The sequence below is a fragment of the Amycolatopsis sp. VS8301801F10 genome (assembly GCF_046195355.1).
In the GTDB taxonomy this organism is placed as follows: domain Bacteria; phylum Actinomycetota; class Actinomycetes; order Mycobacteriales; family Pseudonocardiaceae; genus Amycolatopsis.
Genome location: NZ_CP176065.1, coordinates 1,416,428 through 1,473,935, shown reverse-complemented (window position 1 = coordinate 1,473,935; position 57,508 = coordinate 1,416,428). Strand labels below are relative to the sequence as shown.

The following is a 57,508-nucleotide window of genomic DNA, read 5'->3' as shown; positions in this document are numbered from 1 at the left end:
CGTGCTGATGGACACCACGCGGCAGGACGTGTTCACGCTGGACCCGGTCTCATCGGTCGCTTCACCCGGAACCAGGAGCGCGGCAGGCATGTCAGATCAGCACGCACCCGATGATCCACTCGCCAGGTTGTACGCGTTGGCCGATCTCGTGAGGTCCGACCTGGCCATCGCTGGAATACCCCTGGTTCCCGATTACCTGCACGGTGGGCATCCCCTGGGGCCGGTCGGCGCGCACGTCTTCGCCGTCAACCTCGGGCATCGTGGTGTGTTCATCAGGTGGGTCAGCCATTCGATCCTGAAGTCCGCATCCCTGGAGGCGTGGAGCGAGGGCCGTAGCGGTCCGGACAATCCTGCCGGGCAGTGGAACAACACCATCGACGCCGCGATGCAGAACGCGATGGCGACGATCCTGTCCTCAATCGGCTACGAGGTGGTGACAGTCGATGACGACTCAGGAGCGGAGCTCATCGTGACCCAGCGAGCGGCCGAAAAGCCCTTGGGTGGAGTGGTACCGGAATCAGACGGACCGAGTGCGAGCCAAGTCGCTCGAGACCGCGGAACGGCTCAGGGCTGAAGAACCTAAGCGGCAGTGAGGCCAGCTGCGGAATCGCGGATCACGCAAGATCAACATGTCAGGTGTGATTAGACCCTGCAGCCGGTACCCGGTTCTCGTCAGCCACTTCGGTTATCCGGCGCGGACGGCGGCGAGTGCTCGGTCGGTGAGCGAGTTCAGCTCGTCGAGGCCGCCCTTGCCGCCGCGTTGGAGCCAGATTGCGGTGGCGGCGTCGAGGCAGGCCAGTGCGGTGGCGACGATCGCCTGTCCGCGCAGGCCGGGCGGGTCGGCACTGTCGCCGAGGCGGCGTTCGACCTCGGGGGCGAGCTGTTCCTGCCACCGCAGGTGCTTCTCCAGGTGGGCGGCGCGCAGGCTCGGGCTGGCGGTGACCAGCCGGGCGATGGTCAGGCCGCGCTGTGGATCGGCTTGGGCGCCCAGCACGCCGAACGCGTGCCGCAGCGCCTCCCAGATGGGCTCGTCGTCCGGGCGTGCGCGCAGCGCTTCCAGGAGCACCGGGCCCTGCTCGGCGAGGTCACCGAAGACGATGTCCTCTTTCGTGCCGAAATAGCGGAAGAAGGACCGCTTGGAGATCCCGGCCGCGGTGACCACCTGGTCGACGGTGGTGTCTTCGAATCCCCGCTCCAGGAACAGCCCCAGCGCGACGTCCATGACCTCCTCGCGGACTCGCCGCCGGGTCCGTTCCCACATCGGGCCCTCGTCCGCCGCACCCGGACGGTCCATGCGCGCGATCACGCAGCCACCCTAGCAGGCGATGCCTGTTCGACTCTTGGTGCCCGATAGACATCTAGTGCTAACCTGGCACTCGATGCCAACCAAGGAGTCGACATGCCTCTAGACCACCAGGGCGCACTGACGCTCGTCACCGGGGCCAGCTCCGGAATCGGTGCCGAGTTCGCTCGCCAGCTCGCCCGCCGAGGCTCGGACCTCGTCCTCGTCGCCCGCCGGGCGGACCGGCTCGAAGCACTGGCCGCGGAGCTGAAGGCCGCGCACGGCGTGACCGTCACCGTGCTTGCCTGCGACCTCACCGCGCCGAACGCCGTCGCACACGTCGCCGCCGAGCTGCGCGAGCGCGGCCTGCGGCCGACCGGGCTGGTGAACAACGCCGGCTTCGGCACGAACGCGCCGTTCGCTCAGGAGAAGCCCGAGCAGTTGCGCACCGAGATCGCCCTCGATGTCCAGGCAGTCGTGGAGCTGACCAGGACGTTCATCGAGGACCTGCGCGCGGCCGACCGCGGCGTCCTGATCAACGTCGCGAGCATGGCCGCGTACACCCCGGTGCCGTGGATGGCGGTTTACGGCGCGGCCAAGGCGTTCGTGCTCAGCTTCACCGAGGCTCTCTGGTACGAGCACCGGGGAACTGGCCTGCGCGTGCTGGCACTGTCTCCAGGGGCTACCGGCACCGAGTTCTTCGACACTGCCGGCGCGGAAGCGGCCAGCGGTCGCCGGCTGCAGACACCGCGGCAGGTGGTCGAAACCGCGCTGCGTGCGCTGGACCGGCGCAACCCGCCGCCCAGCATCGCGGTCGGCCGGGCGAACCGGCTGATGCTCGCGTTGGGCAGGCTGGCCAGCCGCAAGCGCTCGGTCATGCTGATGGGGAGGTTGACCGCATCCGGGGCCACGACGGTCCCCGCCACGACGCCGCAACCCGCCCGCTGAGCGCGGCGCTCCTGTCCCGATCAGGCGGTCCTATCTGACCGTCAATCCACCGTCGACGCGCAGCACCGTGCCGGTCACCCAGCGGGCCTCGTCCGAGGCGAGGTAGACGGCGGCTTCGGCCACGTCCTCGGGTTCGCCGATCCGCTGGGCCGGATACGCGTCGCGGACGTAGTGCTCGTAATCCGCGCGCTGGTCCGAGGTCATCCGCGCGAGATAGCCGCGTTCGAACGTCGGCGTACGGATCGAGCCGGGCGCGATGGCGTTGACCCGGATGCGCGGACCGAGTTCGTTGGCCAGCGCCTTGGTGAGCGAGTTGAGCGCGCCGCGGGTGGCCGAATAGACCGAGGACGGGCGCCCGGCGACCATTTTGTCCGCCCAATAACTGGAAATGTTCACGATCGCGCTCAACCGCTCGCGCAGCAGCTGGGTCAGCACCACCGGTACGCGCAGGTTGAGGTGCACCATCGCGTCGAACTGGGGCTTGGTGAGTTCGGACAGCGGCGGCAGGTGCGCGACACCGACGTTGTTCACGAGCACGTCAACGTCCAGGGAACCGACAGCGGCGACGAGCGCGTCCTCGTCGTTGAGGTCGACGGCAACGGTGCGCGTGTTCGGCAAGCTCACGGCGGCGAGCTTCCGGCTGTCGCGCGCGAGAAGCACCAGGTTCGCCCCTTCCCGCGCGAACGCCGTGGCGATGGCGAGGCCGATTCCCTCGCTGCCGCCGGTAATCAACGCGGTCTTGCCGGTCAGGCGATCCATCGGGTCTCCAAGTCGGCCAGCTGGCGGATCCGGGCAGCGCGGATTCCGGCGACGGCATCGCTGCCGACGGCGAGCCGCAACGGCGGTTCCGGCAGGTCGACCAGTGCGAGGATCGCGGCCGCCACGTCCTCCGGCTCGGTAGGCCGCCGAGCATCGCGACCGATGCGGTCCAGCCGGGCGGCGAGGTCGTCGTAGTCGGCGATCGTCCCGGGACGCTCGCGTTCGGCCCAGCTCCGGCGAAAGCCCGTGTTGACGGCGCCCGGTTCGACGATGCTGACGCGGATGCCGAACGGAGCCAGCTCCTCGGCGAGCGACACCGACAACCCCTCAAGTGCGTGCTTGCTCGCCGTGTATGCACTCATCCCGGGGGCGCCGACCTGCCCGGCCAGCGAGCTGATCTGCACGAGATGCCCCGACCGAGCGGCCCGCAGGTACGGCAACGTCGCCCGCAGGACGTCGGCGGCCGCGAAGAAATTGACCTCGAACTGTTCGCGCAGTGCCGAGTCGGGCAGTTCCTCGAAGGCCCCGGCCGCCGCGTAGCCAGCGTTGTTCACCACGACGTCGATCCGGCCGAAAGCGGCGACGGCCTCGGCGACCGCCCGCCGGACTTGCCCGGGATCGGTGAGGTCGACGGATTTCCGGCTGAGAGCGATCACTTCGTCCCCGGCCGCCGAGACCGATCGGGTCAGCGCCGAGCCAAGGCCTCCGGACGCACCAGTGATCAGCCAAACTCGTTTTCCCATGCCTTCACGCTAGACGGAGAACCCTTCTCCGTCTAGCGTGAGGGGCATGACCGGACTGCGGGCGGACGCCCGGCGAAGCGAGGCGGCGCTGGTCGCGGCGGCGCGAAAGGCCGTCGCGGAAGTCGGGCTGGAGGTGTCGACCAACGAGATCGTCAAGCGGGCCGGGGTCGGACCGGGCACGTTTTACCGGCGCTTCCCGTCGCGGCAGGCGCTGCTCGAGACGATCCTGCTGGAGGTGATCGGCGAACTCGAGGACAAGGCGCGGGCCGCACTCGAGGATCCCGATCCAGGCCGGGGTTTCGCCCTGCTGTTGCGGGCGTTCACGCTGTCCCAGGTGGAAAACAAGGGACTGTCGGACGCATTGGCCGCGCAGGGCGGAAGTCCCGAGGCCGCTCAAGCGCGCGAACGTTTGCGCGATCTCATTCGCCAGGCGACCGAACGCGCACAGCGGGCCGGCGCTGTGCGCCCGGACCTGTCGTGGGCCGACGTACCGTTCCTCGCCGCCGCCGCGGCGGGGATGACCCAGAACTGTCTCGACCTTCGTGCTGGCGCGGTGCAGCGAGACCGGGTGCTCGCCGTGCTGCTGGCTGGCACCGCGAATTCCGGCCCTGAACTACCCGGGGAACCAGCCACCTTCGCAGAGTGACGCAGTCGCCGTCTCCCCTTCGCCGCGCATCCGCCAGGACTGATCTTGGGGACATCCTCCGGAGACGAAACCCGGTCGTCGGCGGCGAGGCCCACCGGGGCTACTTCCGGCCGCTCAGCGCGTTCTCGACCAGCGCGACGGTCTCGCGGGGGTCGTCGACCTGGAGGACCAGGCGGGCGTAGCGCTCGTCGGCGAGTTCCAGCACGACGGCCTTCGCCGGGTCCTTGACGTCCCAGAAGACCTTTTCGCCGTCGAGGTGGAACGTGCCCGCCGTGATCACGCCCGGCACGTGGGCGCCCGGTGCGCGGATTCCCTTGGGCTCGGCGGCGATGTCCGGGTCCGCGGTCGCGCCGCGGACGTTGGCCAGCGGGATGGTCAGGCTGCTTTTGAGCGCCCAGAGCTTGTCCAGACCTTTGATCTCGACCACGAGGTTGTCGCCGTCGATGGTGACCAGTGCCATGTCTGTTTTCCTTGTCAGTCGAGGGGATCGAGCCGGTGGGCCAGCGCGGTGCGGACACCGCCGGGGTTGCCGCGCAGCCGCAGGCCCAGCGCGGCTGCGGTAAGCGCGGCGGCCAGCTCGGCGGAAATGCCGAGCGCGTCGGCGATCGCCTGGTCGAGCGCGGCCAATGCCGCGTCCACTTCGGCGGATACCTCCTCGTCGGCCGGTGCCCGCTCGACCGCCGCGAGCAGCAGCAGGCCGAGGTTTGCCGAGGCGACGAGCCGCAGCGCGGTCGCGGCATCCGTTGCCGCGGCGAGCGCTTCGGTCAGAGGGCGGACATCGTCGGCGACGTGGCGGCGCAAGGCGACCAAGTAGAGGCCGCGCTTGCTGCCGAACGTCTTGTACAAGCTGTTGCGGTGCACGCCGAGGTGAGTGACGAGGTCGTCGACGGACACTCCGTCGTACGCCCGGCCGCCGAACAACTCCACGGCGGCACGCACTACCTCGTCCTCGTCGAATGCCCTTCGCCTGCCCATGCCCCGACCATAGACTTTTGAGGAACGATCAGTCAAGAACGACCGTTCCTCAAAATTGCCGGACCGGATCCTCGCGGCCACCCGGCCACGAACTAAGCAGCGGGCTGCCAGTCCGCGACGAGGTCCAGCAGTCCGGGAAAGCGCGCGTTGAGATCCTCCGCGCGCACCCGGCTGCGTCGTTCCAGCCCGTATTGCCGCTGCCGCAGCACGCCCGCCTCGCGCAGCGCCTTGAAGTGATGGGTCAGCGACGACTTCGGGCGGTCGAAGCCGAACCAGCCGCACGGATGGTCGTAGGCCTCGCGTTCCAGCAGCAGTTTCCGCACGATCGTCAGCCGCAGCGGGTCGCTCAGTGCAGCCAGGACGGTTTCCAGCCGCAGGTCTTCCCGCGCCGGCTCGGGCAGCGGCGGCGGGAGTTCGGCGGGCGGGGCATCCGGGTCGGGCACCGTGGGCGAGCGCATGGCCTCATTCAACCACTCCAGTACGAGATTAGTCGAACTACTGCTAAGTTCGAGTTCGCTCGTACTAGTTCGAACTATCTCGTACTGGAGGATCCATGGCCGTCGTCGCGCCCTCGCGGGCCGGCAGTCCCTGGCTCGCCGCGTGGCCCGTCACCGCGGTGTTCGTGCTTTCGAACGCGCCCACGCCGCTGTACGTGCTGTGGCAGCACCGGCTCGGGTTCTCCGCCGGCACGCTCACGGTGATCTTCGCGGCCTACATCGCCGGGCTGCTGGCCGCGCTGCTCGTGGCGGGCCGCGCCTCGGACCGGCTCGGGCGCAAACCCGTTGTGCTGCCTGGGGTTTTGCTCGCGCTGATCGCGTGCGGATTGTTCGCCGTCGCGACGTCGGTGCTCGCGTTGGCGATCGCTCGGCTGCTGGCGGGGATCGCGGTCGGCATCACGGTGTCCGCGGGAATGGCGGCCGTCGTCGATGTCGGCGGACCTGAACGCGCTCGGACCGCGACGCTCGCCGCGTCCACCGCGATGGTGTTCGGGGCCGGACTTGGGCCGCTGCTTGCCGGGGCGTTGTCGGAGACCCTGCCGGGGACGACGGTGACGATCTTCGTGGTTTCGGCCGTGCTCCTGCTCAGCGCGGTCGTCGTGGTGGTCCGGCTGCCACTGCGGCGTCCGGTCGGTTCCGGCGCGGGCGGCTGGGTGCGCGTCCCCGCTGTGCCGCGAGCGCAGCGCAAGTACGTCGCGCTCGGGATCGCGGTTTTCGCACCGGGGATCACGTCGACGTCGTTCGTGCTTTCCCTCGGACCAGCACTGCTGGCGAGCGTGCTCGGCACCACGCGCCGAGGCCAACGCTCTGCTCAATTTCGGTGGCTATCTTCCGGCCGCGCTGCTGCCCGTCGGCACCGGCTACCTCAGTGACGCGCTCGGAATCGCTACCGGGGCAACGGTTTTCGCCGTGGTTCTCGCAGTCGCCGCGCTTGCCGCCGCCGGAATCGGGTGGCGGCCGATCAGGACGTCCCCGGTAGGCACCGGTCGCACGCGAGGACGAATTCGCCAAGACCGCGAACAGGGCGTACGGTAGTAGTTGAACTTTCAAACACTTGGAGGCAGCCATGGCGACCCGCACCCCGGTCCTGTACCTGAGCCACGGTGCGCCGCCGCTCGCCGACGACGCGACGTGGACCCGCCAGCTCGCGGAGTGGTCCGCCGACCTGGCGAAACCACGCGCGATCCTCGTGGTTTCGGCGCACTGGGAAGAAGCTCCGCTGACGCTCGGGGCGACCACGACGGTTCCGCTCGTCTACGATTTCTGGGGCTTCCCCGAGCGCTACTACCAGGTCGAATACGCCGCGCCCGGCGCTCCGGAGCTGGCCGCGCAGGTGCGCAAGCTGCTGCGTTCGACCGGCACCCCGGTGCACGACGACCCGGACCGCGGCCTCGACCACGGCGCGTACGTCCCGCTCGTGGAAATGTTCCCCGCCGCCGACGTCCCGGTGCTGCAGATTTCCATGCCCTCGCTCGACCCCCGCGCGCTCTACGACCTCGGCCGCAAGCTCGCGCCGCTGCGCGACGAAGGCGTGCTGATCATCGGCAGCGGATTCTTCACCCACAACCTCGTCGCGATGCGGGAAGTCAACGGCACCAACGGAACTCCGCCGCAGTGGTCCGCGGAATTCGACCACTGGGGCGACGAGGTGCTGCGCGCCCGCGACCTCGACGCGTTGCTCGACTTCCAGCACAAGGCCCCGGCCGCCGCGATGGCGCACCCGCGGATCGAGCACTTCGCGCCGCTGTTCGTGTCGCTCGGCGCCAGCTCGGCCGAAGGCGAGGGCCGCACGGTGATCGACGGTTTCTGGCACGGCCTGGCGAAGCGTTCGCTCGAATTTTCCTGACCCAGCACGAAAAAACGGGCCCGGAAGCACGTGGCTTCCGGGCCCGTCCGGGTTATCCCCGGCCCGTTTCAGGCGAAACGGTTCACTTCTTGAAGAAGCTGGTCACCTTCGCGGCCAGCTTCTGGAACGCACCCAGCGGACCGGTCGCGTCGCCGAGCGCCGGCACGGCCGGAGCGGTCGGCATCGTGGTCGGCAGGGTCGTCGGCACACCCGGCACGGCGGGCAGCGCGGTGACGGCCGGGAGCTGGTTCAGCGTCGGCAGCGAGGTCTTCACCGGCAGCTGAGCCGGAACGGCCGGAACGTCGGCCCGCTCGGCACCGCCCTTGCCCGGCAGGGCCGGAACGCCCGGCAGAGCCGGAACAGCCGGAGCCGACGGCAGGTGCACGCCGTTCTGCAGCCCGGACACCGACGGCAGCACCGAAGCGCCCTTCAGCTGGTTCAGCTGACCCAGCGCGGACAGGCCGCTGACCTGCGGCACGTCGGCCCGCTGGGCGCCCGGCAGCGCCGGGGCGGGCAGCGTGGTGGCGGTGGGCAGACCCGACAGGCCCGGCAGGGCCGGAGCCGACGGCAGCGCCGAGGAACCGCCCGCCAGAGCCGGCACGGCGGGCAGCGCGGGGAGCTGGTCAGCGCCCATCTCGCCGCCGAACGGCACGTCGATGGCCGGCTCGGGGTCGACCACGGTCGAGTTGGTGGCCTCGGCGGTGGCGATGCCGAGCACCTCCAGCGGAACGCCGAAGACCTGCACCAGCGCACCCAGCGGGTGGTAGTAGTCGAAGCCGGACAGGGCCTCGCCGGAACCGTCGGTGCTGGTTTCGTCGCTTCCGTCGGTCACCGTGGTGACGTTGTCGCCGACCGCGTGCGCCACGCCGCCCACGGCGACCGCGTCGCCGAAGACCTGCGCGACGACCGGGACCGGGAAGTCGAGGATGTCGCCCGAGAGCGAGCCCTCCACGCCCGAGGTGGTGTCCTTGCCGGCGTCGGTGACGACGGTGTTGTTCACGCCGTCGCCCGAGGACACGCCCGCGACCGAGACCGCGTCGCCGAAGACCTGCGCCACCGGCGCGGGGTCGACGCCGACGATGTCGCCCGCGACCGCGCCGCCGTCACCGTTGGTGAGAGCGTCGCCGCCCGCCGTCGAGGTGATGTCGTTGGTGGCGGTGCCGTGGCCGAGCGCGCCCCCGGCGAGCCCGTCGCCGAAGATCGTGCCCGCGCCCGCGATCGGAGCCTTGACGATGTTGCCGGCGAGCGCCGCGTCCTTGCCGTCGGTGCTGGCGTCGCCGCCCGCCGTCGAGTCGGTCAGGTTGTCCGACATGCCGGTGCCGATGCCGGCGACCGCGCCGCCGACGCCGTGGCCCTGAACCGGCAGCGAGACCGGGGCCTCGACGATGTTGCCCGCGCCCGCGCCCTTCGTGCCGGTGGCGTGCACGTCCTGGCCCGCGGTCGAGGTGGTGTCGTTGCTGGCCTTGCCGTGGCCCTGGCCGACGAACGCGCCGCCGATGCCGAACAGCTGCACCGGGGTCGAGACCGGGACGGTGCCGAGGTTCGAGCTGAGGAACCCGTTGTCGTCCTGGGTGTTCCCGCCGCCGCCTGCCTTCACGACCTTGGTCTCGGAGCCGTCGCCCGAGCCCTGGCCGATGAACGAGCCGCCCACGCCGAACACCTCGGCCGGCACGGCCACCGGGACCTGCACGATGTTGCCCGAGCCGGACGAGTCGTTGCCCTGGCTGCCGTCGTAGTTGCCCGCGGTGACGGTCTTGGTCTCGGTCGAGGTGCCCGAGGCGTTGCCGATGTGGCTGCCGCCGATGCCGTGCACCTCGGGGGCGCCGGCGATCTGGGTGTTGACGATGTTGCCGGTCAGCGTCGAGCCGTTGCCGCGGGTGTAGCTGCCGTCGCCGGAGGTGGCGGTGGTGGTGTTGTCGCAGTTGGCGACCGCGCGGCCGATGTAGGTGCCGCCCACGCCGCACGCCTCGACCGGGAGCGCCACTGCCGGGTCGACCACGTTGGCCGAACCGGCGGCGTCGTTGCCGCTCGTCTTCACGAAGCCGCCGGAGGTGGCGGTGGTCTCGTGGCTGGAGGAGCCGTTCTGGCCGGTGTCGGCGTTGCCGATCCAGGAGCCGGCGACGGACGCGACGTTCGCGACCGGGCTGGCCTGCGCGGCGCCGGCGTTGCCGGACAGGAACGACTGGTCGCCGTCCGTCTCGATGTAGGTCGGGATGCCCTTGAGGCTGCCCGGACGGGTGTTGCCCGCCTTGGCGTCGGCCGAGGAGCTGGAGGTGGAGTCCGCGTCCGAGCCCCACACGCCGCCGGCGTTGCCGTTGAACTTGACCGGCAGTGCGATCGGAGCGCCGACCACGTTGCCGCTGCCCGCGGCGCCCTTGCCGTTGGACTTCATCGAACCGCCGGAGGTGGCGGTGGTGTCGGCGTTGTAGTCGCCGCTGTAGGCGTTGCCGAGGATCCAGGACGCGGCGTTGCCGGTCACCTGGACCGGGGTCGCGAACTGGCCGCCGACGACGTTGCCGGACAGGCCGGAGCCCTCGCCGGTGGTGTCGATGTTGCCGGTCTCGCTGGTGCTCTGGTGCGCCGAACCGCCGTGGACGGCGCCGCTGCCGCCGGCAAGGCCGACGCCGTTGCCCGCGATCTGCACCGGGAGCGCGTAGTCGAGCGCCACGACGTTGCCCGCGATGCCGGAGTGCTTGCCGTCGGTCGCGATGTCCTGGTTGTGCTCGTACGTCTGGGTGTGGTCGCCACCCTGCACGTTCGCGTCGCCGATGACGCCCACCGCGTTGTCGACGATCTGGATCGGGACGACGATGTCGCCGCTGACCTTGTTGCCCTTGACCGCGTCGCGGGTCGGCGTGACCTGCCGGGGCGCGTCGGTCTTCGGGAGGCTGCCCGCAGAGCCGCCGGGCGTCTTCGCCGAGGCGAGCGCTCCCTTGGCGGCGGAGGTGATGGGCTTGGTGCTGATCTCGTTGTGGTGCGCCGGGAGGTCGACCTGCCCGAGCGGGGTGCCGATCGCGTTGTTGGCCTCGTCGATCGGGACGGTGACGTTGAGATCAAGCGGGGAGGCCGGGGTGTCCGGGTTCACGTTCTCGTCGGCCGAGGCGATGCCGGTGCCCAGCATCAGCAACCCACCCGTGACCAACGCGGTCTGGAGTCCGCGCTTTGCCCAGGTCTGCATGGGATTTTTCTCCTTCATATCGGGGTCCCTTGCGGGTTTGTGGCGGTGCGTCCTTGCGGTCAGGAATGCACCGGGGAATGCGTGCGCCGGAAATTGCGCAGCGCGCGAAAAACCCGCGGGTTATCTGTCGATGACGGCGACGGCGCGCGAAGGCGGCCGTGGGCGTCAAAGACCCCGCGGGTGAAGTGGATCAGTCAGGAGTGACGCCGGGCTGCTCGCCCGGGGTGCGCGGCGTGTGCGCGAGGCCGGTGCGGGTCGAACCCGCCACGGCGTTGTCGACGGCGGCGGCGACCCAGGAGGGAACGCCGAAGTTCAAACCGTCGAGGTGTCCGCCGGGCGCGGTGTTGCCACCGGCCGGGGAGTTCGGGATGGAAAGCGGCACGGCGGGAAGCTGCGCCGGGGTGAACGGAGCGTCGGGCAGGCCGCGGTCGCCGTCGTGGCGCTGCGGCAGTTCGGCTCCCTGCACCGGAACGGCGGACTGCGCGTCCATCGCCGGGAAGACCGACTGCAGTGCGTCGGAGGTGGTCATCGCGGCGGCACCGAGGTTTTGCTCCGCCTCGGCGGGCTGCTCGGGGATGCCGGGCGCGGGACTCTGCTCGGAACCGGACGCGGGCGCGAGCGGCAGGTTCGGCAGGTCGACCAGATCCGTGGGCGCGCTCGGGTCGAGCAGAGCCCACAGCTTCCGGCCGAAGTCCTGCGCGGCGGGCGGCGGGGTGGTCGCGTCGGCGATCACCTGGCGCGCGTCCTCCGGCTTGCGCGCGATGTGCTCGAGCGAGCCGAGCGTGCGCTGCACCGGCTTGACGACCGCGTGGCGGCCGAGGTCGCTCACCGCGTCGCTGACCTTTCCGGCGGCCTGCTGGCCCTCGGAGAGGTCGGCGCGGTGCGGCCCGGCGAGCTGCTCGAGCGAGCAGGAGGGCCGCGTCGTGCCTGGTTCAGACCACGTGGTGGCTCCCTGACCGCACGACGCAAGCCCTTGCGCCGCACCGGCGACGTCGCCCGCGAACCGGGCCACGCCGTCGGTGACGTCGCCGATTCCGGCGGCCGTCGCGTCGGTGACCGGGGTGACGCTCGCGTCGACCGGGTCCGCCGAAGCGGCGGAAGAGGAGACGGCCCACGCGGCCGCGGTGGCCGCGAGCGCGCCGCCGACGACGAACAACGCACGCGACGCGAGACGGCCGAAGCGCGTCGCGCCCCGCCTCTCGTGCACAGCGTCGTTCGTCACAGGTGATTTCTCCTCGGGTAAAAAATGATTTCGGTTTTTCGGCGGAACGGCACAGTTCCGCGGTGGTGCGAAACCGAGACAACCAAATTTGTGGTCCGCCGCGCATCCTTGACACGACTTGATGCCACCATCGTGTGAACAACACAGAGTGTGGCCGGGTCTCACGATGGGTCATTCCCGGAGAAGAAGGGCGGTTACTCCGGAGTCGGTTCGCGAGTCCCGGCGAAGCGGTGATTCACACCGACCGGTGGGGCGATCCGCCCGGTTCCGGTCGACGGGGCCGATACGGTTGACCCGTGAGCCAGCCAGGGCGCGGACAACGCGAACACCGGTCCCTTTCCGAACCAGTCGCCGACGTCACCGGCTTCATCCCGCGCGGCCTGCGCGTATCCGCCGCGCTGTCGTGGCGTTTCATCGTGGTGATCGCCGCGCTGTACGCGGTGGTGTGGCTGCTGGGCTATCTGTCCTCGGTCGTCGTGCCGGTGTCGATCGCGCTGCTGCTTTCGGCGCTGCTGGCCCCGGCGGTGTCGCGGCTCGTGCAGATCCGCTTCCCGCGCGGGCTCGCCACGGCGATCGTGCTCGTGGCCGGGCTCGCCGTGCTCGGCGGGCTGCTGACGTTCGTGATCACCCAGTTCTCCAGCGGCCTTCCCGAACTGCAGCAGCAGCTGACCACGAGCCTCAACCAGATCAAGGACTGGCTGATCAACGGCCCGCTGCACCTGCGCCAGGAGCAGATCCAGGACTTCATCAACCAGGCGATCGGCTTCCTGCAGAACAACCAGGCCTCGCTCACCACCACCGCGCTGACCACCGCGGGCACCGTCGGCGAGATCCTCACCGGCTTCGTGCTGACGCTGTTCGTCACGATCTTCTTCCTCGCCGGCGGCGACGGCATCTGGACGTTCCTGGTGCGCGGCGTGCCGCAGCGGGTGCGCAACCGGGTCAACGTGGCGGGACGGCGCGGGTTCGCGTCGCTGGTCAGCTACATCCGCGCGACGGCGGCGGTGGCCGTGGTCGACGCGGTCGGCATCGGCATCGGGCTGTGGATCGTCGGCGTGCCGCTGGTGATCCCGCTGGCGACGCTGGTGTTCCTCGGCGCGTTCATCCCGATCATCGGCGCGCTGATCACCGGCGGCGTCGCGGTGCTGATCGCGCTCGTGTCGAAGGGCGTCATCGGCGCGGTGGTCGTGCTGGCCATCGTGGTCGGCGTGATGCAGCTGGAAAGCCACGTGCTGCAGCCGTTGCTGCTCGGCCGCGCGGTGCGGCTGCACCCGCTCGCGGTGGTGCTGGCGATCGCCACCGGGCTGGTCGCCGCGGGCATCGCGGGCGCGCTGCTCGCGGTGCCGCTGCTGGCCGTGCTCAACGCCGGGGTCCGGTCGCTGCTGCACGAACACGATCCCGATCCGGCGACCGTGGACTCGTTGCACAGCCAGGCCGCCAACCCGAACGACGACCCCGAAGAGGGCGGCGACCCCGAAGAGAGCACAGAAGACAAGAAGTGAGCGTTCGTCCCACCCGAGACCCGGCGACGCCGCTGTGGCGCGGTGTCGTGGTGCTGCGTGTCGTCACGTGGCTGTTCGCGCTGGCTGTGGTGATCGCGCACCACCCGGACTTTCAACGGCCGTGGCTGGCCTGGCTCGTTGTCGGCGTGATGGGCGCGTGGTCTGCCGCGTCGAGTCTCGCGTACGTGCGCGAGAGCGGACGGCACCGCTGGCTGGTGATCTTCGACGTCGCGCTCACCACGGCGCTCATGCTCACCTCGCCGTGGATTCTTTCCGATGCGCAGTACGAAGCAGCTTCGCCGTTGATCACCACAGTGTGGGCAGCGGTCGGCCCGCTCGCGGCAGCGACGCGCTTCGGCGCGCGCGGCGGCGTAGTGGCAGGCCTCGTCGTCGCAATCGGTACCGGCATCGCGCGCGAGAAGATCGACCTCGACGTGGTCCGCGACGGCGTGCTGTTGTGCGCGAGTGGTCTCCTTGTCGGCATGGCGGCGACGCTCGCGCGTACGTCGGCCGAAGCACTCGCGCGCGCACTTCGCACCGAAGCAGCGACGGCCGAGCGTGAACGGCTCGCGCGCTCGATTCACGACAGCGTGCTTCAAGTCCTCGCGCGCGTACGGCGGCGCGGTCTCGAAGTAGGCGGTGAAGCAGCCGAACTCGCGCAGCTCGCGGGGGAGCAGGAGATCGCGTTGCGCGCGTTGGTGAGCAGCGAGCCGACGCGGTCCGGCGACACCGCGGACCTCCGTTCGGCATTGCAGCTGCTGGCGACCACGTCGGTGCAGGTGTCGACCCCGGCCGGAACGGTGGACCTGCCCGCGCACGTCACCGAGGAACTCGTCGCGGTCACCCGCGAAGCACTGGCTAACGTGGAGAAACACGCTGGTCCGGACGCGCACGCCTGGGTGCTGCTGGAGGACCTCGGCGACGAGGTCGTGGTGAGCATCCGCGACGACGGGCCGGGAATCGAGGGCGGCAGGCTGGAACGAGCGGCGGCCGAGGGCCGTCTCGGAGTAGTGAAGTCGATTCGCGGCCGGGTGGAAGACCTCGGCGGGACCGCGGTGCTGGACAGCGCTCCCGGCCGGGGCACGGAGTGGGAAGTGCGGGTGCCAGCCACGATGAGGGACGGGCGATGACGGAACGGACGATTTCCGTGATGGTGGTGGACGACCACCCGATCTGGCGCGACGGCGTGGCCCGCGATCTGTCCGAGAACGGGTTCGAGGTGGCCGCGACCGCGCCGGACGCCCCGGCGGCGATCCGGATCGCGCGCACGGTGCGGCCGGACGTGGTGCTGATGGACCTGAACCTCGGCGGCACGTCCGGCGTCGAGGCGACCCGCGAGATCACCACGGCGGCCCCGGACACGCGCGTGCTGGTGCTTTCGGCCAGCGGCGAGCACAGCGACGTGCTGGAAGCGGTGAAGGCGGGCGCGTCCGGCTACCTGGTGAAATCGGCGTCCGCGGCGGAGCTGGTGGACGCGGTGCGCCGGACCGCCGACGGCGACCCGGTGTTCACCGCCGGACTGGCGGGTCTGGTGCTCGGCGAGTACCGGCGGATGGCGGATGCTCCGGACGGCGCTCCGGAACCGCCGCGGCTCACCGACCGGGAGACCGACGTGCTCCGGCTGGTCGCGAAGGGACTGACCGCGCGGCAGATCGCGGAACGGCTGGTGCTGTCGCACCGCACGGTGGAAAACCACGTGCAGTCGACGTTGCGCAAGCTTCAGCTGCACAACCGGGTCGAGCTGGCCCGGTACGCGATCGAGCACGGGCTGGACGAGCACTGACCTCAGGAGGTCGCGACCCCGGCGGCCTGCTGCGCCGGGGCGAGTTTCGCCTTCCCCAGCCGCCAGGCCGGTTCGCCCGGATGCCACGCCCCGACGACCCCGTCGTCGAGCACCAGGTCGCCCGCTTCGGTCCATTCCAGGCCGGAGTGTTTCAGGTTCTCCGTCGAAAACGGCATCGACGGCGCTTGCTGCCAGGTGCAGTCGGCCAGGTTCAACAGCCACAGGTCCCGGGTCTGCGTGCCGGTTCCGGGGAACGACGGGGTGCCGAAATCGACCGCGGCGACGTTGCCGTCCCGGCTGGGCAGCACGTACGGATGGGGCTGCGGCACCGGCAGGGTCACCGATTTCCGCGCGCCGCTGCGCAGGTCGAGCACGGCCAGATCGGTCAGCCCGCCTAGGACGAGCCGATCGCCGGCGGCGGCGAGAATGCGCGGCGACTGCTGCACGGTGCGTCCGGTGGCCGGGTCGATCAGGACGTCGACGGTCTCCGCGGTGCCGCCGCCGACGGTGATCAGCAACCCGTGCGCCGTCTCCACCCGGACGAGCGTGCGGCACGACGCCACGGTGCCCCGGCCGAACGAGTCGCCGGTGAGCGCGACGTGCTCCAACCGGCAGAGGTCTGGACCGTCCTCGCGGATCAGCCACACGCTGGTGCCGTCCGCGCCCGCTGCCGCGCTCACCGCCTTGCCGAGCGACCGCGGAGGCGAAAGTCCCAGGTAGACGTACACGTCGGCGGGCGCGCAGCCGGACTGCTGGCAGGTCGGCGCGGTCAGCACGACCGGGGTGTGGCCGACGCGCAGCACCGACACCACCCGTGGCCCGCCAGGCACGCCGGGCAGGGTGCCGCGCACGCCCGAGTCGGCGTCGAACACCGTCGGCGGCGACGTGGCCAGCAGCAACTCCACGCCGATGCCGCCGGTGGCGACGAGTCCGTCGAGGCCAGTCGGCGGCGGGGTGGTCGGAGCCGGGCGCGGCGAACTCGGCGGGAGGACGGGTGCGGGAGGCCCGCTCGTGCACGAGGTCAGCAGGCAGCCGGCCGCGACCAGCGCGGCCAACGCGCGGAGTACGGGTCCGTTCAGGGTTTTTCCCCGATCTGCCAGCGGAAACCGAGTTCTACCATCGATGCCATGGCCGAGGAAGAGACGATCGCCGCGCAGCCCGCGACCGAGACCAAGCCGTTGACCGCGCGCGACATCCGGGTGTCTGACGACGAACGCGAGCACGTCGTCGGCGTGCTGCAGAAAGCCATCGGACAGGGGATGCTCACCCTCGACGAGTTCACCGAGCGCACCGACCAGGCGCTCGCCGCCCGCACCCGGGGCGAGCTCAACGCCGTCCTCGCCGATCTGCCCGGGCTGGTGCACCCCGGCGCGGCCCCGCAGTACTCGCCGCTGCCCGACCCGCCCGGCTACGGCCCGAATCCTGGGCTCGGCCAGCGGCTCGAACTCAACGCCAAGTACTCGTCGCTGCAGCGCAGCGGCCCGTGGCAGGTGCCTGCCGCGATGGTGGTGCGCAACAAGTACGGCAGCACCAAACTCGATTTCACCGAGGCCCGCGTCGCCACCCCGGTGGTGCAGATCGAACTCGACGCGAAGTGGGGTTCGGTCGAGCTGATCATCCCGCAGCACGCGGCGGTGGACTACAACTCGATCACCGAGATCAAGTTCGGCTCGCTCGACGACAAGACCGGAAGCAACGGCCGCGCGGGCACCCCGCGCTACGTGCTGACCGGCCGCATCCACGGAGGCTCGCTGGTCATCCGCCACCCTCGGCGGGGCATCTTCGGCTGACCAGCGCCCGGCGCCGGATCCGGTTACCCCATCTCTCGCCCGGATCCGGCGTCCCCTCAGCGGGAGACGGCGTCCGCGACCGCCTTGCGCGCCGCGACCGGATCGGCGGTGGCCAGCGCCGCCGCCGCGATTTCGCGAGCCTGTTCCCGCGACACCGTGGCCAGGCTCGCGCCGACCGCCCGGATCGCCGGGGCGTTCATCGACAAACTCGTCAGGCCGAGCCCGGCCAGCACCAGCGCGAGCCGCGGGTCGGCGGCCGCTTCGCCGCACACGCCCGCCGGTTTGCCAGTCGCTTCCGCGGCGTCGCCGATCAGCTTCAGCAGCCGCAGCAAACCGGGCTGCCACGGGTCGTTCAGCTTCGCCACCGCGCCGAGCTGACGGTCGGCGGCGAACGTGTACTGCGCCAGGTCGTTCGTGCCGACGGACACGAAATCGACCACGCCGAGGATTTCCCGCGCCAGCACCGCGGCGGCGGGGATCTCGATCATCACGCCCGCCCGCGCGATCCCGGCGGCCCGCACGCGCTCGGCGAACCAGGCGGCTTCCTCGACGGTGCCGACCATCGGTGCCATCACCGAAACTTCCGCGCCGGAGTCCTCCGCCGCGCCCGCGATGGCCTCGAGCTGCCGGTCGAGCACCTCCGGCCGGTCGAACGCGATCCGCAGGCCGCGGACGCCGAGCGCCGGGTTGGGCTCGTCGTCCGGGGACAGGAACGCGAGCGGTTTGTCCGCGCCCGCGTCCAGCGTGCGCACGATGACCGGCTTGCCGCGGAACGGCGAAAGCACTGCGGCATAAGCTTTTCGCTGCTCTTCGACGGACGGCTCGGCCGGTGCGTCGAGGTAGCAGAACTCGGTGCGGAACAGCCCGACACCCTCCGCGCCCGCGTCCGCGGCGGCCTGCGCGTCCGCCGGGGAGCCGACGTTGCCGTACACCTTCACCCGGTGCCCGTCGGACAGTTCGCCGACGCCGTTCCACTCGGCCGGACCGGACGCGGCGGCGGTGACGATCGGCGCGGACTCCTCGACCGCCTCGATCAAGCCGGTGTCGCCGTCGACGGACAGCGCCTTGGCGTCGGAGGCCAGCAGCCCGCGCACCGCGACGACCGCCGGAATTCCCAGCGCCCGCGCGAGAATCGCGGTGTGGCTCGTGGGGCCGCCTTCCTCGGTGACCAGCGCGAGCACCTTCGCCGGGTCGAGCCCCGCGGTGTCGGCCGGGGCCAGGTCGCGCGCGACGAGGACGCTCGGCGACGACAGTTCGGGAACCCCGGGCGGGTCGATGCCGAGCAGTTCGGCGACGAGCCGGTCGCGCACGTCGCGGACGTCGCGGACCCGCTCGGCCATGTACCCGCCGGCGGCCGCGAGTGCTTCCGCGAACCCTTCGGCGGCCTGGTAGACGGCGCGGGCCGCGGGTAGGTTCCGCGCCGTCACCAGCTGTTGGGCCTGAGTGGCGAGCGCCGGGTCGGCGGCCATCGCGGCGGTCGTGACCAGGATCGTCGCGGCCTCGCCGGTGGCGGCCTCGGCCTGCGCTTCCAGCCGGGCGGCGACCGCGCGCGCGGCGGGTTCGATCCGGGCCGCCTCCGCTGCCGGGTCGTCCGGCGCGGGCGTGCTGGCGGGTTCCCCGAGCGGCTCGGCGACCCGCACGACGGGTCCGCTCGCGCGTCCGGGGCTCACCGCGACCCCGGTCAGCGAGGAACCGGCAGCGGACTCGGCCGGAGCGGCAGCACTCTCAGACATGGTCTAGACCATAGCTCACCGAGGCGGCGAACTCCCGGGGCGCCGCACCCGTTTCCCGATTTCGCACCCGTTCGACCACCGCCAGCCACCTCCTCGCGCCGCCGGGCGCGGGCCAGTTCCGCGCGTCCGGCCCGCCAAAGTCTGCCGGAAACCCCACGTCTTCGCCGAGTCCGCGACCCGGCCCGGGGTGAGTCAGTCCAGTTCGGCGGCGGTCGGGTAGGACGGCTGAGCACCGCGCCGCGTCACGGTCACGGCAGCCACCTTGACCGCCCGCTCGGCGGCTTCGACCAGGTCAGCGCCTTCGGCGAGAGCCGTCGCCAGCGCACCCGCGAACGCGTCGCCCGCGCCCGTCGTGTCGACCGCTTCGACCTGGGGCGACTCGACCGTTGTCGACTTATCGCCTTCCAGCACCGCCGCGCCCTTGGCTCCGAGCGTGACGACCGCCGCGCGCGGGCCGAGTTCGAGCAGCTTCCGCGGGTCAGCGTCGTCCGAGCCAAGCAGGTAGGCGGCCTCGTGCTCGTTGACCAGCAGGACGTCCAGCGCGGCCAGCGTTTCCCGCGACACCTCGGCCGCCGGGGAGAGGTTGAGCAGCACCCGCACGCCTTTTTCGCGCGCCCGCACCACCGTGCGTTCGATCGTCGGCAGCGGCACTTCCAGCGAGGCGACGAGCACGCGGACGCCGTCCAGCACCTCGTCGGTGATGTCGCCGGGTTGCAGCGCGGAGTTCGCGCCGGGGGAGACGAGGATTGAGTTTTCCCCGTCCGGAGTCACGGTGATGTACGCGATTCCGGTAGGCCGATCCACAGTGCGCACGAATTGCGTATCGACACCCGCATTAGCCAACGAATCCCGCAGCAATCGACCGTAGGGATCGTCGCCGACCGCGCCGAGCAACGCGACGTCCGCGCCGAGTTTTCCCGCCGCGACCGCGGTATTCGCGCCCTTGCCGCCGGGGGACAACGCGGTGTCGCCGCCCAGCACCGTCTCGCCGCCGCCGGGCCGCCGGTCGACCGGCACCACCAAATCGGCATTCGCGGAGCCGACCACCAGTACCGCACTCATGACCGCCACTCTGCCACGGCCCGTCCTTTCCGCCATCGGCGCCCGAAAGTGAAAGCGTTTGTAACTTTCTTGGCGCTCAGTGCGACAATCAGGCGGAACAGCGGCGGTCCGTCACTCGATCGGGGGATCCGTATCCCCCAGGCGTCACTTCGGTGCCGGGCTTCGCTCTTCTTCGAGCGTCACTGGCCTCGAGCCGATGGCGTTGCCCCGACCGGAAGCGCACCGGAGAGGGCATCGGGTCGCCGGCGCCGATCACGTAGCCCCCCGAGTGATCGGCGTCGGCGGCGCCCCGGTTCTTCGCGCCAGTCGCCGAAATCGGTGTCCAGACCACCTAGACTGCCCAGATGAGCAGCCCCACACGCAGGGGTCGCGCGCGAGCGGCTACCGAATCCGACATCCGCCGGACCGCGCGGAACCTGCTGGTAGGCCAGGGCCCGGAAGCCGTCACGCTGCGGGCCATCGCCCGGGAGCTGGGGATCACCGCACCGGCTCTGTACCGCTACTACGAATCCCGCGACGACCTGCTGGAAAACCTCCGCCTCGACGTCTGCACCGACCTCGCCGCCGAACTCGCCGAGGACATCGCGGAGCTGAAGGACGAGGGCCTGCTGCAGCTGTTCCAGATCTGCAAGGGCTTCCGCCGCTGGGCGCTCACGCACACCAAGGAATTCACCCTGGTGTTCGCGTCGCCGACCGGGGCCACCGGCACCGCGACCGGCAGCGCGCTGCGCAGGCTCGACGAGCCGTTCGGCCGGATCTTCCTCGCCGCGGCCGGCCACGTGCTCGCCCAGCACGACCTGGTCATGCCGCCGAACGACGTGGTCCCGCCCGAACTCCGCGACGACCTCACCGCGTTCCAGGAAGACCTGCTCACGGTGCTCAAGGAGTCCGGGCGGGAAATCCCGCCGGAGAAGCTGGACCTCGGGCTCACCTACCTGATGATCACCTTCTGGGCGCGGCTCTACGGCCACGTCACGCTCGAGGTGTTCGGCAATTACCCGATCCCGGTGTCCAAACCGGACGTGCTGTTCGAGGCCATGCTCACCGACCTCGCCCGCGACGTCGGCCTCTACCGCGATTAGGCCGCGTGCCCGCCGTCGACCGAAATGGTCGAGCCGGTCACGTACGCGCTGGCCGGCGAGGCGAGGAACGCCACCGTGTCCGCCACTTCCGCGGGCTTGCCGTACCGGCCGACCGCGGTCATCGACGCCTGATCCGCGGCGTACGGGCCGTCGGCCGGGTTCATGTCGGTGTCGGTCGGGCCCGGGTGCACCAGGTTCACCGTCACGCCGTTCGGCGCCAGTTCGCGGGCCAGCGCCTTGGTCATGCCGACCATCGCGGCCTTGCTGACCGCATACAGCACCATCCCCGGCCCCGGCACGCGATCGGTCACGCAGCTGCCGATCGTGATCACCCGGCCGCCCTCGCCGAGGTGCTTGGCCGCCGCCTTGGTCGCGGCCAGCACGCCGCGCACGTTCACCGCCAGCACGCGGTCGACGTCGTCCATCCCGGTCTGGGCGAGAGGTCCGACGAAACCGACACCCGCGTTGTTGACCAGCACGTCCAGCCGCCCGAACTCGCCGATCGCCGCTTCCACCGCGGCCTCCACGGCCGCCGGATCCGCGCTGTCCGCACCGACCGCGAGCGCGCGCCGCCCGAGCGCCTTGATCCGGTCGGCCACGTCCGCCGCCTGCTCGGCGTTCACCGCGTAGGTGAGCACCACGTCCGCCCCAGCATCGGCGAGCCGCAGTGCTGTCGCCGCACCGATCCCGCGGCTCCCGCCAGTCACCAGCGCCACTTTGCCGTCGAGGTTCATGTCCGTCCTTTCCGTTTGTTTCGCTTTCAACCATCGAAGCGCCGGACGACGGGCGAAGCTGGCGTCTTTCGGTCGTGGCGGTTCGAATCCGCACCCGGGCGGCCACAGCGTGTGACAAACTGCCAGCGGGAAAACGGGGGAGGGGGACGGTTGCTGCACGTCCAAGAACTGGTGAAGGTCTACGGCCAACGCCGCGTGGTCGACACCGTGTCGTTCAGCCTGCGGCCGGGCACGGTGACCGCGTTTCTCGGCCCGAACGGCGCGGGCAAATCGACCACGCTGCGGATGATCTGCGGCCTGACCACGCCGACGTCCGGCACCGCGACCATCGCCGGCCGCCGCTTCGGCGAGTGGCCCAACCCGGCGCACGTCGCGGGCGTGCTGCTCGACGCGTCCGCCGTGCACCCCGGCCGCACCGGCAGGCACCATCTGCTCAACGCCGCGAAACTGATGCGGCTGCCCGCCGCCCGGGTGGACCAGGTGCTCGGGCAGGTCGGGCTCTCCGACGCGGCGAACCGGCGGATCGGCAAGTACAGCCTCGGCATGCGGCAGCGGCTCGGCATCGCGCAGGCGCTGCTGTGCGATCCGCCGGTGCTGATCCTCGACGAACCGATCAACGGCCTCGACCCGGACGGCATCCGCTCCACGAGGCAGTTGCTGCGCGGGTACGCCCAGCGCGGCGGCACCGTGCTGCTGTCCAGCCACGTACTGTCCGAAGTGGACCAGACCGCGGACCGCGTGGTGATGATCGGCCAGGGCCGCGTCGTCGCCGACGGACCGCTGGAGAGCTTCGCCGGACCGGCCCGCACGCTCATCCGCACCGCCGACCTGCCCCGGCTGACCTCCGCGCTGCGCCACGCCCGGCTCGAACTGCGCCAGACCAGCGTGGACGGGGTGTCCGTCGCCGCCCCGCTGAAACAGGTGTCCGACCTCGCGTTCGCCGCCCGCGTGCAAGTGCTGGAGCTGCGCGAGGAACAGCAGAACCTGGAAGAGCTTTTCTTCCGGCTCACCGGAGGAGCCCGATGATCCCGGCGCAGGCGCCCGCGTGGCAGGCCCCCGCTCAGCGGCGCGCGTCGTTCGGCACCGTGGTGGGCGTCGAGCTGCGGAAGATGACCGCGACGGTGGCGGACAAGATCCTGGTGCTCTCCGCGCCGGTCCTGCTGGTGACGCTGGCGCTGCTGTTCCTGCAGGGCGGGATGCGCGACTACACGCTCGACAAGCAGCTGCTGCCGGTGTTCCTGACGATCCGGCTCGGCGCGGTGCTGATGAACGTCGTGCTCGTGAAGCTGATCGCCGCCGAATGGCATTACCGCAGCGCGCAGCCGACCCTGCTCGCCCAGCCGTCGCGGCTGCGCTACGTGCTCGCGCAGGCCACCATCGCGTTCGGGGTCTGGCTGGTCGCTTCGGGGTTGAACCTCCTGATGGCGTTCACCTACTACCGAAGCCGGCTCGACGCCTACGACACCCAGTTCCTCCTCGACGCCCGGCCGGGCGCGATGGCCGGGACGATTCTGCTCGGCGGGTTCTGCATGACCCTGTTCGCGGTCACCATCGGCTGGCTGATCCCCAACACCGCCGGAGCGATCACCGCCTACGTCCTGCTGTCGCTGCTGTTCGTGTTCCTGCAGAGCGGCATCGACTACGCGGGATGGGTCGATCCGGCCGAACCCGCGCGGCAGCTCGCCGGGATCGCCAAGCACGGGCCGGTCGCGCTGACCACGTCGCTGGCGGTGTGGATCGGACTGGCCGGGGTCGCGATCTGGCGGGCGGGCACGCGCGAAGCGGCGTGACCCCGGGTCAACCGGCCAGCGAGCCGCCGCCGGGGTCGACCGTGTTCAGGTAGTCCTCGGCGGCCTTCTGCGCGTCCGGGCAGAACCGCTGCGCGGTCTGGCGATCGACGTCGACACTGTCGCCGGGCACCGGGCCGTTGCCCCGTTCGGCGCCGACCCGGACGGTGAGCACCTGCAGCGAACCGGTATTCACCGCGACCACGCAGCCGTATCCCTCGAGCTGGGAAACCGCGTAGTAGCGGTCCAGCACCAGCATCCGGCGGAAGTGGTGGACGCTGTAGTCGTAGACCTTCCACCAGCCGGGCCACGGCTCCGGGATGCGCTGGTCCGGGTCCATCGAGCCGACCTCGACCTGCGTGCCCGCCGACCGCTTCAAGACGCAGGCCTTGGCGTACGGGTTGTACCTCGGCGAACTGGCGCCGAGGGCACCCAGCAACTGCGGATTCTTCTCGAACTGCGAGCAGTCGCCGGGGAACAGCTTCGGCCGGCTCGTGATGACCGGCAGCGTGTCGTACGCGATCGAATCCGCTGGCAACCGCGGCGCGGGTTTCCCCGGCGGCGGAGCGGGCGCGACGGCGCAGCCGGAAAGCACTGCCGCTGCCACGACAGCTACCGCGGTGATCGCTCGGCTACGCACGGGCAGCACGTTACCGGCCCGGGATCGGCTCCCGGGCCGGAACGCGCATTTTTCAGAGCACGATGTTGACCAGCCGGCCCGGCACCACGATCACCTTGCGCGGCGTCTTGCCGCCGACCAGCGCGGCGATCTTCTCGTCCGCCAGCGCGGCCGCCTGCACCGCGTCGTTCTTCGCGTCCGCGGGCACGGTGATCCGCGAGCGGACCTTGCCGTTGACCTGGATCGGGTACTCGACCGAGTCCTCGACCAGGTACTTCTCGTCCACGACCGGGAACGGCCCGTGCACCAGCGAATCGGCGTGGCCCATCCGGTGCCACAGCTCCTCGGCGATGTGCGGGGCCAGCGGAGCCAGCAGCAGCACCAGCGGTTCGGCCAGTTCGCGCGGGGTCGCCGGGGTCGAGCCGTACACCTTGGTCAGGTGGTTGTTCAGCTCGATCAGCTTCGCGCCCGCGGTGTTGAACCGCATCTCCGCGTAGTCCTCGCGGACCCCGGCGATGGTGCGGTGCAACAGTTTCCGGTCCGCCTCGGTCGCCTCGTCCGCGGAGACCCGCAGCTCGCCGGTCTGCTCGTCGACCACCAGCCGCCACAGCCGCTGCAGGAACCGGTGCGCGCCGACGACGTCCTTGGTCGCCCACGGCCGCGACATGTCCAGCGGGCCCATCGACATCTCGTACACGCGGAAGGTGTCCGCGCCGTAGGTGTCCGACATTTCGTCCGGCGTCACGGCGTTCTTCAGGCTCTTGCCCATCTTGCCGTATTCCTGCTTGACCTCTTCGTCGCCGAAGAAGAACTTGCCGTCGCGCTCGACGACCTCTTCCGCGGGTACGTACACGCCGCGCTTGTCGGTGTAGGCGAACGCCTCGATGTAGCCCTGGTTGAACAGGCGGCGGTACGGCTCCTTCGAGGAGACGTGGCCCAGGTCGTACAGCACCTTGTGCCAGAACCGGGAGTACAGCAGGTGCAGCACCGCGTGCTCGACGCCGCCGACGTACAGGTCGACGCCGCCCGGGTCGTCCACGCCGTGCTCGGCCGGGCGCGGGCCCAGCCAGTACGCCTCGTTCTCCGGCGCGCAGAACACGTCCTGGCTCGCCGGGTCGACGTAGCGCAGCTGGTACCAGCAGGAACCGGCCCACTGCGGCATGACGTTGGTGTCGCGGCGGTACTTCTTCGGCCCGTCGCCCAGGTCCAGGGTGACCTCGACCCAGTCCTTCGCGCGCGACAGCGGCGGCGACGGCTCGGAGTCGGCGTCGTCCGGGTCGAAGGTCTTCGGCGAGTAGTCGTCGATCTCCGGCAGCACGACCGGCAGCTGGTCCTCGGGCAGCGCGATCGGCAGGTTGTTCTCATCGTAGACGATCGGGAACGGCTCGCCCCAGTAGCGCTGGCGGGCGAACAGCCAGTCGCGCAGCTTGTACTGCACGGTGCCCTCGCCCGCGCCGCGGTCCTCCAGCCAGGCGATGATCGTCTTCTTGGCGTCCGCGACGCCCATGCCGTTCAGGTCGACGGTGTCGTTGGCGGAGTTGATCGCCGGCCCGTCGCCGGTGAACGCCTCGCCCTCGAAGCCCTCGCCCGGGTCGACCGTGCGGATGATCTCCAGCTCGAACTTCTTCGCGAAGTCGTAGTCGCGCTGGTCTTGGGCGGGCACCGCCATGATCGCGCCGGTGCCGTAGCCCATCAGCACGTAGTCGCCGACGAAGACCGGGATTTCCTTGCCGTTGACCGGGTTCACCGCGTAGGTGCCGGTGAAGACGCCGGTCTTCTCCTTGTTCTCCTGCCGGTCCAAATCGGACTTGCGGGAGGCGGCGGCCCGGTACGCGGCGACGGCCTCGGCGGGCGTCTTCGCGCCGCCGGTCCAGCTCTCCGGGTGCTCGCCCGGCCACTGTTCCGCGGTCAGCTTCTCCACCAGCGGGTGCTCCGGCGCGATCACCATGTAGGTGGCGCCGAACAGCGTGTCCGGACGGGTGGTGAAGACCTCGATCTTCTCGTCGCCCGCGGCGAACGAGACCCGCGCGCCCTGCGAGCGGCCGACCCAGTTGCGCTGCATGGACTTGACCTTCTCCGGCCAGTCCAGCAGCTCCAGGTCGTCGACCAGGCGGTCGGCGTACGCGGTGATCCGCATCATCCACTGGCGCAGGCTCTTGCGGAACACCGGGAAGTTGCCGCGGTCGCTGCGCCCGTCCGCGGTCACCTCCTCGTTCGCGACGACGGTGCCCAGGCCGGGAGCCCAGTTCACCGGAGCCTCGGAGATGTAGACCAGCCGGTGGTCGTCGATGATCTTGCGCTGCTCGACCGTGCTCAGCTCGGCCCACGGACGGCCGTCCGGCGTCGCTCGCTCGCCCGCCGCGTACGCCTTCTCCAGCTCCTCGATCGGACGCGCCTTGCGGGCGTCCTCGTCGTAGTAGGAGTTGAAGATCTGCAGGAAAATCCACTGGGTCCACTTGTAGTAGTCCGGGTCGATCGTCTCGATCGACCGGCGCTCGTCGTGGCCCAGCCCCAGCCGCTTCAGCTGGCGGCGCATGGTGGCGATGTTCTGCTCGGTCGTGGTGCGCGGATGCGTGCCGGTCTGCACCGCGTACTGCTCGGCGGGCAGGCCGAACGCGTCGTAGCCCAGCGTGTGCAGCACGTTCCGGCCGATCATCCGGTGGTACCGCGCGTAGACGTCGGTGCCGATGTAGCCCAGCGGGTGCCCGACGTGCAGGCCGGAACCGGACGGGTACGGGAACATGTCCTGCACGAACAGCTTGTCCGAGGGCACCGGCTCGCCCGCTTCCGCGAGCGGGCCGACCGGGTTCGGCGCGTGGTAGGTGCCGTGGTCGGACCAGTGGTCCTGCCAGCGCTGCTCGATCTGCCCGGCCAGCTCCGCGGTGTAGCGGAACGGCGGGGTTTGCTCAGCGTCCGCGACGTTCTTCGCCGCGGCCCCGGTGGCCTCGTCAGACCCTGTCATCGCCGTCTTCCTCCGTGTCGAGCCACTCCAGAAACAACTCGACCCCCCAAGCCAGAAGGCATGAGGGGTCGCCGCGCCGAGCCGGTCATCGGACCAGGTCAGCGCGGCAAGCCAAGGAGCAGCCGAGCCGTGTTCACGCACTCATCGTAACGCGCTGGTCAAAGCCGTTCCGACGGGACCGCCAAAGCGACGACCTGGGTGACCTGGGTCGCGGAGAAGTTGTTGTCGCTCACGAGCACGAGACTGCGTTCCCCGGACGGCAGCGCCGGGCCCCAGGTCATTCCCTCGATGTTGCCCACAGTGGAGAGCGGCAGGTCGGAGAGGTCGGCGAGCAGCTTCTTCTTGACCGGCTTGACGTGCTTCGCGTCTTTCAGGGACGAGGTGTGCAGGACGTTCGTGGCACCGGTGGTGTCGATCTCGAAAATGCGCACCTTGTTGCCGACGCCGGTGACGAAGGACCGTTCCATCATCAGGAATTTCGTCGGGTCCGCCTGGTGCACCGCGAGCATCGAGGAAACGCCGGTGTCCGCGAATCCGGTGGCGGGCTTCGGCGCGGCGAAAAGCTTCTCCTGCGGATACGCGTATTGCGCGAGCACCGGCCCGAACCGGCTCTGCAGGGTGATCCGCGACAACGCCCCCGACGTCGGCGTGGGCGGCGGGCCGTCCTGCAGCAGCGGGGCCTCGACTTCGCTGGCGAGCAGGGTGCCGAACCCGGTGTAGGCGAGTCCTTCGAGGACGTAATTGCGCCGCGGACCAGCGTCCGGAGTCATCCGCTCGTTGGCGGGCAGCGGCAGGTCGCGGACGTAGTGCCCGTCGCGCGTGGCTTCGCGGATCGACGGCTGGATCAGGTGCTGGTCCGCGAGCCGGTCGCCTTCCTGCGACCAGACGTAATGCCCGGTCCACGGGTCGACGCGCAATTCCTCGGGGTCGATCGTCTGCTCGTTCTGCGGAGCGGACGGATCGTTCTTGGCGAGCGGCGGGTAAGGCGTGCCGTCCGGGCGCAGCAACGGTTGCGTGCCGGTGAAGGTGACCGGCCCCACTCCCTTGGCGCTGACGTCGAACTTCGCGGTGTAGAAGCGAGCCGGGTTGATCGCGGAGCGGTCGTCGCTGATGAAGACGTACCCGCCGGTGCGCGGATCGAAGTCGACCGAGGACAGCCCGCCGACCGTGGTGGCGTGGAACTGCAGGTTGTGCGGCACGAGCTGCTCGCCAAGCAACCGGACCGGACGCGGCGCGGCATTCGCGGTCGCGGGAACGAGCAAGGACAGCGTGACGATCCCGGCGGCGGCGAGCAGCCGGTGTCGCGTGGACGAAGACATGGCCCGTAGCACAGCCGACGAGGGTATCCGGGACATTGCCGCGAGGTCACGCTTATCCTCAAGGGGTGTTCGCTATCGCGCTCGTCCCGATCGTCCTTGGTGTCGTCGTCGGCTGGGGTGGTTTCCTCGGCGTGCGCGGACGGCTGAACAGGGCGAGCGGGGCCGGAGTCCGGACCGAAGCCTCGATGCGCAGCGAAGAGGCGTTCAAACTGGCCAACCGGGTCGCCGGAATCCCGACCCTGGCCGGCGGCGGCGCCGCGGTCGTCTGCGGACTCGCCGGTCTCGCGATTCCCTCCACGGCGGGCTTGGTGGCCGCCGCGATCGTCGGACTGCTCGGCCTGCTGGTGATGGTCGTCGCCGGAGCCCGGATGGGCGCGCGAGCGGCACTGACCGTGCCCGCCCCGTCCCCGGTCCCGGCCGGCTGCAGCGGCTGCGCGTGCGGCGCAGGCGGCTGCGGAGTCCTGCAGAAGTCCAGCGAGGCTTAATTCCGCTGCAAATCGCCGGGGTGAGTGGCCAGCAACGCGAGCGGCACCCCCTGGCGGCGCAGCACCTGCCCCCACAGATCCCGGCTCGGCGGCGCGAGAATGTCGCTGGGCAAGGCGGGGACGATCACCCAGTCCTCGCGCTCGATCTCGCCCGCGAGCTGCCCCGAATCCCATCCGGCATAGCCCGCGAAGACGCGCACGCCCCGCACCTTGGGCACGAGCACTTCAGGATCGCTGTCCAGATCGACGAGCGCGACCGGCCCCCGCACCGCGACCACCCCCGGAACACTGGAAGCGGACTCCCCAGTCCGCAACGCCGCGAGACACAACGCGGTCTTCTTGTCGACCGGCCCGCCGACGAACACCGACTGCGGCTCCGCGACATGCGCGCCCCACCCCGGCAAGACGTCGTTCACCGGCACATCGGACGGCCGGTTCAAGACCACCCCGAGCGTCCCCTCCGCCCGATGATCGATCACGAACACCACCGTCCGCTTGAAGTTCGGGTCGAACATCGTGGGTGCGGCGACCAGGAGCGTTCCCGGTTCAACCTCGGCGTCCGCTGGCACGCCACCCATGATCCCATCACCCGCCGAAGGAAATCCTCCCGGCACGGGAACACCAGCACCACGCGCCCCGTTGAGAACAGTGAGCCGGCGCACTCGTGTCCCCCGGGCTCACTGAAGAATCGCCTTTGTGGAATACCGGTCCGGCCGGAGCCACACTGCGCCAAGCCGCCGAGAGGCGAAACGAGTGCGCCGGTGTCAGCTCCTCCTGTTCGGTGCTTTCAGCACCTTCCCCGTCCACCGGCGCCGTGTCGCCCGGGGGGCCGAGCCCCCCGGACCCCCGCGGTGCCTTCGGTGCGGTTTCGACGGGGTTGGGTCTTGGGCCGGTCAGGCTTTGGCTGGGTGTTGCGGTGTGCGTTCGCTGTGGGAAATCGCATGGTCTAACGGGTTTTTGTCTTTAGTTCGCGGTGCTCCGGGGGGGGGGGCGGCGTCGGTGCTGCGGCTGCGAGATCTCTCGCTTTGCTTTGGTCGCGGCCGTTGGGTTCCTCCGACTCTCTGGTCTCACCTCGTCGCGCCTGCGGGGCGTTCTGCAGCTCTAGCTCGCTGGGGCTTGGCCGCCCCTATTTCTCCCGTCCCGTTCGCCTGCAGGATCTCCTGCAGGCCTGCCCTCGCTGGGTCCACGGCATTCACCCTCTCGCCTCACCACGCCCGCAGGACCTCCAGCAGACCTTGCCCTCCCTGGGGCGCGGCGTTCCGTCTCACCTCACCGCGCCCCAAGGGCCTCCAGCGGACCTGCCCTCGCTTGGCTGCGGTCGCTGCGTTCATCCTCTCGCCTCGCCGCGCCCCAGGACCTCCAGCGGACCTGCCCTCGCTTGGCTGCGGTCGCTGCGTTCTTCCCTCTCGCCTCGACGTGCCCGCGGGGCCTTCTGCGGGCCTAGGCTCGTTGGGCGTGGCCGCTGCGTTTTTCTCCTCTTCCCGTGTCGCCTTGCCGTGCCCGCAGGGTCTCCTTCGGGCCTAGCTTCGCTGGGCGTGGCTGCTGCGTTTTCCCGTCTCTCACGCCTCGCCTCGTTCGCAGGGCGTCCTGCAGCTCTAGCCTCGCTGGGGCCCGGCCGCCTCATTTCTTCCGTCCCGTTTCGCCTGTAGGACTGTCTCGCTTGGGTGCGGCCGCTGCGTTCTCTCGTATTGCTTCGCTGTGCTCGCGGGGCCTTTTGCAGCCCTCTCCTCGTTGGGGTGCGGCGCTGTGTTCTTCGTGTCTCTCTCGTTTCGCCTCATTGCGCACGCAGGCGTCCTGCCGCTCTAGCTGTCGTGGTGGGCTTGTCTCGTCGTGTTTTGGCGCGCTATGCCGGTTGTGGTGTCGGGTCTCGTGCGTTTTGGGGCTGCGGGTTTGTTGGGGGTGCGCGGGTACGGGGCTTTCGGGTTGGGCGTTGGTGGGGTTGGTTTGTGTTGCTCTGTTTTGTAATGGGGGTTTTGTCGGGCCGGGTCGGTAGGGTTGGGGGGTGGAGGCGGTGGGGGAGCGGGGCCAGGCGCGCAGGTTCGACAGGCAGCTGGTTCGGGATCCGTTGTTTCGGCGGTTGCTGTTCACGCGATTCGCGGCGCAATGGGGGGACGGGGTTTTCCGGGCCGGGTTGGCCGGGGCCGTTTTGTTCAATCCCGAGCGGGCGGCTGATCCGCTGGCCATCGCGGAGGGGTTCGCTGCCTTATTGCTGCCGTATTCGCTGGTAGGACCGTTCGCCGGGGCGTTGCTCGACCGGTGGGACCGGCGGCGGGTGCTCGTGTTCGCCAATCTCGTGCGGGCCGCGGCGATCGTGGCGTCCGTCTTCGCGGTGGGGGCTGGGGTCGGCGGCATCGGGTTGTTTTCGCTCGCGTTGCTCGCGGAGGGGATCAGCCGGTTCATCGGGTCTGGGCTGTCCGCCGCGTTGCCGCACGTCGTGGAGCCGCGGGCGGTCGTTGCCGCGAACGCGGTGGCGGCGACGCTCGGGTCGGCGATCGCGGTCGTCGGCGGCGGGTGTGCGATCGGGTTGCGGGCGGTGTTCGGGTCCGGCGACATCGGGTCCGCGGAGACCACGGCGTTCGCTGCCGCCGGGGCGTTGCTGTCGGCGTTTCTCGCGCATCGGTTCGCCAAGGGAGTTCTCGGGCCGACTGTTGTCGACGAGCCGACTAATCCCGTGGTGGCGGTCGCGCGCGGGCTGGCGGACGGAGCCAGGCACGCGTGGCGGGCGCCTAGCGTCACGGCTGGGTTCATCGCGTTGTTCGCGCATCGCGCCGCGTACGGGATTTCGTTGCTGCTCAGCGTATTGCTGATGCGCAATTACTTCACCGACGACGGGATTTTCCGCGCCGGACTGCCCGGCCTCGGGCAGCTGGTCGGGTGCGCGGGGGCGGGCATCCTCGTCGCGGGACTGGTGACGGCTCGGCTGATCCGGTCGTTCGGGCGGACGCGAGCCGTGCTGGGGTCGTTGCTCGTATCGGCGGTCGCGCAGTCCGCGCTCGGGTTGCCGATGCTGCTGCCGCTGGCGTTGATCGCGTCGTTCCTGATCATGGGGACCGGTCAGGTCGTGAAACTGTCCGTCGACTCGTCGGTGCAGCTCGACGTCGCGGACGAGGCTCGCGGACGGGTCTTCGCGCTCTACGACACGCTGTTCAACATCACCCAGGTGGTGGCGGTGTCGGTCGCGGCGATCTTCGTCAAGGACAACGGGTACTCGCCCGAGCTGATGGTGGCCGCGACCGCGCTCTACCTGCTGGGCGGGGCCGGATATCTGCTGGCCCGCCGACGGCGCGGCGATTCGCTGCCGCAAACCGTTGGCGCCAAACGGGGGTAGTAACGCACCGTCTGGCATTAGGGTGACTTGTGACCCAGTCGAGTTAACCTCGGCACGCGCAACGACACGGGGGGCCACCGTGAGCACCATCGGCGACGACCGGGCCCGTCTCGACGCCGCTCCAGCCGTCCTGACCTCGCCCGACGGGCTCGTCCGCGCGACCGCCGGACCGGCAGGCACGCTCGGCCGGCTCGAATTCGCCCCGGACGCCTTCGAGCGGACCACGCCCGCGCAGCTCGCGTCGACCGTTCAGACGCTCGTGCAGCACCTGGCCGACGCACCCGAACCCCAGCACCTCTCCTCGATGCCCGCCCCGCGGCCCACCCCGCGCCGCGTCCGTCCGCGCGGAAGCGTTCCGCAGAACCGCCGCCGCGGGTCCTGATGCCGTCCCCTCCGGACGGGATGATTCACGTGGAACCAACGGGTACCCGGCAGGAGGCGCTCGTCGAGATCGGCCGGCTGTTCCGGGCCGATCCGGACGCGACGGCCGGCATCGAGTTCGCCCAGCTCGGCGACCATTTCGAGGTGCGGCACGCCACCGCCGGAACCGGCGAACCGGTGCCGGAGGAAGAACTGCCGCTCGTGCTGCGCTACCTCGAGCACATCCGTGACCTGGGCTTTCACCCGCCGTACCTCGAACCTCTGGTGCGCCGCACCGCGGAAGCCGATCTTGCCGCGCAACCGCGTCCGCGACCGACCCCGGAGGACGTCCAGCGCACCGCGGCCGACGTCGCCGCCGAGCGGGAAACCAACCCGGACCCGGTCCTGTCCGACACCGAACTCCTGACCCACCTCGGGCACCGGCTCGACTCCTTCGGCGTCTGGCCCGCCGACTGGCCGGTCCAGCCCGCCCCGGGTGACCCTCCCCTCACGCTGCTGCGGAACAAGAGACTCACTCGGTTGGCGGAAGGTACCTTCGTTCTGCGATTCGGCGAAGAACCCGGCAACCTGGTCCACCACCAGGCGGTACGGTTCGCGACGACGTCCCTGCCACTCGAACGGGAGCGGATGACCCGCACTTTTCGCCGCCGAAGATCACTCCACGTGATCACCGGGGTGACGGTGCCCTGGGCGAACCTTCCCGGCGGCGCGGTGGCGTACGTCTTGCCCAAGCCGATCGCGGAACACGAGTCCGACGGAAGCCTGGAGAGGATCGAGTAGGTGGAAGCGGCGGAAGCGGTGGAGAAGGTCGGGCAGTGGTTGCGCGCCGTGCACGGCCCCGAGGTCTCCGGGCCGGGCGGCCTCCGGGTCGACCACGACCGCGTGCTGCGGGTCCCCGAAGGCTGGTCGATCCCCTACAACACCGTCGCGTTCCTCGACGAAGGCCGTCCGGACAAGGAGCTGTTCCCCGCCCCGTCGGTGCTCGTGCGCGAGCCGGACGGGGAGCTGCGCCAGGCGCATCCGCATCCGGGCGGGCTCAGCACGCCGGTCGCGTACCCGGGGCAGGAGAGCTGGCGCGAGGTCGTCGACCCGGAGTACGCGAAGGCCGGGCTGGGCGAGCTCGGCGTGCCGCTGCCTGCGGTCGCGGGCTGGGTGAAGGTCGACAACGACGGCCACCAGACCGGGGACGAACGCGAGAACCCGGAGTACAAGGCCGGTCCGATCCGCCGCGGCTATCCGAAGCCGGAAAACCCGCTGGAGACCCTTCTCGCCTTCGCGAGCGTCGGCTGGCTCTCCCGCGAACAGCTGCTGATCGGCCTGCTGCGCTGCGAAGTCTTCGTGCCGTTCGACCTCAAAACCGGCGCGACCGACCGGTTCTACTTCTCCGAGGAACGCAACGAGCTGCGCGTCTTCAGCTCGACCCGGCACCTGCCCGCCCGCGAACACGCCTGGTGGCGAGTCGACTTGGCGACATTGGCCGAGTTCGAGCACCCGCCGAACCTGGTGATCAACGGCGGTCCGGCGACGTTCGAGGACGTCGCCGGCGCCGAGCTGACCGCGATCGCGAAGCGGTTTCCCCGGCAGGAGCCTCGGGTCGACGAGAACGGCCGCTGTCCGGAAATCGAAGAGGAGCTGGAGAAATTCGCCGTCGAGACCGCCGCGCGGATCGGGCTGGACAAGCCGGTCGACGTGCCGAAGGCAGCGGCGGAACGCGCGCGGCGGCACGGTTTCGAGCTGACCGCGGACGAATGCCGCAAGACCGTCCTCGGCCGGTCCTGGCTGCGCCGGTTCGAGCAGCCGGAACCGAGCCGGTCGCGGCCGAACGACTTGCGCGCCAACGGTCTCGTGCCGTCCTGGGACAACGAGGGCCGGATCGTCCCGAGGCTCGACACGTTCGGCAAATACCCCGAGGTGAGCCTGGAGAACTTCCGCTACGGCTGGCAGCGGGTCGTCGGCGCGTGGGTCGGCTTCGCGCTCGGGGAGGCGCTCGGCTCGGCCGTGGACCGGATGCGGCTGGACGAGATCGTCTCGACCTACGGCCCGGACGGCGTCCGGGACCTTCCGCTCGCGTTCGACCAGCCGGGCCGGATCGGCTCGATGACCCAGCGGCTGCTTTTCCTCACCGAAGCGGTGATCCGCAGCCCGCATCGCGAACAGCCGGAATCGCGCGACGTCGAAAAGCTGTTCCCCGGCGTGGTCCGCGGCGCGCTGGGCCGCTGGCTGCACACCCAGGGCGCGGCGATCCAGAACGCCGACGGTTTCCTCGTCAAGGTGCCCGAACTGCACGCCCGCCGAGCCATCGACGACGCCGAGCTGAACGCGTATTTCGCGCTGGTCACCGGCGATCCGCAGGCCGCGCCGATGTCCGGCCCTGCCGCGCTGCTCGGCGCGCTGCCCGCGGTGCTGACCGCGGCCGGTCCGGGCACCGGGTTCAGCGGCGGCATCAGCCAGGTCGTGCGCGATCTGGCCGGCGTGACGCATCAGCCGGACGACGTGGCCGCCGCGACCTACCTGGCGTGGGTATTCGAGAAGGCGCTCACGAAGGATTCGTTCAGCTACCCGGTGTGGAACCTGTCCCGCGAGGTGCTCGACGAGCACGACGGCCCGGAGTGGGGACCGGTGCGCGACCTGGTGGCCGAAGCGGTGCCGTTCTTCGGCGAGCACGGCCTGCCCGACCTGCGGATGCCGGAGCTGATCGGCGACGGGCACAGCACGCTGTCCGTCCTCGGCCGGGCGTTCGCCGCGCTGTCCGGATTCGAGAACTACCCGGAACAGGCGATGCTGCGCGCGGTGAACCACTCCGGCCGCAGCGCGCTCACCGGCGCGTTGACCGGGGCGCTGCTCGGCGCGCGGGTGGGCGTTCCCGGCCTGCCCCGGAAGTGGGTCGAGCAGCTCGAATTGCACCACCTGATCGAACAGGTGGCGACCGACGCGCTGTGGCATTTCGACCGCCATTCGGCGCGCAACGCACTCGGCGACGCCTGGGTGCAGCGCTACCCACGGCACTGATCGGTCACCCGAGCAGGTATTTGTGGGCGCATCTTTCCCCGTCTCCGGTGACCGATGGTCGGGTCGCCGCCCGGTCGGCTAAGTTCGGTGCGGCTACACGGGGGATTTCGGGGAGGAACCAGACGTGCGGTACCGGGTGGAATCGGGAGAACGCCCAGACGGCCTGTACGCGACGCTCGACGGGCGCACTTTCGCGGCACAACGCTCCACCACCGACGGCACGCTGCTGCTGACCGTCATCGGCGACGAGGAAGCGCCCGAGGGGTTCGACCGCGAGCATGAGGGGAAACCGGCGCGGGTCGTCCTCGCTAACGAGGTGCCCGCGACGTTCGACCTGCGCACCTACGCCGAATACGACGACGAGCTGTTCGAGGTCGCGCCGGGCGACCAGCCGAATCTGACCCTGCGCTGGACGCGGCACGATCCCTTGCGCGCCGCGCAGCTCGGGCTCACCGATTTCTCGGTGACCGTCCCGGGCAAGCAGCTGTCCGGGCTGTGGCTGACCCGACATGACTACGGCGAGCCGAAGGCCGAGGTCGACGGCGGCGACCAGACCCGGATCCTGCGGGCGATCGGCCGCACGCTTCGCCAGGTGCCCGGCGGCTGGACGCGGGTCGCGGCGCAGTTCCGGCAGGTCGGCGACTACGCCGAGCTGGAGGTGCGCGCGGTCGGCGACGAGAACGGCCCGGTTTCCGTCGCGCTGCCCGGCACCCCGCAGCTGAGCACGCTGTTCTCCCAGCTGCGCGCCGCGATGTACCAGCCGGAGACCGGCACCTGGTTCCAAGGCACCTTCACGCTCGACGCCGATTCGCAGTTCGACTTCGACTTCGACGCCGACCAGGAGCCGGACTGGCGGCTGCCGCCGAATGACGCCGGCGAGCCCGCCCGCGAGTCCTACCTGGTGGAGCTGACCCGTTTTCCCCGGCCGGACAAGCATTTGCCGGACTGGCTCGGCGCGAAAGCCGGGCTGCCGCTGAACGTCGGATTCCGCCAGGCGCGGCCGGTCGACGCGCACAACGAGGGCGAACGGCCCGTGGTGAACCGCCCGCCGGTTCCGCCGGACCAGGTCCGCGGCGTGCTCGACTACCTGTTCCGCTCGCCCGTCGTGCTGCACCGGCCGGTGCCGCAGCCGGACATCTTCGCGCCCGGCGCGCCGCCGGACGTGCCGCACGCCTTCCACACCGACGGCACCTGGATCTGGCCCGCCGCCGTGCCGCACTACCTGCGCAAATACGGTGTCCCGCCGGAGCCGGAGCTGGTCGAGCACATCCGCGCCGCCGGATTCCGGCCGCCGATCGTGCGCGACCTGGTGCGCGCGACCGCCGAGGCCGACGTGCTCGGCAAACCGCGTCCGGGGCGTACCGAGGCCGACCTCCCGGACGACAGTTCGCTGGCCCGTGCGGTTCGCGGCGAGCCGAACCGCGGGCTGCGCGCGGCCGAGACGTTGGCGCTGCTGCAGCAACGGCTCGTCGAGCACGGCGTGCCGTCGTCGGCGTACCGGATCGGCGCGGACGAGGTGCCCGCCGAAGGCGTGTGGACGTTGCGCCGCGCGGAAAATCGCTGGGAGGTGTCGCGTCCGCCGTCCGTGGAGCCGGTGGCGTTCGCCAATCTCGCCGACGCGGCCCGGTTCCTCCTCGGCACGCTGCTGATGCTGCCGCCGCAGGCCCCGGACGAATCCGATCAGCCCGCGGACTGGCCGATCCTGCCGATGCGCGGCGAGCCGCCGCTGTCGTTCTTCCGCGGCAAGCGGATCGTCGCGCTGCCCGCCGGCACGACGGTGGTCCGGTTCGGCCCCGAAGCCGGGAACCTGGTGCACCCGAATTCGGTGCGGTTCCTCGAAACCTCGCTGACGCCGGACCGCGAACGCGACCGGCACGAGTACCGCGTGCAGCGCACGATCCGGGTGCTGACCGGGATCACCGCGCCGTGGGGTCCGCAGCCCGGCGGGGCCACGGCGTACCTGCTGCCGCGGCCGATCGCGCAGCACCTCGAACAGGGAGCGCTATCCCGGCTGTGAGGCCGTGATCAGCACCGCGGGCGACCACCAGTAGTCCGCGAGCGGTTCCACAGTCACGTCGGCGAACCCGGCGGCCTCGAGCTGCCGGGTCCACTGCGTCGCCGGATGTTCCCAGTTCGTCCGCGCCGTCCCGGCCGCGACGCCGAGCAGCACCGGCAGCAGAAATCCTTGTGCCACCAGGGAAGCCTGCTCGCCGTACTCGGCGACGCCGCGTTCGTACCGCCGCGCGAGCGATTCCAGGTCGGCGGCGTCCGGCACGTCGAATTCGGCCAGCAGCAACCGTTCCGTCCTCGGCCGCAACGCGCTCAGCACCTCGGCCCGGACCGACGGTTCGATCGACTGCAGCGCGAACGTCGACTGCGTGAGGTTCCACGTGGAACCATCCGCGGCGAGAAAGTCCTGCGCGGTCACCGAAAACCGGCGCGCTCCAGCGACCTCGACGTCCGCGAGCAGCGCCTCCGACGGCTCCACCAGGTCGATCCGCTCCGGCCGGAACGAAGCCCGCGCCAACGCCGGTTCGATCGCCAATCCGTCGCCGCAGCCGAGATCCAGCAACGCGGCCGGGCGCCAGGAGTCGTACCGCGCCGCCAGTTCTTCGCTCAACCGCCGGTACAACTCGACGTTCCCGCCGCCGCGAATGAACGCCGTGAACGCGGCCGGCTGGTCGTACACCGGACCGCTCGGCCCCGCCTTGAGATACGTCGCCAGCTCAGCGCCCAACGGAGTCCCGGCCTCGGCGGCAAGCGCGCCCGCCCGCTCGACGTCACCGTCCCGGTACGCCGCCAGCGCACCGGCCACCCCGCTCACAGCGGCACCCACAGCGTCACCCTCGTTCCGCTCCCCGGACTCGATTCGACCAACGAAGTCCCGCCGACCTCGGCCAGCCGCGCGGTGATCGACTCGCTGATCCCGAACCCGGCCGGCCGGTCGTGCGGGCTGAAACCGGTGCCGTGATCGCGCGTGATCACCGCGATCCCGCCGTTGCGTTCCTCGACCCGCACCACGACCTTGTCGGTCTCCGCGTGCTTCATCGTGTTGCGCATCGCTTCCCGCACCGCGTCGCGGATCGCGATCTGCCGGACCTCGGACAGCGTGTCGTTGTCCAGTTCGGCGATCACTAGCTGCGCACGCAGACCGTCGCGCGCCATTTCCGCCGCCAGCGCCGCGAGTTTCTCGCCGAGCGGCCGCGCGCCCTCCTCGGCTCGCTGCGCGGCAGCGGTCTCGATCGTCTGCCGCAGTTCGATCGCCTGCGCGCGGGCCAGCCGCTGCACCTCGACCAGCCGCTGATCGGAATCCCCGGGACCGCCGAGCGCGATCGCCTCCAGCGTCTGCAGAACCGTGTCGTGCAGCATCCGGTGCTGCCGCGCGCGTTCGGCGAGCCGCCCGTTGCGGATCCCGTACGCCAGCGCGAGCCGGATGCCGAGCCCGAGCAGGATCAACGCGCCGACCGCGGTGAACAGGACGCCGAACATCGTCGGATACAGCGACGCGGCCTGCGCGAAATCGACCGTGCCGTGGTTGAGCAGGTCCGACAGCAGCCGCACAGGCAGGCTGAGCGCCGCCAGGCCGATCCCGGACGGGATGCCGACGGCGAGCGTAAGCAGGGCGACGCTGCCGAGCAGGTGTTTGTCCGCGACGCCGACCGCGTCGTGGAACACCACGGGCGACACCGTCGCACCCAGGAACAGCTCGAACGCGAGCGTCGCCACGAGGTCGATCAGCAACAGCCGCCCCGCGAGGTCGCTGCGGAACGGAGCCCGGCGCATCATCCAGAACAGGCCGAACGCGCTCAGCGCCATCGAGCACACGGTGACGATCGCGACCGACGCCAGCCCGGCCGATCCGTGCTTGACCGCGTACGAAGCGAACGTCGCCGGCACCACCACCAGCCGGTAGACGAGCGGAACCAGCACCACGTACCGGGCCGCCCGCAGCAGCAATCCGTCGTGGTGGCGGTCGTCGACCGGACCGGCCATCCGCGAGATCCGCTGCAGCGCGCGCACCGGGGTGGGATCGGCGATCTCGTCGGTCAGCCCCGTGGTCGCGGTGGCCAAAGCGGGCGTGCCGCGCCGCAGCAAGGTGACGAGAAAGCTGGCTCCGCGCCGGTCCCCGTCCTGCTGCCGCGTCATCGATCCCCCCTGTTCGGTTCGAGACAGGGAGTATCTCGGCTGCCAAGGCGATGATCCAGAGGCCAAAGGGGGATCGTGGTGAACCCGCGATCCCGAATTCACTTCTTGGGACTACTCGTTCGAGCCGAGACCCTCCGCCGCCGCCCACTTCTTCAGTTCGGCGACCGCCTCGTCGTGGTCGAGCGGACCGCGGTCGAGGCGCAGCTCCTTGAGGAACTTCCAGGCCCGGCCGACCTGCGGGCCCGGCGGAAGGCCGAGCAGCCGCATGATCTCGTTGCCGTCGAGGTCCGGCCGGACCCGGTCGAGGTCCTCCTGCTCCTTGATCCGCGCGATGCGGGCCTCGAGGTCGTCGTAGGTCGCCTGCAGCGCGGCCGCCTTGCGCTTGTTGCGCGTGGTCGAATCGGCGCGGACGAGCTTGTGCAGCCGGGTCAGCAGGTCGCCGGCGTCGGTGACGTAGCGGCGGACCGCCGAATCGGTCCACTCGCCGCCGCCGTACCCGTGAAACCGCAGGTGGAGGAACACGAGCTGGGAGACCTGCTCGACGATCTCCTTCGAGTACTTCAACGCCCGCAAACGTTTGCGGGCCATCCGCGCGCCGACCACCTCGTGGTGGTGGAAGCTCACGCCGCCGCCGGGGGTGAACTCACGGGTGGCCGGCTTGCCGATGTCGTGCAGCAGCGCGGCGAGCCGCAGCACGAGGTCCGGCTCACTGGTCGGCTCGTGGGATTTCTCGAGCGCGATCGCCTGCGCGAGCACGGTCAGCGAATGCTGGTAGACGTCCTTGTGCTGGTGGTGCTCGTCGATCGCCAGCCGCATGCCGGGCAGTTCGGGCAGCACCCGGTCGGCCAGCCCGGTGTCGACCAGCAGCTCCAGGCCCGGCCGCGGGTCGGGGGCGAGCATCAGCTTCGACAGCTCGGTCTGCACCCGCTCGGCGGTGATCCGGTCGATCTCCTCGGCCATCGACGTCATCGCCTCGACCACGCGCGGCGCGGCGGTGAAGCCGAGCTGCGCGGAGAACCGGGCGGCGCGCATCATCCGCAGCGGGTCGTCGGCGAACGACTCCTGCGGCAGCGCCGGCGTGTCGAGCACCTTCAGCCGGAGCGCGTCCATCCCGTCGTGCGGGTCGATGAACGTCTTCCCGACCAGGTCGATCGCCATCGCGTTGACAGTGAAGTCGCGGCGGAGCAGGTCGCCCTCGATGGTGTCGCCGAAGGTGACCTCGGGGTTGCGGCCGACGCGGTCATAGCTGTCCGCGCGGAACGTGGTGATCTCCAGCGTCGTGCCGTTCTTGGTGACGCCGACGGTGCCGAACGCGATGCCGACGTCCCAGACCGCGTCGCCCCACTCGCTCACGATCTGCAGCACCCGGTCCGGGCGCGCGTCGGTGGTGAAGTCGAGATCGTTCGACAGCCTGCCGAGCAGCGCGTCGCGCACGCTGCCGCCGACCAGGTACAAGCTGTGGCCAGCGCGCGCGAAGCGCTCGGCCAGCTCGTCGGCCAGCGGGGACACTCGCATCAGTTCCGTCACCGCGTTCTGCTGGGCGACCAGGTTGTTCACTCGAATCCCACCACGAAAATGGCGCCAACGCTGCCGGCGCCGCCGGACACGGACACGGAGAGCCAGAGTACCCGGGCGACCGTTTGCTCTAGCATCGCAGCATGTCTGGATCTGCCGGTCGCGCCGGGCCGCCGACGCCGCGCCGGCGGCGACGGCGCCACCGCGGCAGGCGGCTGACCACGGTCGACGAGACCTCGGCCGGCGGACTGGTCGTCGACCCGGAGCGCGAACGCGCGGTGCTGATCGGGCGGCTCGACCGACACGGCAGACTGCTGTGGTCGTTGCCGAAGGGCCACATCGAGGACGGGGAAACGGTGGAGCAGACCGCGGTGCGCGAGGTGAAGGAGGAAACCGGCATCTCCGCGCGCGTGCTGCACCCGCTGGGCACCATCGACTACTGGTTCGTCGCGCAGCAGCGCCGGGTGCACAAGACCGTGCACCATTTCCTGCTCGAAGCCACCGGCGGCGAACTGTCGGACGAGGACGTCGAGGTGACCGAGGTCGCCTGGGTTCCGCTGGCCGAGCTGGAGACCACCCTCGCCTACGCGGACGAGCGCAAGCTGGTTCGCGGGGCAGCGGAACTTTTCGCGCCCGACGAGCGCGGCTGAGAGGGAGCACCCGAGTGAAGCGGCCCGCCGCCTTCTTGCTGTCCTTGCTGATCGTCGCCGCCACCGCGCTGTTCGGTGCTCCGGCCGGCGCGCAGGAGAACCCGTCCGGGGAACCGGCCCGGCTGCGGCTCGACCTCGGCCAGCTCTCCCCGCGCGTGATCACCAGCTCCGACCAGGCGATCACGGTGACCGGGACGGTGACCAACACCGGGTCCCGGCGGATCGTCAAGCCGATGGCCCGGCTGCAGATCGGCGAACGACTCGCCAGCCCGCGCGCGATGGAGTCGGTGCTCGCCGGCAACCCGGTGCAGGACGCCCCGCTCACCGACTTCGCCTCGCTCGCCGAGGACCTGGAGCCGGGCCAGAGCGCGCGGATGGAGATCACGGTGCCGCTCACCGGTCCGCGCGGAGCGGCGCTCCGGCCGGGCGTGTACCCGCTGCTGGTGAACGTGAACGGCACCCCGGAGTACGGCGGACCGGCCCGGCTCGCCGCGGTGAGCCTGCTCATGCCGGTGCTGTCGACGCCGGGCCACTCGAACAACCAGGCGACGCCGCGGCATTCGAAACTGGCCGTGCTGTGGCCGATCACCGACAGCACCCCGCACGTCCAGTCCGCGCCGTTCGGCGTGCCGATGACGCTCACCGACGATTCGCTCGCCGACGAGCTGAGCCCGGGCGGACGGCTGTATTCGCTGGTCTCGGCGGCGCGCGCGGCACAGGAGACGAACGCGAAGATCGGCGGCTCGCTCTGCTTCGCCCTCGATCCGGACCTGCTGCGCACGGTCGACGCGATGCGCGACGGCTATCGCGTCAGCGGCGGGGTAGCGGGCAAGGGCGCGGACGCCGCGTCGAACTGGCTGGCCGCGCTGCGTGCGCTGGTCACCGGCCGGTGCGTGATCCCGCTGCCGTTCGCCGACGCCGATCTCACCACGCTGGGGAAGGTCCGCGGCACCGACGGCAATCCCGACGCCGGCCTCATGACCACGGCGCTGAACGGCACCGCGACGATCCGCCAGGTGCTCGGCGTCGAGTCGAAGAGCGGCGTGCTGTGGCCGGGCGGAACGCCGGACGAGAAGGCGCTGTCGGCGATTTCGTCGGGCGGCTTCCAGACCGTGCTCACCGACGGCGCGAAGCTGCGAGCGGGCGGGGACGACGAGACCGTCACCGGCGCCGCGACGCTGTCCGACGGCCTGCGCGCACAGCCGACCAACTCGATGGCCACCGCCGGCCTCACCGGATTCGTGCCGAGCCCGCAGACGCCGACCACCTACAGCGGTGCTTCGCAGCGCGCGGTCTCCACGCAGAACGGCCTCGCCGCGATCGCCTTCGAGGCCGGGCTCGGCCGCGTCGAGGGGGCCACCGGCGGGCCGCTGCTCGTCGCTCCGCCGCGGCGCTGGGACGCCACCACCGACGAGCTGAACGCCTTCCTGTCCGGGCTCGGCAAGCTCACCAACGCGGGCGTGACCGCCGGTTCGACGCTCGACGACCTGCTGGGGAGCACCCCCGAGGGCAGCGCTTCGCTGGTCTCGACCACCCGTTCGGACGGCGGCGCGGCGGTCGCCGACCAGCTGTCCGGCCTCGACCAGGACGTCGCGAGCCTGATGTCCGCGATGCAGGTGGACCCGCGCAACCGGGTCGAGCCGAAGGCGATCGTCGGACCGGTCCGCGACGCGCTGGTCCGCGGCAGTTCGACCGCGTTCGGCCCGGCGACGGCGCCGTCGTCCGCCTCGGCGAACGCGACCGCCGAACTCGCCGCGATCCGCGATCAGGTGACCGTCGAACAGCCGAAGCAAACGATTGCGCTCGCGTCCGGGTCCTCGCCGCTGCCGGTGTACGTGCACAACGACCTGCCGGTCGGCGTCACCGCGCAGATCGCGCTGAAGAACAACATGGGCGTGCGGCCCGAGGCGGCCAAGAACTGGCTGTTCCCGGCCAAGGGCGGGCAGACCAAGTACGTGCAGATCGAGGCGCTGCGGGCCGGGCGGCTGTCGGTCGATGTGTCCTTGACCACCCCGGCCGGAACGGACCTCGGCGCGACCGCGCGGTTCGAGCTGACCTCGACCGAATACGGCCCGATCACCATCATCGTCACCGTCGCCGCTGGTTGCGCGCTGTTGCTGCTGGCGTCCCGGCGGATCTACCGGCGGGTCAAGGAAAGCCGAGGCGGCACGCCCTGACATCCAGCGGGGTGCGGGTGCTCGCGCCCGTTCCCGATTACCCTGGGTCGGCGCTGCCACAATGGCAGGGACCAGGGGACCGCTGAGGATTGGGCACGCGTTGGACAAAGAGCCGGGTCAACCACCCGAGCGTGCGGGGCGTCCTCGGCGGGACGGCGCGGCGCCGAGGCGGAACGACCAGCCTCGCCGCGCGGTGAGGGACGCCCGTCGCCAGCCGCCTCCTCCGCCGCCGCCCGCCGACCGCAGGCAGCCGCCGCCCAACGGCACCCGCCGCATGCCGCTGCCCGACGACCGCCCGCCCGCGCCTTCCGACCGCGCCCAGCCGCGCCGGATCGACCCGCGCGGCGGCGAACCCAGGGAACCCCGCGCGCCGCGCCGCGTCCCGCCGCCGAACGGCCAGCAGCGTCCGGCCCCGACCAGGGCCGCCATGCCGCCGGTGCGCAGGCCGCCTCCGCCGCGTCCGTCCGGGCCGCCTTCCGGCCCGCAGCAACTCCCGCCGTCCGGCCCGCAGCCGCTGCCGCCGTCGGGTCCGCAGCCGCTCCCGCCGGTGAACCAGCCGCCGAACCGCGGCCAGCTTCCGCAGCCGACGCCGCCGCCGGCGAACGTGCCGGGCCCGCCGCCGCCGGTGCACCGCGGCCGCGGCCCGCGTCCCGGCACGCCGATCCGGCCGTGGCAGGAAGAAGCGATGCGGGACCCGGACGCCACCCGGTTCATCCCGCGCACCGCGGGCGTCCCGCTGGCCGCCCCCTCGCGCTGGCCGACCGCCGACCCGGACGTGCTGCGCCCGTACGACGCGCTGGCCACCCAGGTCATGCCGCGGATCAAGGACGCGCCGCTCGCGCGTCCGGCCGAGGCTCCCGAGCAGCCCAAGGAAGAGGGCCCCTCGGTCGCCAAGGCGTCCGGGCGGATGGCGATCGCGTCGCTGATCAGCCGCATCACCGGCTTCCTGTGGAAGGTGCTGCTGGTCGCGGCGATCGGAGCCGGGGTCGCGACGGACTCGTTCAACGTCGCGAACACGATGCCGAACATCATCTTCGAACTGCTGCTCGGCGGCGTGCTCACCAGTGTGGTGGTGCCGCTGCTGGTGCGTTCGCAAGACGATCCGGACCACGGCCAGGCCTACGCGCAACGGCTGCTGACCACCGGCGTCACCGTGCTGTTCGTCGGCACCGTGATCGCGGTGGTCGCGGCACCGGCGTTCACGTCGCTGTACATCGATTCGTCCGGCAACGCGAGCGCGGGCCTGACCACGGCGTTCGCCTACCTGCTGCTGCCGGAGATCTTCTTCTACGGCGTGTTCGCGCTGGTCTCGGCGATGCTGAACGCCAAGCACGTGTTCGGGCCGACTGCCTGGGCCCCGGTGATCAACAACCTGGTGGTCATCTTCACCATCCTCGTGGTGTGGCTGATGCCCGGTTCGATCGACACCGGCAATCCGTCGATCACCGACCCGAAGGTGCTCACGCTCGGCCTCGGCGTCACCGGCGGCATCGCCGCGCAGGCGCTCATGCTGATCCCGCCGCTGTTGCGGTCGGGCTTCCGGCCGCGTTGGCGGTGGGGCCTGGACAGCCGGATGAAGGAGTTCGGCGGGCTGGCGCTGTGGGTCGTCGGCTACGTCGCGGTCAGCCAGATCGGCCTCACGATCACCACCCGGGTGCTCACCAAGGGCACGCCGGGCGGCGTCACCGCCTACAACTACGCGTGGCTGCTGTTCCAGCTGCCCTACGGCGTGCTCGGGGTCTCGCTGCTGACCGCGATCATGCCGAGGCTGAGCCGCGCCGCCGCCGACGGCGACACGAAGAAGCTGGTCAGCGACCTGTCCTACGCGTCGCGGATCTCGACGGTCACGCTCGTGCCGATCTCCGCGGTGATGACGATCGTCGGCACCTCGATGGGCATCGCGCTGTTCGCGATGGGCAAGGGCAAGCTCGAAGACGCCGAGCGGATGGGCCAGGCGCTGGCGATCACGGCGTTCGCGCTGCTGCCGTACGCGCTGGTGATGCTCCAGATGCGGGTGTTCTACGCGATGAAGGACGCCCGCACGCCGACGTTGATCATGATCGTGATGACCCTGGTCAAGGTGCCGCTGCTGTTCCTGTGCCCGGTGCTGCTGAACCCGGAGAACATCGTGCTCGGCGTGATGATGGTGAACGCGCTGACCTACGTCATCGGCGCGATGCTCGGCCAGGTGTGGCTGTGGGTGACGCTCGGCAACCTGCGCAGCAAGCGGGTGATCGGGGTGATCCTGTTCACGGTCGTGGCGAGCGTCCTCGGGGTCGCCGCCGCGTGGGTCGTCGGGCTGATCGTGCCGTCGTCCCTCGGCCCGGTTCCGCACGCCTGGATCAAGCTCGTCCTGCAGGGAATCGTCGGGATCGTCGTCTCGTTCGGCGTGCTCATGGCGCTGAAGGTCGAGGAGCTGAAGCCCGTAACATCGAGATTCACTCGATTGATCAAGCGCGGGTAACGATTGATTCACGACTCACGACGCTTCTACGGCTGATGATCCGGGTACCCTCGGTGCCGGGAGCGAAGCGGGAGAGAGCGTGGACACGAGACGAAGCGAGCAGGCGGGGGACGCCGCGGGCATTCGCGCCCGGGGCGGATCGCTCGCGCCCGGACGCGTCGTAGGGGACGGCCGGTATCGCCTGCTTGCCCAGTTCGGGGTGGACGAGCGGGCCGCCGCGCACCTCTGGCGGGCGCGGGACGGGCAGCTCAAACGGGATGTCGCACTGACGCTGCTGGTCGGCGATCCGGCCGATCCGGAGGCGGCGCGGCAGGCCCGGCGCACCCTGGAGCGGGCCGCGCACGCGTCGAAGTTCGGGCACGGCGGCGTCGCCCGGGTGCTCGACGTGCTCAGCCTCGGCAGCGGAGTCACCTCCAGCGAGGGACTGCTCGGCGTCGTGGTGGCGGAGTGGACCAAGGGCAGCGACCTGGTGGACCTGGTCGCGCAGCGCCCGGTGGCCCCCGCCGCGGCCGCGCGGATGGTGCAGGCGCTCGCCGAAGCGGTCGACCACGCCCACCAGAACGGCCTCGTCCTCGGCCTCGACCACCCGCAGCGGCTGCGGCTCACGCCGGGCGGCGCGCTCAAGCTCGCCTTCCCCGGCCCGCTGCCGGAAGCCACCCTCCGCGACGACGTCAAGGCGCTCGGCGCGGTCCTGTATCTGCTGCTCACCGGACGCTGGGCGCTGCCCGGCGGGCCGCCCGCGATCCCCGCGGCGCCGCTCACCCCGCAGGGGCACGTGGTGCCGCCGCGGTCGCTGGTGCCCGCGGTGCCGCCGGAGCTGTCCTCGCTGGCCGTGCGCACGATCGAGGACGGCGGCAGCGGCGGGATCCGCACCAGCTCGGCCATCCTGCGCGTGCTCGGGCAGGTCGCCGAGCAGGAGGAACGGACCCAGCTGATCAACGCGGTCGGCAAGGACGATCCGGCGACGGACTCCGACGGCACGATCTGGACCACGAAGAAGCCGGTGAAGGACGTCGCGCGGCGGCGGAAGCTGGCCTTCGGCGTCACCGTGCTGGTGGTCGCCACCGTAGTGATCCTCGCGTGGGGCGGGCTGATGCTGATCAACCTGTTCCAGGGCGACGGCAAGCCGACCGGTCCGGCGATCAACGTCGCGGCACCCCCGAGCAGTTCGGCTCCGGCCAAACCGGGCAACCAGGCCCCGCCGCCGGCGAACCAGCCGCCCGCGGGCCCAAAGACCGGCGATCCGGTGGCCCCGAAGGCGGCCTCGGTCTACAACCCGCAGGGTTCCGGCGACAACCCGGGCCGGGCGAAGAACGCGATCGACGGCGATCCGGGCACGATCTGGAAGACCGACCAGTACCAGCAGCAGCTGCCCGCGCTGAAGCCCGGCGTCGGGATCGCGGTCTCGTTCGACGACCCGGTGAACCTGGCGCAGGTGAAGATCAGCGCGGACAGCCCGGGCACGAAGGTCGAGATCCGGTCGGCGGACAGCAAGAACCCGCAGCTCGAGGACACCAAGGTGGTCGGCAGCGGCGACCTGAACGGTCCGGACACCACGATCACGCTGCAGCAGCCGACGCAAAGCAAGTACTTCATCGTCTGGATCACTCAGCTGGGCGACAACGGCGGCGACGGCTTCCTGACCCAGATCGGAGACCTGAGCTTCCTGCCTGCGGCGTGACCTGCGATCGCGACTCAGTAGGCTCTTCCGGGTGACGGCTGCAGCTCCCACGGATGCGGATCTGATCGCGGCGCACGCCGCAGGCGATCCGCATGCGTTCAGTGAACTGGTCCGGCGGCATCGAGACCGCATGTGGGCGGTAGCGCTGCGCACGCTGCGCGATCCGGAAGAGGCGGCGGACGCGCTGCAGGAGGCGTTCATCTCGGCCTTCCGCGCGGCGGGCAAGTTCCGCGCGGAGTCGCAGGTTACGACCTGGCTGCACCGGATCGTGGTGAACGCGTGCCTCGACCGGATCCGGCGAAGGCAGGCCCGGCCGACCGTGCCGCTGCCCGAGACCGGCGAGTACAACGAACCGGCCGCGCCCGGCGATTCGATGGCCGAGAAGGAGACCAGCCTGCTGGTCCGCAAGGCGCTCGACGAACTGCCCGAAGACCAGCGCGCGCCGATCCTGATGGTCGACGTCGAGGGCTATTCGGTGGCCGAGACCGCGAAAATGCTCGGCATCGCCGAGGGCACGGTCAAGAGCCGGTGCGCGCGCGGGCGGGGAAAACTCGCGAAGGTTCTCGGGCATCTGCGGAACCCGGACGAGGGTGGCGACGTCCCAACTAACGAAAGCAAACGCAAGCACGCCACTTCGGAGGGGTCCCGGAGTGCCGGGCGAGCCCAGCGCTCGCCGGGGAACGGGGAGGGACGATGACGGACGAGAGCCGGGGGGCAGGCGGAACCATCGGACCGCCCTGGTCTGTCGACCTGCTCGCCGACCTCCACGCCGGGGTCCTCGACGACCAGGAGGCGGCGAAGCTGTGGCCGCGGGTGAACGCGGATCCGGAGGCGCGCGCGGTCATCGAGGCCTTGGAGGCGACCACCGCCGACCTGTCCGCGCTCGCCGCGGAACCGGCCCCGCCGATGCCCGCCGAGTTCGCGGCCCGACTCGACGCCGCGCTCGCCGCGGAGTCGGCGGCCCGGCAGGAGGCGACGTTTCCGGCGGCGGCACCGGCGCCTGCTGAGCAGCAGGTCGCGCCGGTGGTGGACCTGTCGGCGGCGCGGAAACGGCGGAACCGGCAGCTCGGCTGGGGCGCGGGGATCCTGACCGCCGCCGCGGCCGCCGCGGTGGCGATCACGCTGACCGTGCCCGGCAAGACGACCTCGGACACGTCCGGCGTCGCCGCGCCCGCGCCGTCCGCGGTGGGCGGCCCGTCCGTCGGCGCCGACGGGAGCGGGGCGGAAGCGCTGCTGGGCGGCGGCCTCGGTGTGCGGAACTACGGCCCGCTGCAGGACTCGAAACGGTTCGACGCGTGCGTCGAAGCGGCCGGGATGGATCCGGCGGTGCGGCCGGAAGGCGTGCGGCCGGTGACGGTCGAGGGCAAGCCGGGGGTGGTGGCGATTTACACCACCGGCAAGCTCGCGCAGTTCCGGCTGGTCGCGTTCGGCGCGGACTGCGGGCCGGGGCGGCCGGACAAGCTGTTCGACAAGGTGGTCGGCAAGAAGTAGCGGGCCGGGCGTAGCGGGCGTCACCGCCGGGAACACCTCCACCTACGATCGTGTTGAGCCTGGAGCACAGGTCATGACGAGCGGAGGGTTGACGGGTGGCTGCCGAGGAAATCAGGAACCTGATCGTCGTCGGGTCGGGTCCTGCCGGTTACACCGCAGCGGTCTACGCGGCGCGCGCACAGCTCGAACCGCTGGTGTTCGAGGGCACGCAGTTCGGCGGCGCGCTGATGACCACCACCGAGGTCGAGAACTTCCCGGGGTTCCGCGACGGGATCCAGGGCCCGGACCTGATGGAGGAGATGCGCAAGCAGGCCGAGCGCTTTGGCGCCGAGCTGCGCGCGGAGGACGTCGAGTCGCTCGAGCTGACCGGCGACGTGAAGTACGTCGTCGCGAACGGCAAGCGCTACGCCGCGCGCGCGGTCATTCTCGCCATGGGCGCCGCGGCGCGGTATCTGAAGGTGCCGGGCGAGCAGGAGCTGCTCGGCCGCGGCGTGTCCGCCTGTGCGACCTGTGACGGTTTCTTCTTCCGGGACCACGACATCGCGGTGGCCGGCGGCGGCGACTCGGCGATGGAGGAGGCGACCTTCCTGACGAAGTTCGCCAAGTCCGTGACGATCGTGCACCGGCGCGACGAGTTCCGGGCGTCGAAGATCATGCTTGAGCGCGCTCGCGCGAACGAGAAGATCAAGTGGCAGCTGAACTCGCAGATCACCGGGGTCGAGGGCGACGGGACGGTGTCCGGCCTGAAGGTGCGCGACACGAAGACCGGCGAGGAGAAGACGCTCGACGTGACCGGGTTCTTCGTCGCGATCGGCCACGATCCGCGCAGCGAGCTGGTGCGCGGTCAGGTGGACGTGGACGAGGACGGTTACGTGCTCACCCAGGGCCGCACGTCCTACACGAACCTGCCCGGCGTGTTCGCCGCCGGCGACCTGGTCGACCGCACCTACCGGCAGGCGATCACCGCGGCCGGTTCCGGCTGCAGCGCGGCGATCGACGCGGAACGATGGCTCGCGGAGCACGGCGAGGCCGAGGCGCACGAGGCACCGGAACTGGTCGGCGGCGGCTACGGCGCCGGCGAGCACTGACTTTCCCACCGAGTTGAAGGAGCAAGCGATGTCCGAACCCGTGAAGGTGACCGACAAGTCGTTCGTGGACGACGTCCTGACCAGCGAGAAGCCCGTTCTCGTCGATTTCTGGGCGACCTGGTGCGGGCCGTGCAAGATGGTCGCCCCGGTGCTCGAGGAGATCGCGAAGGAAAACGGCGACAAGATCAAGGTCGCGAAGCTCGACATCGACGAGAACCCGAACACGGCGCGTGACTACCAGGTGATGTCGATTCCGACGCTGATCCTGTTCCAGGGCGGCAAGCCGGTGAAGCAGATCGTGGGCGCGAAGCCGAAGGCCGCGCTGCTGTCCGATCTCGCCGACGTGCTCTGAGCGGTCCACCTGCTGAGAACCCGGGCCAGCGACGATCGACTCGCCGGTCCGGGTTCTCGCGCGTTCGGGAACCACCCGCGCGGGGGTGTGCGCGCAGGTGCACCCGGCGTGTCCGCCGAGGGAGGACCCACCCTCCGGTGGCGCACCGACCGGGCCTGCGTCCTTACCGAGAGTTCACAGGGCACAATAGGTGCCTGGGTACACCCCTACCCGGGTTTCTGTTTCGCATCGAGCCGGTTTCGGTGCCTGAGGAAGAGCGAGGAGTGCATGCGGGTACTCCGCCGCGGTGACGCCGGTCCCGACGTCGCCGAGATCAGGTCGATCCTTGCCGGGATGGATCTGCTCCCGCCGGTGGCGGGGACCGAGCGGTACAACACGTTCGACGTCGCGGTGGAGCAGGCCGTGCGCGCCTTCCAGCAGCGCCGCGGGCTCATCACCGACGGCGTCGTGGGCCCTGCGACGTACCAGGCGCTCAAGGGCGCCAGCTATCACCTCGGGAGCCGCCCACTCCAGTACCTTTTGTCGTCGCCGGTGCACGGCGACGACGTTTTCACTCTTCAGGAGCGGCTCACCGAACTGGGCTTCGACGCGGGCCGCCCGGACGGCTATTTCGGCCCGCAGACCGAGCGCGCCCTGCGCACGTTCCAGCGCGACATGCGGCTGACGTCGGACGGCATCTGCGGCCCGGCCACCATCCGCGAACTGCACCGCCTGTCGTCGCCGCGCGCCCGCGGCGGCCGCCCGGTTTTCCTGCGCGAGCAGGAGCAGGTGCGCCAGGCGGGCCCGCGGCTGCGCGGCAAGCGCATCGTGATCGACCCGGGCCACGGCGGCGAGGACCTCGGCGTAGTCGCCGGCGGCCTGCGCGAGGCGGACATCGCCTGGGACCTGGCACGGCGGCTCGAGGGCCGGATGCAGGCCACCGGCATGGAGGCCCTGATCAGCCGGGGCCCGAACCACAGCCCGACGGATTTCGAACGCGCCCGCTTCGCCAACGACGCCGGCGCGGACCTGTTCCTGTCGCTGCACAACGACGGCAACCCGTCGCCGCGCGCGCAGGGCGTAGCGAGCTTCCACTTCGGCACCGGCAACGGCACCACGTCCACGGTCGGCGAACTGCTGGCGGGTTTCATCCAGCGCGAGGTCGCCGCCCGCACCGGTTTGCTGGACTGCCGCACGCACTACAAGACGTGGGAGATCTTCACCCGCACGCGCTGCCCAGCCGTCCGCGTGGAAATCGGCTACCTGACCAACCCCGACGACGCCGCCCGCCTGGCCGACCCAGCCTTCCGCGACGTCGTGGCCGAGGGCATCCTCATCGCGGTGAAGCGCCTCTACCTTCTTGGCGAAGGCGACCAGCCGACCGGCACCTTCACCTTCGCCGACGTCCTGGCCCACGAACTGGCCAAGGCCGAATAACCCCTTTCTCCGCCCCGCTGGACGCCCCGAGCTACGCCCTGCCCCGGCCTTCCCACCCCGGATGCCGCCGCAGGGCCCACCCGGCGCGCCCCGACCGCTGGCGCCGTCTCAGCCCTGTTTACCCGCGCTGACCCGACCTCACCCCAGCCGACCACTACGCACAGTCACGCCCGCCGCTGCTCTCTCGGCCAACCCCGCCACGCTCGCCCCTCACCACGCTCCCGGCCCGCCAACCGCGCCCCCAGCACTAAACAACCGGAGCCACCACACCGCTTCACCGGCGCCACAAGACCTTGCGCCACACTGCTGCAGCACCCACCACACCTGGGGGCAGCCCCCGCCCTTCCCGGGGGGCGTCCCCAGATCCATTCTATCCATCCACAGCTTTTCCACGGCCTCTATCTGCAATCTGTGGATAACTCGGGTGTTCTTCCACAGTTGTGCACAGGCACCGTGAGTGGGTGTTTTCCCGGCGGATCAGAGGTGGTATGGGGCCGGTCGAGCGCGGTTCGGCGGCAGCCGGGGTCAGCGGTGAGTCAATGAAGAACAGGTGGCGGCTGACCTCGGGCGATGCGGTTCGTGCGGTCGCGCGCGGGGGTCGAAATAGGCGAATTGCGAGGTTCGGCGGCGACTGGGCAGAGGTCGCGCGGAGCGCGTGGCACGGCACCACACAGCACAGAGAGTGACCGCACAGCCGGAACCGAGCCGAGCGGGGTGGAGGACGGCGAGCTAGCCGGACCCGTTGTTCAGGGTGGGTGCCAGCAAGGTCATTCAGGATGATCCGACCGGCGAAGCGGAAGCGTCAGGCGCGGCCGAGGCTGGGTTCCGCGGTCGTGATCGTCACCTGGCCCAGCAGGCGCTCCAGGGCCGCTTCGACGTCTTCCTTCCAGGTGATCGCCGAGCGCAGTTCCAGACGCAGTCGCGGATACTTCGGGTGTGGGCGCACCGTTTTGAAGCCGACGCTCTGCAGGAACGCGGCGGGCAGCACGCACGAGTGCTGGCCCAGCGGGTCCTCGTCGTCGGGGGTGGCGTCGCCGAAGGATTCGATCGCGCGGACGCCGCGTTTGGTGAGGTCTTTCGCCACGGCCTGCACCAGCATCCGGCCGAGGCCGCCGCCGCGGAATTCCGGCAGGACCTGGAAAGCGGTGAGCAGGACGGCGTCCGCGCTGGGCGGCGACGTCGGGAAGGCGAGCGAGCGGGGCACCGCGTTCGGCGGGGCGTAGAGCACGAAGCCGACCGGCAGCGTGTCGCTGTAGACGATGCGGCCGCAGGAACCCCATTCCAGCAGCACGCTGGACACCCAGGCTTCCTTCTCGACCTCGGTGGAGCCGTACTCCTCGGCCTGCGCCTTCAGATGCGGCGCGAGCTCCCAGTACACGCACTGCCGGCAGCTTTTGGGCAGGTGCTCGAGATTGTCCAGGGTGACGCCCACCACGCGACGTGACACCTGAAAACCTCCCTGGACCCCGCGACTCCGGCCTCCGCACCCGCAAGAGCGCAGGCAGCACCGGAAGAACCACCCCGAGGATAGGCCGATGTGACAAGCGCCGGAAGAGCGGGGAGCCGGAAGAGGCCGCGGTTACACTCGATGGATCTACCAGCAGGTACCCACCGAGCCCTCAGGTGTCCGATGACCGAGAACCGCCCCGCCAAGCCGCAGACCGGCCGCCACAATCTCGACCCGCATCTCGACCGGTACGCCGCGCGTACCGCCGGGATGACCGCATCCGAGATCCGCGCGCTTTTCGCAGTGGCAAGCCGGCCGGAGGTCGTCTCGCTCGCCGGCGGCATGCCGAACCTGGCCGCGCTGCCGCTCGACACGCTTTCGGCTCAGGTCGGCGAGATCATCGCCGAGGAGGGGCTCGTCGCCCTGCAGTACGGGTCCGCGCACGGGATTCCCGCGCTGCGTGACCAAATCTGCGAAATCATGGCTCTCGAGGGGATCAAGGCGCACCCCGACGACGTCGTGGTCACCGTCGGTTCCCAGATGGGCCTCGACATGGTGACCCGGCTGTTCTGCGACCCGGGCGACGTCGTGATCGCTGAAGGCCCGTCGTACGTCGGCGCGCTCGGCTCGTTTTCCGCGTACCAGGCGAATGTCGTGCACGTCGCGATGGACGAGCACGGCCTCGTGCCCGAAGGGCTGCGGGAAGCCTTGCGCCAGGCCGAAAAAGCCGGCCAGCGGGTCAAATTCCTTTACACGATCCCGAATTTCCACAACCCGGCCGGCGTGACGTTGTCGGCTGAACGGCGTCCGGAGATCGTCGAGATCTGCCGCGAGCACGGCGTGCTGATCATCGAGGACAACCCGTACGGCCTGCTCGGTTTCGACGGCCAGACCTACCCGGCGCTGCGCTCGCTCGACCCGGACAACGTCGTGTACCTCGGTTCGTTCTCGAAGACGTTCGCCTCCGGGCTGCGCGTCGGCTGGGTGCTCGCGCCGCACGCGGTGCGCGAAAAGCTTGTGCTGGCAGCGGAATCCGCGACGCTGTGCCCGCCGACCTTCAACCAGATGATCGTCTCGCGCTACCTCGCGACGCACGACTGGAAGGGTCAGATCAAGAAGTTCCGCGAGAACTACCGCGAACGCCGCGACGCGATGTTGTCGGCGCTGCAACAATATCTGCCGCCCGGCTGCTCTTGGACCAACCCCGACGGCGGCTTCTACGTGTGGGTCACGGTGCCGGAAGGCGTTGACACCAAAGCGATGTTGCCGCGCGCGGTCACCGCCCGGGTCGCGTACGCGTCCGGCACCGGTTTCTACGCCGACGGTTTCGGCTCCCGCCAGATGCGGTTGTCGTACTGCTATCCGACGCCCGAACGCATCCGCGAGGGCGTCCGCCGGCTCGCCGCGGTGCTCGAGTCCGAAATGGACCTCAACCGCACCTTCGGTAGCGTGAAGGCGCGCACCATCCCGGGGCCCGAGACCCCGTCTCCGGACACGGTCTGACCGGCCCTGCAACACTAAGGAGTTCCCACGGTGGTCGACCGTACCGTTGCCGTGCTCGCCGGCGGGCTTTCCCACGAACGCGACGTTTCGCTCCGCTCCGGGCGCAGGCTCTCCGCCGCGCTGCGAGCCGAGGGCCTCACGGTGGAGGAGTGGGACACCGACGCCGGACTGCTCGAACGGCTGCGCACGCAGCGCCCGGACGCGGTTGTCGTCGCGCTGCACGGCGGCGAGGGCGAGAACGGCTCGGTGCAGACCGTGCTGGAAATGCTCGACGTGCCGTTCGTCGGCACGCACTCGCAGGGTTGCCGCCGTGCCTGGGACAAGCCGACCGCGAAGGCGTTCGTGCAGCAGGCCGGATTCTCGACGCCGGACTGGATTGTGTTGCCGCACAGCACTTTCCGGGAGCTGGGTGCCCAGTCGGTGCTCGACGCGATGGTCGAGCGGCTCGGCCTGCCGCTGATCCTCAAGCCGGACCAGGGCGGGTCGGCGCTCGGCACCCAGGTGGTCCGGGAGGCGGCGGAACTGCCCGCGGCGATGGTCGGCTGCTTCGCGTACGGCGACACCGTGCTCGCGGAACGGTTCGTGGACGGCGTTGAAGTGGCCGTCACGGTCATCGAGGGGGAGAACGGGGCCGAGGCCCTGCCCGCGGTCGAGATCGTGCCGGAGAGCGGCGTCTACGACTACACCGCGCGCTACACCGCCGGTCTCACCGACTTCTTCACCCCGGCCCGGATTTCCGACGAAGCCGCGAAGGCGGTCAGCGAACTCGCCGTCGGCGCGCACCGGTGGCTCGGGCTTCGCGACATCTCGCGGACCGACGCGGTGATCACGCCGGACGGGGGAGTCCACTTCCTCGAAGTGAACCTCTCGCCGGGTCTCACCGAAACGTCGACGGTGCCGATGGCGGTCGAGGCCGCCGGCACGACGCTCGGTTCAGTTTTCGCGGATCTCGTCGCGCGCGCCGTCGCCCGCGCGAACTGAAAACCTGGCGGACGGGGCGGGCGGCGGACTGCCGCCCTTCCCCGCGCCGGTCGATTCCGGCGGCCACTCCGCGTGACCGTGGCCGCCTCGATCCGCAATCATCACCGTGACGAAACGCCCCTGGGTGATCCCTAATCGGTTTCGTCGCTCTGATTCGCCGATTTTTCCCCGGAATTCGCGTCGATGATCCCGACGATCCGTTCGAGATCGTCCACCGAGCCGAACTCGAGAACGATGCGCCCCTTGCGCCGGCCGAGGTCGACCTTCACCCGGGTGTCGAACCGATCGGACAGCCGGTTCGCGAGTTCCTGCAATCCGGGTGCCTGGATCGGCTTGCGGGGAGCAGCTTTCGGCTTCGCCGGCTTCTCGCTCTTCTTCAGCGTGACGGCTTCCTCGGTCGCCCGCACCGATATGCCCTCCGCGACGATCCGTGCCGCCAGTTCCTCCTGGCTGTCCGGATCCTCCAACGACAGCAGCGCCCGCGCGTGCCCGGCGGACAGCACGCCGGCGGCCACCCGTCGCTGCACGGGGAGGGGGAGTTTGAGCAACCGGATCGTGTTCGTGATGACCGGGCGGCTGCGGCCGATACGACCGGCCAGCTCCTCGTGCGTCACCGCGAACTCGTCGAGCAGCTGCTGATAAGCCGCCGCCTCTTCGAGCGGGTTCAGCTGCACGCGGTGGATGTTCTCCAGCAGCGCGTCCCGCAGCATCGACTCGTCGGCGGTTTGCCGCACGATCGCGGGGATCGCCTCGAGTTCCGCCTGCTGCGAGGCCCGCAGCCGGCGCTCGCCCATGACGAGTTCGTACTCGTCCTCACCGAGTTCCCGGACGACGATCGGCTGCATGAGCCCGAACTCGCGGATCGAATGCTCGAGTTCGGCGAGCGCTTCCTCGTCGAAAACCTGGCGAGGCTGCTTCGGGTTCG

The 57,508-nt window shown here is 70.5% G+C and carries 49 protein-coding genes and 1 pseudogene (1 of these 50 only partly in view); 29 read left to right on the top strand and 21 right to left on the bottom strand.

Annotated features, from left to right (window positions below; translation table 11 throughout):
- Positions 1-7 precede the first annotated feature (7 nt).
- Positions 8-574 (top strand): hypothetical protein, encoded by a 567-nt coding sequence (locus F9C11_RS07135; RefSeq protein WP_409184101.1) that lies wholly within the window; start codon positions 8-10, stop codon positions 572-574.
- 111 nt (positions 575-685) lie between these two features.
- Here F9C11_RS07135 and F9C11_RS07130 read toward each other — a convergent pair whose 3' ends face one another.
- On the bottom strand, positions 686-1,306 hold the full coding sequence (locus tag F9C11_RS07130; RefSeq protein WP_409184100.1) for a TetR family transcriptional regulator: 621 nt from the start codon (positions 1,304-1,306) through the stop codon (positions 686-688).
- A 93-nt stretch (positions 1,307-1,399) separates the two neighbouring features.
- Between F9C11_RS07130 and F9C11_RS07125 the strand changes: the two genes are divergently transcribed.
- Positions 1,400-2,230, top strand: a complete 831-nt coding sequence (locus F9C11_RS07125) for an SDR family NAD(P)-dependent oxidoreductase (RefSeq protein WP_409184099.1) — start codon at positions 1,400-1,402, stop codon at positions 2,228-2,230.
- Positions 2,231-2,260: 30 nt separating this feature from the next.
- On the opposite strand, the gene F9C11_RS07120 is transcribed toward F9C11_RS07125, so the two are convergent.
- The gene (locus F9C11_RS07120) at positions 2,261-2,989 is read right to left on the bottom strand and encodes an SDR family NAD(P)-dependent oxidoreductase (RefSeq protein ID WP_409184098.1); all 729 of its coding nucleotides are present in this window, start codon (positions 2,987-2,989) and stop codon (positions 2,261-2,263) included.
- On the bottom strand, positions 2,977-3,732 hold the full coding sequence (locus F9C11_RS07115; protein ID WP_409184097.1) for an SDR family NAD(P)-dependent oxidoreductase: 756 nt from the start codon (positions 3,730-3,732) through the stop codon (positions 2,977-2,979). Before F9C11_RS07115 ends, F9C11_RS07120 begins: the two co-directional genes overlap by 13 nt.
- A 46-nt stretch (positions 3,733-3,778) precedes the next feature.
- Here F9C11_RS07115 and F9C11_RS07110 point away from each other — a divergent pair, with 46 nt between their 5' ends.
- Positions 3,779-4,378 (top strand): TetR/AcrR family transcriptional regulator, encoded by a 600-nt coding sequence (locus F9C11_RS07110; RefSeq protein ID WP_409184096.1) that lies wholly within the window; start codon positions 3,779-3,781, stop codon positions 4,376-4,378.
- 100 nt (positions 4,379-4,478) lie between these two features.
- On the opposite strand, the gene F9C11_RS07105 is transcribed toward F9C11_RS07110, so the two are convergent.
- The 3 genes from F9C11_RS07105 to F9C11_RS07095 form a co-directional block, all read right to left on the bottom strand.
- A complete protein-coding gene (locus tag F9C11_RS07105) occupies positions 4,479-4,838 on the bottom strand; it encodes a hypothetical protein (protein ID WP_409184095.1) in 360 nt (119 codons plus the stop codon).
- Between the two features lie 14 nt (positions 4,839-4,852).
- The gene (locus tag F9C11_RS07100) at positions 4,853-5,353 is read right to left on the bottom strand and encodes a TetR/AcrR family transcriptional regulator (protein WP_409184094.1); all 501 of its coding nucleotides are present in this window, start codon (positions 5,351-5,353) and stop codon (positions 4,853-4,855) included.
- Between the two features lie 92 nt (positions 5,354-5,445).
- The gene (locus tag F9C11_RS07095) at positions 5,446-5,811 is read right to left on the bottom strand and encodes an ArsR/SmtB family transcription factor (protein WP_409184093.1); all 366 of its coding nucleotides are present in this window, start codon (positions 5,809-5,811) and stop codon (positions 5,446-5,448) included.
- Between the two features lie 95 nt (positions 5,812-5,906).
- Here F9C11_RS07095 and F9C11_RS07090 point away from each other — a divergent pair, with 95 nt between their 5' ends.
- The gene (locus F9C11_RS07090) at positions 5,907-6,722 is read left to right on the top strand and encodes an MFS transporter (RefSeq protein ID WP_409184092.1); all 816 of its coding nucleotides are present in this window, start codon (positions 5,907-5,909) and stop codon (positions 6,720-6,722) included.
- Positions 6,723-6,916: 194 nt separating this feature from the next.
- Positions 6,917-7,696 (top strand): dioxygenase, encoded by a 780-nt coding sequence (locus F9C11_RS07085; protein ID WP_409184091.1) that lies wholly within the window; start codon positions 6,917-6,919, stop codon positions 7,694-7,696.
- Positions 7,697-7,778: 82 nt separating this feature from the next.
- Here F9C11_RS07085 and F9C11_RS07080 read toward each other — a convergent pair whose 3' ends face one another.
- Positions 7,779-10,874: a PE-PGRS family protein gene (locus F9C11_RS07080; RefSeq protein ID WP_409184090.1), complete on the bottom strand. Its 3,096-nt coding sequence runs from the start codon at positions 10,872-10,874 to the stop codon at positions 7,779-7,781.
- A 190-nt stretch (positions 10,875-11,064) separates the two neighbouring features.
- Positions 11,065-12,096: a hypothetical protein gene (locus F9C11_RS07075; RefSeq protein ID WP_409184089.1), complete on the bottom strand. Its 1,032-nt coding sequence runs from the start codon at positions 12,094-12,096 to the stop codon at positions 11,065-11,067.
- Between the two features lie 296 nt (positions 12,097-12,392).
- On the opposite strand from F9C11_RS07075, the gene F9C11_RS07070 reads away from it, so the two are divergent.
- The 3 genes from F9C11_RS07070 to F9C11_RS07060 are packed head-to-tail and all read left to right on the top strand — an operon-like array spanning position 12,393 to position 15,381.
- A complete protein-coding gene (locus tag F9C11_RS07070) occupies positions 12,393-13,598 on the top strand; it encodes an AI-2E family transporter (RefSeq protein ID WP_409184088.1) in 1,206 nt (401 codons plus the stop codon).
- Complete coding sequence (gene macS, locus F9C11_RS07065) at positions 13,595-14,728, top strand: MacS family sensor histidine kinase (RefSeq protein ID WP_409184087.1); 1,134 nt, start codon at positions 13,595-13,597, stop codon at positions 14,726-14,728. The genes F9C11_RS07070 and macS overlap by 4 nt, the downstream gene beginning before the upstream one ends.
- A complete protein-coding gene (locus F9C11_RS07060; RefSeq protein WP_409184086.1) occupies positions 14,725-15,381 on the top strand; it encodes a response regulator in 657 nt (218 codons plus the stop codon). The genes macS and F9C11_RS07060 overlap by 4 nt, the downstream gene beginning before the upstream one ends.
- Positions 15,382-15,383: 2 nt before the next feature.
- On the opposite strand, the gene F9C11_RS07055 is transcribed toward F9C11_RS07060, so the two are convergent.
- Positions 15,384-16,436, bottom strand: coding sequence for a hypothetical protein (locus tag F9C11_RS07055; protein WP_409184085.1), 1,053 nt, complete (start codon positions 16,434-16,436; stop codon positions 15,384-15,386).
- Positions 16,437-16,508: 72 nt separating this feature from the next.
- Between F9C11_RS07055 and F9C11_RS07050 the strand changes: the two genes are divergently transcribed.
- Positions 16,509-17,171, top strand: a complete 663-nt coding sequence (locus tag F9C11_RS07050) for a DUF1707 domain-containing protein (RefSeq protein ID WP_409184084.1) — start codon at positions 16,509-16,511, stop codon at positions 17,169-17,171.
- 56 nt (positions 17,172-17,227) lie between these two features.
- Here F9C11_RS07050 and ptsP read toward each other — a convergent pair whose 3' ends face one another.
- Together ptsP and F9C11_RS07040 are read right to left on the bottom strand one after the other, a co-directional pair.
- Positions 17,228-18,904 carry a phosphoenolpyruvate--protein phosphotransferase gene (gene ptsP, locus F9C11_RS07045; RefSeq protein WP_409184083.1) on the bottom strand — a complete coding sequence of 559 codons (1,677 nt, stop codon included), beginning with the start codon at positions 18,902-18,904 and terminating at the stop codon, positions 17,228-17,230.
- A gap of 192 nt (positions 18,905-19,096) precedes the next feature.
- Positions 19,097-19,966, bottom strand: coding sequence for a ribokinase (locus tag F9C11_RS07040; RefSeq protein WP_409184082.1), 870 nt, complete (start codon positions 19,964-19,966; stop codon positions 19,097-19,099).
- Between the two features lie 344 nt (positions 19,967-20,310).
- Between F9C11_RS07040 and F9C11_RS07035 the strand changes: the two genes are divergently transcribed.
- Positions 20,311-21,048 (top strand): TetR/AcrR family transcriptional regulator, encoded by a 738-nt coding sequence (locus tag F9C11_RS07035; protein WP_409184081.1) that lies wholly within the window; start codon positions 20,311-20,313, stop codon positions 21,046-21,048.
- On the opposite strand, the gene F9C11_RS07030 is transcribed toward F9C11_RS07035, so the two are convergent.
- Positions 21,045-21,782: a 3-oxoacyl-ACP reductase family protein gene (locus tag F9C11_RS07030; RefSeq protein WP_409184080.1), complete on the bottom strand. Its 738-nt coding sequence runs from the start codon at positions 21,780-21,782 to the stop codon at positions 21,045-21,047. The genes F9C11_RS07035 and F9C11_RS07030 overlap by 4 nt on opposite strands.
- 150 nt (positions 21,783-21,932) lie before the next feature.
- On the opposite strand from F9C11_RS07030, the gene F9C11_RS07025 reads away from it, so the two are divergent.
- On the top strand, positions 21,933-22,808 hold the full coding sequence (locus F9C11_RS07025) for an ABC transporter ATP-binding protein (protein ID WP_409184079.1): 876 nt from the start codon (positions 21,933-21,935) through the stop codon (positions 22,806-22,808).
- The gene (locus tag F9C11_RS07020; protein ID WP_409184078.1) at positions 22,805-23,572 is read left to right on the top strand and encodes a hypothetical protein; all 768 of its coding nucleotides are present in this window, start codon (positions 22,805-22,807) and stop codon (positions 23,570-23,572) included. Before F9C11_RS07025 ends, F9C11_RS07020 begins: the two co-directional genes overlap by 4 nt.
- Positions 23,573-23,579: 7 nt before the next feature.
- Here F9C11_RS07020 and F9C11_RS07015 read toward each other — a convergent pair whose 3' ends face one another.
- From F9C11_RS07015 to F9C11_RS07005, 3 genes are all read right to left on the bottom strand, one after another.
- Positions 23,580-24,209, bottom strand: a complete 630-nt coding sequence (locus F9C11_RS07015) for a hypothetical protein (protein ID WP_409184077.1) — start codon at positions 24,207-24,209, stop codon at positions 23,580-23,582.
- Between the two features lie 52 nt (positions 24,210-24,261).
- A complete protein-coding gene (leuS, locus tag F9C11_RS07010) occupies positions 24,262-27,150 on the bottom strand; it encodes a leucine--tRNA ligase (protein ID WP_409184076.1) in 2,889 nt (962 codons plus the stop codon).
- A 158-nt stretch (positions 27,151-27,308) separates the two neighbouring features.
- Positions 27,309-28,469 (bottom strand): esterase-like activity of phytase family protein, encoded by a 1,161-nt coding sequence (locus F9C11_RS07005; RefSeq protein ID WP_409184075.1) that lies wholly within the window; start codon positions 28,467-28,469, stop codon positions 27,309-27,311.
- Between the two features lie 65 nt (positions 28,470-28,534).
- On the opposite strand from F9C11_RS07005, the gene F9C11_RS07000 reads away from it, so the two are divergent.
- Positions 28,535-28,954 carry an SdpI family protein gene (locus tag F9C11_RS07000; RefSeq protein ID WP_409184074.1) on the top strand — a complete coding sequence of 140 codons (420 nt, stop codon included), beginning with the start codon at positions 28,535-28,537 and terminating at the stop codon, positions 28,952-28,954.
- On the opposite strand, the gene F9C11_RS06995 is transcribed toward F9C11_RS07000, so the two are convergent.
- Positions 28,951-29,532 carry a YqgE/AlgH family protein gene (locus tag F9C11_RS06995; RefSeq protein WP_354735848.1) on the bottom strand — a complete coding sequence of 194 codons (582 nt, stop codon included), beginning with the start codon at positions 29,530-29,532 and terminating at the stop codon, positions 28,951-28,953. The genes F9C11_RS07000 and F9C11_RS06995 overlap by 4 nt on opposite strands.
- A gap of 1,424 nt (positions 29,533-30,956) precedes the next feature.
- Between F9C11_RS06995 and F9C11_RS06990 the strand changes: the two genes are divergently transcribed.
- From F9C11_RS06990 to F9C11_RS06970, 5 genes and pseudogenes are all read left to right on the top strand, one after another.
- Positions 30,957-32,282, top strand: coding sequence for an MFS transporter (locus F9C11_RS06990; protein ID WP_409184073.1), 1,326 nt, complete (start codon positions 30,957-30,959; stop codon positions 32,280-32,282).
- A gap of 79 nt (positions 32,283-32,361) precedes the next feature.
- Positions 32,362-32,664 carry a hypothetical protein gene (locus F9C11_RS06985; protein WP_409184072.1) on the top strand — a complete coding sequence of 101 codons (303 nt, stop codon included), beginning with the start codon at positions 32,362-32,364 and terminating at the stop codon, positions 32,662-32,664.
- A 134-nt stretch (positions 32,665-32,798) separates the two neighbouring features.
- A pseudogene (locus F9C11_RS06980) lies at positions 32,799-33,443 on the top strand (TNT domain-containing protein); the annotation flags it as partial.
- Positions 33,444-35,672 carry an ADP-ribosylglycohydrolase family protein gene (locus F9C11_RS06975; RefSeq protein ID WP_409184071.1) on the top strand — a complete coding sequence of 743 codons (2,229 nt, stop codon included), beginning with the start codon at positions 33,444-33,446 and terminating at the stop codon, positions 35,670-35,672.
- A 124-nt stretch (positions 35,673-35,796) separates the two neighbouring features.
- Complete coding sequence (locus tag F9C11_RS06970; protein WP_409184070.1) at positions 35,797-37,689, top strand: TNT domain-containing protein; 1,893 nt, start codon at positions 35,797-35,799, stop codon at positions 37,687-37,689.
- Here F9C11_RS06970 and F9C11_RS06965 read toward each other — a convergent pair.
- From F9C11_RS06965 to F9C11_RS06955, 3 genes are all read right to left on the bottom strand, one after another.
- On the bottom strand, positions 37,675-38,508 hold the full coding sequence (locus tag F9C11_RS06965; RefSeq protein ID WP_409184069.1) for a class I SAM-dependent methyltransferase: 834 nt from the start codon (positions 38,506-38,508) through the stop codon (positions 37,675-37,677). The two genes, F9C11_RS06970 and F9C11_RS06965, sit on opposite strands and share 15 nt — an antisense overlap.
- Positions 38,493-39,818, bottom strand: a complete 1,326-nt coding sequence (locus F9C11_RS06960; RefSeq protein ID WP_409184068.1) for a sensor histidine kinase — start codon at positions 39,816-39,818, stop codon at positions 38,493-38,495. The genes F9C11_RS06965 and F9C11_RS06960 overlap by 16 nt, the downstream gene beginning before the upstream one ends.
- Before the next feature lie 111 nt (positions 39,819-39,929).
- A complete protein-coding gene (locus F9C11_RS06955; RefSeq protein ID WP_409184067.1) occupies positions 39,930-41,375 on the bottom strand; it encodes a CCA tRNA nucleotidyltransferase in 1,446 nt (481 codons plus the stop codon).
- Between the two features lie 101 nt (positions 41,376-41,476).
- Between F9C11_RS06955 and F9C11_RS06950 the strand changes: the two genes are divergently transcribed.
- From F9C11_RS06950 to F9C11_RS06910, 9 genes are all read left to right on the top strand, one after another.
- Positions 41,477-41,983, top strand: a complete 507-nt coding sequence (locus tag F9C11_RS06950; RefSeq protein WP_009085315.1) for an NUDIX hydrolase — start codon at positions 41,477-41,479, stop codon at positions 41,981-41,983.
- A gap of 14 nt (positions 41,984-41,997) precedes the next feature.
- Positions 41,998-44,160: a DUF6049 family protein gene (locus F9C11_RS06945; protein WP_409184066.1), complete on the top strand. Its 2,163-nt coding sequence runs from the start codon at positions 41,998-42,000 to the stop codon at positions 44,158-44,160.
- A 685-nt stretch (positions 44,161-44,845) separates the two neighbouring features.
- On the top strand, positions 44,846-46,624 hold the full coding sequence (gene murJ, locus F9C11_RS06940) for a murein biosynthesis integral membrane protein MurJ (protein WP_409186832.1): 1,779 nt from the start codon (positions 44,846-44,848) through the stop codon (positions 46,622-46,624).
- Positions 46,625-46,703: 79 nt separating this feature from the next.
- Positions 46,704-48,305, top strand: a complete 1,602-nt coding sequence (locus F9C11_RS06935; protein WP_409184065.1) for a protein kinase family protein — start codon at positions 46,704-46,706, stop codon at positions 48,303-48,305.
- Positions 48,306-48,336: 31 nt separating this feature from the next.
- Positions 48,337-49,002: an RNA polymerase sigma factor SigM gene (gene sigM / locus F9C11_RS06930; RefSeq protein ID WP_409184064.1), complete on the top strand. Its 666-nt coding sequence runs from the start codon at positions 48,337-48,339 to the stop codon at positions 49,000-49,002.
- Positions 48,999-49,796, top strand: coding sequence for a hypothetical protein (locus F9C11_RS06925; protein WP_409184063.1), 798 nt, complete (start codon positions 48,999-49,001; stop codon positions 49,794-49,796). The genes sigM and F9C11_RS06925 overlap by 4 nt, the downstream gene beginning before the upstream one ends.
- 95 nt (positions 49,797-49,891) lie before the next feature.
- A complete protein-coding gene (gene trxB, locus F9C11_RS06920; RefSeq protein WP_409184062.1) occupies positions 49,892-50,884 on the top strand; it encodes a thioredoxin-disulfide reductase in 993 nt (330 codons plus the stop codon).
- Positions 50,885-50,912: 28 nt separating this feature from the next.
- Positions 50,913-51,236, top strand: a complete 324-nt coding sequence (gene trxA / locus F9C11_RS06915; protein ID WP_067578295.1) for a thioredoxin — start codon at positions 50,913-50,915, stop codon at positions 51,234-51,236.
- 267 nt (positions 51,237-51,503) lie between these two features.
- Positions 51,504-52,652 carry an N-acetylmuramoyl-L-alanine amidase gene (locus F9C11_RS06910; RefSeq protein ID WP_037363547.1) on the top strand — a complete coding sequence of 383 codons (1,149 nt, stop codon included), beginning with the start codon at positions 51,504-51,506 and terminating at the stop codon, positions 52,650-52,652.
- Between the two features lie 802 nt (positions 52,653-53,454).
- Here the strand turns inward: F9C11_RS06910 and F9C11_RS06905 are convergent.
- Positions 53,455-54,099: a GNAT family N-acetyltransferase gene (locus tag F9C11_RS06905; RefSeq protein WP_406639831.1), complete on the bottom strand. Its 645-nt coding sequence runs from the start codon at positions 54,097-54,099 to the stop codon at positions 53,455-53,457.
- A 183-nt stretch (positions 54,100-54,282) separates the two neighbouring features.
- Between F9C11_RS06905 and F9C11_RS06900 the strand changes: the two genes are divergently transcribed.
- Positions 54,283-55,602: a PLP-dependent aminotransferase family protein gene (locus F9C11_RS06900; RefSeq protein WP_409184061.1), complete on the top strand. Its 1,320-nt coding sequence runs from the start codon at positions 54,283-54,285 to the stop codon at positions 55,600-55,602.
- Positions 55,603-55,632: 30 nt separating this feature from the next.
- A complete protein-coding gene (locus F9C11_RS06895; RefSeq protein WP_009085339.1) occupies positions 55,633-56,583 on the top strand; it encodes a D-alanine--D-alanine ligase in 951 nt (316 codons plus the stop codon).
- Positions 56,584-56,714: 131 nt separating this feature from the next.
- On the opposite strand, the gene F9C11_RS06890 is transcribed toward F9C11_RS06895, so the two are convergent.
- On the bottom strand, positions 56,715-57,508 hold the 3' portion of the coding sequence (locus F9C11_RS06890) for a ParB/RepB/Spo0J family partition protein (RefSeq protein ID WP_409184060.1). It continues 223 nt past the right edge of the window; 794 of the gene's 1,017 nt are visible here — the last part of the coding sequence; its start codon lies beyond the right edge, outside the window — the gene reads right to left on this strand; the stop codon is at positions 56,715-56,717.

What these genes read in the sequence shown, in the direction of transcription:
- F9C11_RS07060 (WP_409184086.1), top strand. Translation starts at nt 14,725, where the DNA reads ATGACGGAACGGACGATTTCCGTGATGGTGGTGGACGACCACCCGATC.
- F9C11_RS06925 (WP_409184063.1), top strand. Translation starts at nt 48,999, where the DNA reads ATGACGGACGAGAGCCGGGGGGCAGGCGGAACCATCGGACCGCCCTGG.
- F9C11_RS07040 (WP_409184082.1), bottom strand. Translation starts at nt 19,966, where the DNA reads ATGAGTGCGGTACTGGTGGTCGGCTCCGCGAATGCCGATTTGGTGGTG.
- F9C11_RS07080 (WP_409184090.1), bottom strand. Translation starts at nt 10,874, where the DNA reads ATGCAGACCTGGGCAAAGCGCGGACTCCAGACCGCGTTGGTCACGGGT.
- leuS (WP_409184076.1), bottom strand. Translation starts at nt 27,150, where the DNA reads ATGACAGGGTCTGACGAGGCCACCGGGGCCGCGGCGAAGAACGTCGCG.
- F9C11_RS07110 (WP_409184096.1), top strand. Translation starts at nt 3,779, where the DNA reads ATGACCGGACTGCGGGCGGACGCCCGGCGAAGCGAGGCGGCGCTGGTC.
- F9C11_RS06995 (WP_354735848.1), bottom strand. Translation starts at nt 29,532, where the DNA reads ATGGGTGGCGTGCCAGCGGACGCCGAGGTTGAACCGGGAACGCTCCTG.
- F9C11_RS07105 (WP_409184095.1), bottom strand. Translation starts at nt 4,838, where the DNA reads ATGGCACTGGTCACCATCGACGGCGACAACCTCGTGGTCGAGATCAAA.
- F9C11_RS07035 (WP_409184081.1), top strand. Translation starts at nt 20,311, where the DNA reads ATGAGCAGCCCCACACGCAGGGGTCGCGCGCGAGCGGCTACCGAATCC.
- trxA (WP_067578295.1), top strand. Translation starts at nt 50,913, where the DNA reads ATGTCCGAACCCGTGAAGGTGACCGACAAGTCGTTCGTGGACGACGTC.
- F9C11_RS07005 (WP_409184075.1), bottom strand. Translation starts at nt 28,469, where the DNA reads ATGTCTTCGTCCACGCGACACCGGCTGCTCGCCGCCGCCGGGATCGTC.
- murJ (WP_409186832.1), top strand. Translation starts at nt 44,846, where the DNA reads ATGCGGGACCCGGACGCCACCCGGTTCATCCCGCGCACCGCGGGCGTC.
- ptsP (WP_409184083.1), bottom strand. Translation starts at nt 18,904, where the DNA reads ATGTCTGAGAGTGCTGCCGCTCCGGCCGAGTCCGCTGCCGGTTCCTCG.
- F9C11_RS07135 (WP_409184101.1), top strand. Translation starts at nt 8, where the DNA reads ATGGACACCACGCGGCAGGACGTGTTCACGCTGGACCCGGTCTCATCG.
- F9C11_RS07100 (WP_409184094.1), bottom strand. Translation starts at nt 5,353, where the DNA reads ATGGGCAGGCGAAGGGCATTCGACGAGGACGAGGTAGTGCGTGCCGCC.
- F9C11_RS07030 (WP_409184080.1), bottom strand. Translation starts at nt 21,782, where the DNA reads ATGAACCTCGACGGCAAAGTGGCGCTGGTGACTGGCGGGAGCCGCGGG.
- F9C11_RS07050 (WP_409184084.1), top strand. Translation starts at nt 16,509, where the DNA reads ATGGCCGAGGAAGAGACGATCGCCGCGCAGCCCGCGACCGAGACCAAG.
- F9C11_RS07020 (WP_409184078.1), top strand. Translation starts at nt 22,805, where the DNA reads ATGATCCCGGCGCAGGCGCCCGCGTGGCAGGCCCCCGCTCAGCGGCGC.
- F9C11_RS07115 (WP_409184097.1), bottom strand. Translation starts at nt 3,732, where the DNA reads ATGGGAAAACGAGTTTGGCTGATCACTGGTGCGTCCGGAGGCCTTGGC.
- F9C11_RS07125 (WP_409184099.1), top strand. Translation starts at nt 1,400, where the DNA reads ATGCCTCTAGACCACCAGGGCGCACTGACGCTCGTCACCGGGGCCAGC.
- F9C11_RS07090 (WP_409184092.1), top strand. Translation starts at nt 5,907, where the DNA reads ATGGCCGTCGTCGCGCCCTCGCGGGCCGGCAGTCCCTGGCTCGCCGCG.
- F9C11_RS07095 (WP_409184093.1), bottom strand. Translation starts at nt 5,811, where the DNA reads ATGCGCTCGCCCACGGTGCCCGACCCGGATGCCCCGCCCGCCGAACTC.
- F9C11_RS07085 (WP_409184091.1), top strand. Translation starts at nt 6,917, where the DNA reads ATGGCGACCCGCACCCCGGTCCTGTACCTGAGCCACGGTGCGCCGCCG.
- F9C11_RS06900 (WP_409184061.1), top strand. Translation starts at nt 54,283, where the DNA reads ATGACCGAGAACCGCCCCGCCAAGCCGCAGACCGGCCGCCACAATCTC.
- F9C11_RS06950 (WP_009085315.1), top strand. Translation starts at nt 41,477, where the DNA reads ATGTCTGGATCTGCCGGTCGCGCCGGGCCGCCGACGCCGCGCCGGCGG.
- F9C11_RS07120 (WP_409184098.1), bottom strand. Translation starts at nt 2,989, where the DNA reads ATGGATCGCCTGACCGGCAAGACCGCGTTGATTACCGGCGGCAGCGAG.
- F9C11_RS06910 (WP_037363547.1), top strand. Translation starts at nt 51,504, where the DNA reads ATGCGGGTACTCCGCCGCGGTGACGCCGGTCCCGACGTCGCCGAGATC.
- F9C11_RS06960 (WP_409184068.1), bottom strand. Translation starts at nt 39,818, where the DNA reads ATGACGCGGCAGCAGGACGGGGACCGGCGCGGAGCCAGCTTTCTCGTC.